Below are 42581 nucleotides of genomic sequence, written 5' to 3'. Positions count from 1 at the left end.
CCACTGGAAAGCGAGTAGCCTGGAACGGAAATCACCTTCATTTGAATTAGTAGTATTCACAAAGAGTCCCTTGACCAATTAGTTTTTCAACACTATGAGCAGCAAGTTCATGAAATGACACTTGCTACTTCTATATTAGTTAAAGCGTTGCGCAATCATATCATAAATATAACGTGCTTGGTCATAGTCAGGTTGTAGGGTAAAAGCTTGTTTTAGATGATACATTGCCTCTTCTGTTTGTTCAGTGGACACAGCATAAAGTACACCTAAATTATAGTGTGCATCAGCATTATTCCAATCCTGTTCAATTAACTGATCCAATTCCTTCTTCCCTTCTGCAAACATTTCAAGTGCACACAGTATGATTGCATAGGCAAGACGAATTTGTGTATCCTCTGGCGCAAGCTCACTAGCACGTTGTAAATATGGCAGTGCCAGTCTCGAATTCTCCATACGCTCAAAGCATTTACCTATCATATAATACACATCTGCACCTTCTATTTTATGCTTTAGTGCTTGCTCATATAGTTTTACGGCTTCTGCATAGCGTTCAACATTATAGTATAAATTAGCCAAGCCATAGTAAGCAGTTGCTGCCGTTTCATCTACAGTGATGGCTTTTTGAAAGAATCTCTCTGCACGCTCAGTATCCTCTAAAACTGCTAAAAGATTTCCAAAGTTGACATAGCCAATTGCATTTTGCGGTTCTGCTTCAATTGCTTGTGTAAAAAGTTGTGCAGCATCTTCATAGCGCTTTTCTTGAAAGGCTAAAATGCCCTTTTCGTTAAAATTCATATTTTACGTTCACCTCTACATAGCGAAAGACTGCTCATATAAAGCAATTACAGCAGTCTTTTCACTAATTATCCAACATATGTTAGTATTTCGTTATTTTTAAAAACCTCATCGATTGTGCCGCCGCCTAAGCATTCTTCACCATCATATAAAACAACAGCTTGTCCAGGTGTAATTGCACGTACTGGCTCATCAAATGTAATTTGGGTACGTCCATCTTCTAAAACTTCTACTTCTACTGATGTATCTGTTTGACGATAACGGAATTTTGCTGTGCATGAAAATTTCCCAGGCAATTTTTTTGTCGAAGTATAGTTCATTTTTACAGCAGTTAATGATGTAGAGTATGAATACTCGTTGTCAAAGCCTTGACCAACAAGTAATACATTGCGTTCCAAATCTTTCCCAAGCACAAACCAAGGTTCTCCGTCTCCACCAATCCCAAGACCATGTCGTTGACCTAGTGTATAGTACATTAATCCATCATGCTGCCCCATGACAATGCCATCCATTGTCTCCATTTTACCAGGTTGAGCTGGTAAATATTGACTTAAAAATTCTTTGAAATTACGTTCTCCAATAAAGCAGATTCCTGTTGAATCTTTTTTCTTAGCCGTCGCTAAACCAGCTTCTTCTGCAATTTTTCGAACCTCTTTTTTCTCAATATCACCAATTGGAAACATAACATGTGATAATTGCTCCTGAGATAGTTGGTTTAGGAAATATGTTTGATCCTTATTATCATCTATTCCACGGAGCATTTTTACTTCACCATCATCACTACGATCGATTCTAGCATAATGTCCTGTCGCTAAATAATCAGCCCCTAAATCCATCGCATGCTCTAAAAAGGCTTTGAACTTTATTTCCTTATTGCACATTACATCAGGGTTTGGTGTTCGTCCTGCTTTATATTCCTCTAAAAAGTATGTGAAAACCTTATCCCAATATTGCTTTTCAAAGTTGACTGCATAGTACGGAATTCCAATTTGGTTACATACTTTAATAACATCATCATAATCTTCAGTAGCTGTACAAACGCCATTTTCGTCTGTGTCATCCCAGTTTTTCATAAATATCCCGATTACCTCATACCCCTGTTGTTTCAGCAAATATGCTGCAACCGAAGAATCTACCCCGCCTGACATGCCGACAACAACACGAATTTGTGAGGGGTCACGTGTTTCTTTCATTGTGGTCACCTTTTCTTTTCTTGAAATTTCATCAATTTCGCCTTGGCGTAATTGTGGCTGTCGCTTCGCTTTCGCACAGATAAACAATGCGTCCGGATTTTGAATTGTGCCCAGGCCTGCACGAGGGCCGACACGATGTCGGTCATTTCGGTAATGCCACAGGACGTGGCGTTTTTACCGATGCAGGTCAGTTAGCCGTGTTCGCAGGATGCGAAGATTTTAGGCTAACATCCTTTTATTCATTCCTTTGAAAATCCGTGACATCCGCCGGAAGCTTTGGGCCAACAGATGTTTTTTGTGCGAAGTGCTAACGCAGCGGCAGCAACATGATGTTGGTCACTCAGGCGTTTTCACAGGAAGTGAAGTTCTTAGCCTGAGTTCCTCTATTTCAGTTGGTGTTTAGACACCCACTGAAAAAGAAACAATACTGCATTTATCTCTCCACCTGTAAAGGCGGGAGTCTTCTGCTGAATGAAGATAAAATAAGTTAAGCGTTATATACTTTATTTTTTCGCAAGCCTTTTCACAACAGCTGCTGTTTTTTCAGCGGCATATCGTATATCTTCTTCCGTTAAACCTTGCCCAAAGCTAAAACGAATTGAGTTACGTAACTCTTCTGCTCCTTGTTCAAACATTGCAACTAAAACATGAGATGGGTCAATGGAACCCGCAGTACAAGCAGAGCCACTTGACACACAAATACCTGCCATATCAAGATTTACAAGGAATGACTCTACTTCCATACCAGTGAAACTTACATTTAAAAGATGTGGAAGTATATTTTCTACATCTCCATTTACATGGTATGTCAGCTTTTCTTGCGTAAAAATATCAAGCATAATTTGCTTAAAGCGATTGTACAGTGCTCGCTTCTCTTCACGCAAGTCATTTGCAATTTGAACAGCTGTCGCAAAACCAATAATTGCAGGTACATTTTCAGTACCCGCACGACGTTTTTTCTCCTGTTGACCACCTAGAGCATAGCTAGCAAGCTGAGTTCCCGTTTTTTGGTAAAGGAAGCCAATTCCTTTAGGACCGTTTATTTTATGCGCAGAAACACTTAGTAAATCCACATGTAAATCAGCAACACTTAATGTCTCTAAACCGTATGCCTGCACTGCATCTGTATGGAAAGTGGCCTTATGTTCTAGTAACAGTTTACCAATTTCAGCAATAGGTTGAATTGTTCCGACCTCATTATTCCCATACATAATCGTAACTAAAATTGTATCCTCACGTAATGCATTCCGCACATCTTCTACAGAAACACGTCCCATTTCATCTACTGGTAAATAGGTTACGTCAAAGCCATCTCGCTCAAGTTTTTCACATGTGTGTAGCACCGCATGGTGTTCAATTTGTGTAGTAATAATATGTTTTCCTTCACTAGCTCGAGCATAAACAGTTCCCAGTATTGCTGTATTATCCGCCTCAGTGCCACCACTTGTTAAAATAATTTCTCCAGGTTGAGCACCAATTGATTTGGCTAATACTTCACGTGCATCATCTAAATATTTTCGTGCCTCTCGACCTGCTCCATGAATACTCGATGCATTTCCATAAACATCCTGCATTGCAACAGTCATAGCATGGATGACCTTATCATTCATAGGTGCTGTTGCCGCATGATCGAGATAAATATATGAATTCATGTTGAAAACTCCTTTGTACGAAAAGCGCTAAAGCACCAGTATCCCTACCAAATAAGAATAATGATGCTTTAGCCTAAACTTAATTAAATATAGAACATATAGCCTTCCACTACATTTTCCTCAGTATATTGTGCTAAATCCTCAATAGTAGTTGTATCCAGCACATTTTTCACAGCATCGCGAATGCGAAGCCATAGCTCTCGCTGAGGTGCTTCCTCATTTTCAATTCCTTCAACCGGCTGGATAGGTCCCTCTAAAACACTAATTACATTAGCTGCTGAAATCTCACTTGGTTGATTCGCTAGCATATAACCACCATAGGCACCACGCACACTCTTTACTAAGCCTGAATTACGTAGCGGGGATACTAATTGCTCTAAGTATGCCTCCGATAAATCCTTTTCTGCGGCAATTTTACGTAACGGTATAGGACCTTCTCCATAATGCTTTGCTAATTCAATCATAATCGTTAGCCCATAACGGCCTTTAGTTGAAATTTTCATTTTATCACCCTCAATTAGTCTAGTCAAAAATACTACCAACAGTATATCATAATCTCCTCTTGAAGAACTCGGAAATACTCTTGAATAGTTATGATATACTAATAATTGTGCATTAATTCAGATTGACAAAATACGTTGACGCTTTATTTCAGCTCATATACATTACGTTTAAAGGGGGTATTTTTAATGCATAACGAACCACTTGCTTACCGCATGCGACCATTAAGTCTTGATGAAATTGTCGGTCATCAAGAGTTTATTGGTCCTACTACCGCTCTTTATAAAATGATTCAAAATGAGCATGTTCCTTCTATGCTCTTATACGGTGAGCCTGGTATTGGTAAAACGTCGATTGCGAATGCAATAGCTGGAAGCTCAAAACTCCCCTTCTTTGCTCTGAATGCTACACGTGCTGGGAAAAAAGACGTTGAGGATATTGTACAGGAAGCAAGAATCTCAGGGAAGGTATTACTTTTTTTGGATGAAATTCATCGCTTTAATAAATTACAGCAGGATACTTTGCTACCCCATGTTGAAAATGGCTCCATTGTACTTATTGGAGCAACTACTGAGAATCCATATCATGACGTCAATCCAGCGATTCGCTCCCGCTGTGGAGAAATCTATCAACTAAAACGGCTAACGCAGGAAAATCTGATGGAGCTTGTGAAAAAGGCACTTGCTGATGAAAAACGCGGATTAGGCAAACAGCATTTCATCTTAACAGATGGACAAATTGAACAAATTGCCGGTGCTGCTAACGGAGATGCACGCAAGGCACTAACATTGCTTGAATCCATTTATTATGCAAGTGATGAGGTAGACGGTCAAACCATTGCGGCAGATCATATTATCAAACATCTTATCGGAAGAATCGGTGTATATGGTGACAAAAAAGGATCTCATTTTTACAATTTGCTATCTGCATTACAAAAATCTGTGCGAGGTAGTGATACCAATGCCGCACTATATTATTTAGCACATTTACTAGAAACTGGTGATCTAGTCGCTGTCAGCAGACGTTTACTTGTCATGGCTTATGAGGATATAGGACTAGCACAGCCAGATGTCGGTGCACATATGCTTGCCGCCGTTCAAGCAGCAGAGCGTTTAGGCTTACCTGAGGCTCGTATCCCCCTTGCTAGTGCTGTGATCGAAATGTGCCTAGCATCAAAATCCAATTCCGCTATTGTAGCTATTGATGCTGCCATTGCTAGCATCCACGAAGGAAAAACAGGTGATATTCCACATCATTTACGTGATGCTCATTACGAGGGAGCAAAAGATTTAGGACATGTGGGCTATCAATATCCACATAACACCCCAATTGGTACTTTCGGTGGTTGGGTTGATCAACAGTATTTACCCGACGAGCTTGTTGGTGTTGAATTTTATACGCCTGTTATTGCTGGTGAAGAAAAACGAATGGCAGGCATCTACGAAAAGCTTAAATCTTTCCATAAGGAACAAAAATAATTTCATAATCCGCAGAAAATCAGGCATTTCAAAAAAGGACAATATATGTTATATCACTAATATGTATTGTCCTTTTAACATCTCCATATCTTTAAGAATCTTTCAAAACAGGAAATCCAGCCCGAGACCATAGCCATAACGGCGTGTGCACATCAATCGGTATTATTCCAGTTCCTTTGAGTACCCTCTCCCAAGCGTTAGCTACAATTTTTCTATCATTGGTTTTACCTCTTAATACCTCCTCTGAACATAAACCTAATTTAACGGTAGCCTTTAAAATATGAGTATCAGGTGCTATTGTCATTAGTTCACGGGAATTCCAACAAATTTCTGTATAGCTCTCCACAACATAAAGCCAGTAATTGAATATTTTTGGTCCAGATAGATAAGGAAAATCGTATTTTCTTGTACCTTGCATTAATTCTTTCAATGAATGAATATCAAATTGAACAGATTCAATAAGACCAAGGACATTTCCTTTTGCTGAAGAATGAACTATTCCTCTAGCTACACGCTGCCAAATTTCCGGATGTCGATTAGGCTGTAATCCTACACGATGAAGAAGTAATGCCTCTCGAATCACATCAATATCTCTATTTACAACAATACTCGGATTAAAAATCCACCTCGTTTCTTCATCTTGATATGCTTTTACAACTGACTCCCACAGTTTATAAGAATTTCTTTGATAATTTAAAGCCATAGCTAACGTTAATACTTCTAATAAATCCTCTTCTGATACAACACCAATCAGTATGTCTTCAGGCATTGTTTCTCCACCAAGAAGCCCTTCTGAGTGCATTCGCATCAAGTTATTAATATTCTTCAAAAATCGTTCTGTTGTCATTATTTCCCTCCAAGAATTAAGAAACTTTTCAATAAGTTTTTATTTTAATGAAAGGTTAAATTCAAGCAGCCCTGTCCCAACTAATATCACTTTTATTTCACCTTAAATTTCGACACTGCATATGCGAGCCTGCCAATTACTAAAGATGATCGCTCAGAATTAAAGCGTGCTTGCTTAATTTGCCCCATCATTTCCTCTGTTGACGCAGAAACTTGAGTGACTACCCGTACATTTTGTTCACTACTCGCTGCAATACTTTGAATGATATTTTTCATTTCTTCGGTTTCATGATTTTTTGATGAACGAGTTGACATATTCATCAACATCGCATGAACACCTTTTATGAAGTTAGCACCCTGTTCCACTTCTATACTGCTTGCTTTAATAGACTGCTGAATATTCTCCGAGCTTGTTTCTATACTATGTAAAGTTGAATGGATCTCTTCGGTTGCATTCTTTGTTTGCATCGATAGCTTGCGTATTTCTTCTGCTACTACCGCAAAACCCTTTCCATGTTCACCAGCTCTTGCTGCCTCAATAGAAGCATTTAAGGCTAATAGATTTGTTTGCTCAGCAATTGCATTAATTGATAAGACAACATTTCCAATGCTTTCAGAAGATTGTTGGAAGGTTGAAGTGAGTTGCAATGTCGATTGTACCTTTCCTACAATTTTTTTCATTTCCTCATTGATATCTTCAACCTGTCGTTGAGCTATTTTTAATTGTTCATCTGCATTTATTTCCATTGCATGCATTTTTTCTTGAATTTCTTCAATATGCCCCATCGCTTGTTGAACATTATACAACTGATGTTGAATGGCTATATGCATTTCTTTCATTTGCTGTAACACTATTAACGAATCAGTCTCTACCTGCACCGCACGATTTTGTAGGGTACTATTAGTTGACTCAACATCATGGGATGATCGTTGTACCCTTGCTAATAACTCTCCTTGACTATCTACAAAATTGTTAATTGCACGACCCATATCTCCTATTTCATCCCGAGTCAGCATCGTTTCAGGAGTACGGATTGTTAAATCACCAGCACCTTCAGAGATTTTATGAATCATTCCCGTCATATTCTCAAGCTTGCTTGTTATCGGTGCTAAACGCTTCATTAAGAAATACCAGGCACCAACTGTACCATACATCACATTAATACAAAAGATAAGCATGTTAGGAAGCTGTAACCATGTCAATAATTGAAATAGAAAAATATTCATCAGCATAAAAATTATAAAGCTGCTCGCTAAAGTAAAGCCAATGGATCGTTCATTGTACACTTCATATAAATCAGCCTCACACATTATCCCCCATTCATCAGGAGAATGAGGAAGCTGAAAGATTTTCCCGCTACCTACAACTGGAACACCTCGATAATCTGCATAACCTGGAAAATGTATAGCTACATTTTGTCCATTTTGTATGGTGCTTGTAACACCGGAATGTATTTGGGGGGCAGAAGAATTTAAGAATGTTAATTCGAACTCTGTATGTTTGTTTACCTTTACTATATTTCCATTTTTAGTTTCAATCCCAGATTTCAAATTAGCGCCAAAGGATATTGAGCTGTCCTCAAATCGACTACGAGAAAGCGCAGCTCCTTGAGAAATAGACGCATCAAAATTGGAACGCGCCATAAACAAATAATTATCCCCTGATTGCGGATAAATATGGCCCGCTTCACGTTGGATTAAATCACCTAGTACATCATTTGGTACACGAGCAGCTAGCACACTATGTAACTGTTGTTTCTCTAAAACTGGTTGTAAAAATAACAATGTAACCGCATCATGAAATTTAGAGGATTTGGCACCTATGTGCTCTGTTAGAGGGTCAATAAATGGTCCAAATAATAAAGGCTCTTTTGTTGCTATAACTTGTTGAATAGCCTTACTTATCATCTGAACATCATCTGAATATATCTTACCTGCATGCTGAGAATAACTAGAAGCAAAGACCTTTAGTGTTGAATCTATTAAAAATAATTCAGTAAAATATGTACTTTTCTCCTTGGATTCTTGTAAAAAGGATTCTAGGAATCGATGCTCTGTTTGAGCAATGATCTGCGCCCTATTTTCAAGTGATACCCAGCGATCATGTGTCCAATTTTTTAGTAAATCCACTCGTGTTTTTGCAATATCTTCAAACATTTCTTCCTTCATTTGTATTGTCTTTTTATTTAATTGATAATTCCACCATAATTGGACATTCGCCTTTACGGAATTCAAGTTAAATTTACTCACATATATCACTCCATTTCATGTAATATATCCTTACATCAAATTACCCCTCTACTTAAAAATAGGTTAAAATAATAAGTAATGATAGCATATATAACATATCAAAGAAATAATTTTAAAGAAATTTCAGAAAATAATGCTTTAATTCATTTATATTCCATAAAAAAACAGGACAGACTGCTTAAGCAATCATCCTGTAAAGCTGGGATTATCCGTTGTGTAACGCTCACTATAAAATAAGTTCAAAATATCTGCCACATCCCTCATTGATGGTAGAGAATTTGTTTCATCCCCCTCTTTTTCCTTTACTTTATCATGTAAATGGTTTAGAAAATTATAGGTTTGATAAAGTAAGCTCGCAAACTCTTGGGCGTTTTCCTTTACCTCATAACGAATTGCCTTCACTGCAATTGCTTGGGCAATCAAATGTTCCCTTGATATTGGAACTTGCTCCTCATCTAAATAGTCATCAGTCGCTCTGTATAATAATTTCATTGCTTCATACACTTCATTGTTATTTTGAAATCTATCCTTCAGCCATTGTAAGGTAAATTGTAAAAGGACAACAGCATAGATAAGAGAGAGGCATTCATCACCTAACGATTTTTTCGCCAAACGTTTAAAATGTTCTGCCTGTGTCACAAGCTCAAATAATATTAGACGAATTGGGTATAACATTGCATGCCCGCTGTTGATATATAATTTTTCTCGCCCCTTGTACAAAGCCAACCAAAAATCCTTTACAAGGGAGATCGATTTTCTTGTGGACAGCGCTAATTGACATTGAATAAGCTCATATTCAAGTGTAGGCTGAATCAACCGTTGAAACAAAAGCTCTTCATCCTCATTTACCAATAGCAATGGTTTTTCTAAGTTCGTCAAATCTATTTCTGTACCATTGATAAACATTCAAAGTCCCCCTTTCTAACATATAAATTTCCTATTTTCCAACTATATTTCGACAAAGATCTATAAATACCTTTTAAGTAAAAAGTCCTTTTTTACTAAAGTAGCAACCAATTACACCCCAGCGTAATTGCGTCCAGATTTTTTCGAGCCCTCTCAAAAAGTTCCTTCTCAAAATCCTTGTCATCTACCAGGGGCTTTGGGCCAACGGGATGTTGGTCACTAAGTCGTGTGTGTTGCTGTCGCTTCGCTTTCGCACAATAAAGATCTGTTGCTGTCGCTTCGCTTTCGCACAATAAAAATCGGCTGAATCAAGTAAATTCTATAAAAAAATCCGCTAAACTTCCTCGGAAAAATTCACCCCTTACACCACAAAACTTGTAAGAAGGCTTAACCACAGAAAGTAAGCAGATTCTAGTTGAGTATTCTATTTTCTGAAAAGTAATAAAAGAATTATTCCGCTATTTCTTTATCAACAAATTGTTTAAAATGCTGCAGACATTGTTTAACCGAACCTTTTTGATCAAGCACTGTATTTTTTAATGAATCCGCTTTCTCGTCATCATTTACAACTTCACTATAAAGAGCGAAAATGGCAAATAGTAATTGTGCGTTCTCCTCCTGTTCGATACTAGGTAGTGAATAGGCAGCGATAGTTAATAATTGCTCGACTTTCTCTGGCGTTTTTTGTAACGCATTGGAAGAATAATAGGTTGATGCGGCTAAAAAATAGCATAATTTTGCACTACAATCTATAAACAAATGCCAGTATGTATTGGCATCTGGTATTTCACCTGCCCTATTAGCAACATACTCTTTATAAAATGTAGTGACCTGTATATATAAAGGATTTAGTTCTCTCATAGCTTTTGGATAATTATTAGACGTATCCAAATAGTCAAATACAATAGCATCCATCTTTTCTTGAAGTTTTACAATATCTAAATGATCACGAATTACTTGAATTTCCATTTTACCACTCTCCCATGTTCTCATTTGTTTTCTAAACGCCATTCCTACTCCCCTAAGCAGTCCTGTACATTCCAAACAAATCGATCTATTATCAATTGGAATTATTCAAATTATAGCAATAAACCAAATCAAGAAGTGTGGACATGAAGAAAATAAGACAATTTCGTGAATTAATAGCATTTTTGTGTACGTAAGATGATCTATTTTGATAGAATTAAATCCTTTGTACATATTCCTCAAATAAAAATTGCTCCTTCGTACGATCAACAATTTCTATAATGCTTCCCTGGACATATTTTTTTATTCTTTGTTTTGGACTATAAAAATAAGCGTTGTTTGTTATGAGCCATTCACTTAGCGTCCATTCACTACCCTGTTGATAATTTGTCAATATACGCTTATGGCGAAGTATATCTGCCATTTTGTAAAAACCCTCTGATAGCTCATAAGCAGAAACATCAAAATTAAAAATAGGGCTCACAACCTGTCCAGTATCAAAAATATGTATTGTTTGCCCTTGTTCATCAATAGCAAGTTCCACCGAACTGATTTCATCGAACAAATTTAAACCTCTGTATTCCATTTGGTAGATTTGTTCCACTATTAACCGCCTCCTTTTTTTACAACGTTCCTATTGTAACACAGAAAAAGTAACTGCCTCCAAAGTCAATTGAGACAGCTACTTCTATCAAATGGTTCAATTTTGTTCTTTTTTGCTTACATCATGAGGAGAAAGTTACTATTATCTAGCATTATCCCTGCACACGAGTGATTTTTACATCTTTTAAGATTGTATTCACTACCCAGCTCGCTGCAATTAAACCTGCGACAGAAGGTACAAACGCATTTGAAGATGGGGGCATTTTTGCTTTGCGAATAGCTGCATCAGGCTTCCCAACATGCTCAACGACATCTGGTCGAACTACAATCGGACTTTCATCGGAGAATACCACTGTTATTCCTTTATGAATACCTTCCTTGCGTAATTTTGTACGAATAATCTTTGCTAGCGGATCTGTATGTGTTTTTGAAATATCTGCAATTTGGAAGCGAGTAGGGTCCATTTTATTTGCTGCACCCATACTTGAAATAATAGGAATATTACGCTTTAAGCATTCCTTCATTATATGAATTTTATACATTACTGTATCACTTGCATCAATCACATAATCAATGCCTTGTGCGAAAAATTCTTCATATGTTTCTTCTGTGTAAAACATATGCATATCAATTACTTCACATTGTGGATTAATATCTACAATTCGCTCTTTCATAACACCTGATTTCGATTTACCTACTGTCGAAAGATAAGCAACTAATTGGCGATTTACATTCGTGATATCAACATTATCCTTGTCCACTAAAATAATGCGTCCTATTCCACTTCGTGCACATGCCTCAGCTGCAAATGACCCAACGCCACCTACTCCAAGTATGGCAACCGTTGTATTTTTTAATTTTTCGAGACCCTCTGTTCCTATCGCGAGCTCGTTACGTGAAAATTGATGTAACATTCTTACACTCTCCGTCTGTTATAATTTTTTATCAATATACATATGCAGTAATTAATCTGTACCGAATTCGCAATGTCAGATACAAATCTTTAAGTAAAGGGTGATTCACTGTCCATAAAAGCCCTATTCGTTGAAGGCAGTAGGATATGAAGGCTTTACCTTTTGCTCTATCAGTGGGGTGAGATCCACACTTTATTAGTAAACCTAGTTAAATACTAAGATAAAATCAAATCTATATTACATTTTATCATGTTATTCTTCAAGTGAAAATTATAACTAAAAAATATTCAACACTTATAAGGGGCAATGGAAGGAAATACCTTTCAATTGCCCCTAGTTTTACACGATTAATTTTCTAGTTATTCATTTTTCTTTTGAAAATTTTCTATAAAATCGGTACCAGGCTGAATATTCATTTCTTTAAAAGCTGCAATGACTGCTCCCCCAATTGGTGGTAGCAGCGGTTTTATAAATTGCAATGGAAGGTCATCAGCAATTGCGAGCTGCTGCAACTTAGGTAGAAAATAATCTTCATTATTAAAAACTCCCCCTGCTAAGACAACAGGCACATGCTCTTTTCCCCAAATCATTTGTTTATAACAGGCTTTAATCGCGCTATAGTACTTTTGGCAAGCATCTTCTAAAATTTTATGGGCAACTTCATCACCATGATTAGCCATCGCAACAACATATTTGCTCAATGGTGCAACAACTGTACGTGGATGCTCTTCTCCATAAATACATTCTATTAATTGTGGTACATTAGCTATAGCAAAATAATGCAATACTGCATCTGTTAAAGCAGTTGCTCTTCCTCTGCCATCATAGCCTTGAAAAATCGCCTTTAACACTTGGATACCTATATCATATCCACTACCCTCATCATCAAAAAGATACCCCCAGCCTCCCACACGCTGAAAATTTTGCTGCTGATCGTAGCCCATTGTTATGGCGCCAGTCCCTGCTATTTGAACAATGCCCGCCTGACCAAGCGTTCCAGCATAAAGGGCAATTATTGCATCATTGTCAATAGAAATAATTGCAGTTTTTGAAACATATTGCCGTAATATTTCCTCTACAGTTCTCTCTGCCTGAAGCTCCTTTACTCCAGCCATACCAGCAAAACAACTATGTACAGCCGAAAATACTTGAGGGTTCTGCTGTTGTAAGTTTTGCATGATAGTATGAATTGTTGACTCAAAATAATGAAGATCCATTGCTGTCGGATTACTGCGAGTAGTCACTACTTTGGCATAAATATTTCCATGTTCATCACACAGGACCGCAGATGTTTTTGTGCCTCCACCATCTATCGCTAAAACATACATAATTTTTACCCCTTTCCTCATAAAGAAAAAAGGATTGATCTCTCAATCCCTTTCCCTTTTCACTATCATCTCGTAAAGCCAAATGATTCCCATGGCTGAATATGTGCTAGTAAAAATTGTTCTTCCTTGACAACTCTGGCTACTATATTTGTTGAACCAGCATTTGGTATTTCTTTCAACACAATTTGCAGTTCCCCCTTATAACGAATATCCAGATTATTATCAATGGTTACATCACCAAGTTTCAATGGATTTGTATCATGTGCAGGAAAGTCACCATTTTTATATTTAACGCGAGATTGTGTACTTCTAATCACATATTCTGATACATCTCCACGGTTAAAATGAGGCTCCTTAAACAGAACCGCTTCTTCTAAAACAGATGTTTCAGCAGAGGATACAACTTTGAGCTCAAGCTTTTGGCGATTTAATTGCCCTAAGGCATAAAGCTCTTCCTCCGAGGCATACATATTCCCAATAATACAATCATCAATTAATCCTGTGTGCCATAAATCCTTCGCTTGCACAGTAATTGGCAGATGCCGATGCTCTTCTAATGTTGGCAAGCCATGCTCAGTTTGCTCCCAAGGACCATATTTTGCGTGCTGAGATGAAATCATAGCAGCTGTGCGAATATGATTCATTTTAAATAGTTTAGAGGTTGTTAAAAAATGCTGACGAGAAAGACCAGTAAAACGTCTTGGATAAAAATTGTGACAGCCAATAATATTATCTTTATTTGGTTGGTAGGATAATATATTTTCTACATACTTAGTACCATTACTAATATTTAATTCTACCTTTATATTACTTACATCAAGTGACATAAAAGCTTCTTCTTGACCAGAAAACCCCATATCTAAGCGTAAAGCCGCTAAATGAAAATGTTCTTTAAAATAGCTGATATCCTTATAGCTTAAGCCTAAGTCCTTGAAGACTGCTGGTGCAATATCAGCAGATATATCAAAACCAAGCTGCTGGGCAAATTCATTAATTTTCTGTAATTTTTGCCGCTCCTGATTGTTATTTAACGACATCAGACAAGTAAATATTCGATCAAAGCCATTGTCATGAGCAAGCTGCACATAATGCTTCATTTGGTCAAGTGTACTATGCTGAGGATATAGTGATATTCCTAATCTTCTCAATTCAAATACCTCCGTTAATCAGTCATTACACTTCTACTTTTTGAATATTTGATTGTGTTACAGACTGTTTACTTTGAGCCTCTGCTTCAGCAGCTCGCTGCTCATTTTGCTTTGCCATACGGTTTGCCATCGAAATGAACGGTAAATAAATACATACTGCTACTACAATTAAGACAATACTCAGGGCAGCTCCTTGCCAAGATTGAGTTGCTAAGAATCCATTAATAATCGGTGGCGTTGTCCATGGGGGTGAAACCGTAGCTGCTGGCACAAAGCCCCACTTCGTTGCAAAGAAAGCAATGGTTACGTTAACCATTGGCGTCAAAATAAACGGTACAAATAACACTGGATTTAACACGATTGGAAGACCGAAAAGTAATGGTTCATTAATATTGAAAATCCCTGGTGCCGCCGACAAACTTCCGACGGTATTATATTGTTTATTCTTTCTAGCGAAAAGGAAAATAGCAATAATAAGTGCTATTGTTGTACCCGATCCCCCCATATTGATGAAGGCATCAAAGAATGGTTTATTTACGATATATGGTGCTACTTCCCCAGCTGAAATTGCCTTCACATTTTCTTCAATCGCTGGTAAATTAATTGTTTGCATAAATGGTTCGATGATGTTAGCACCATGAACACCTAATGTCCATAAAAACGTAGGAATGAATGCTAAAAGTAAAGCCGCAATCCATGAATTTGTTAAGCCCATAAACGGCTCTTGAACGGCTGAGTAAAATGAACCGACAATATCAGGAATATCAAAGCCTGCCGAAATAATTGTACGAACTAGAGCAATTAAACCAATTGTAATAATAGCAGGTAATAATGCAGCGAAGGATTTTGAAACAGCTGGCGGTACTCCATTTGGCATTTTTATTAACAGCTTAGGATTGCCAGTCAATTTACAGAATAATTCAGTTGACAGCAACGCAATAATAATGGCAATAAATATACCACCTGTACCTGTCGTTAACCCTGTTAATCCACCTTCACCAAATGTACCAAACGTCAAATAACTTGAAAAGCTGATTACACCGGCAGAAAGTCCATCCTTGTCGTAACTTTTCGCAAGATTATAAGCAATTGTAAAAGCTAATAACAGAGAGAGGATTCCGAATGTTGCTCCCCAAACATTGCTGCCCCACTGTGTCCAAGTTTCATGCTTCCAGATGGCATCGAGTGCATTTTGATAGAATTTGATAGGCAAATGATTAACAAGAACCGCAAGTGATCCAACAATTGTCAATGGCATGATTGTAATAAATCCATCACGAATGGCAACTAAATGACGTTGATTCCCTACTCTAGCAGCAACTGGCACAAATTTTTCTTCTAAAAAACGGAACATTTCACACACTCCCTTTATTTTTTATTTGGACATCAAAATTCGATGCTACTCCCCTTTGATTCGTTCATATAACTCAATCATTTCCACAGCTAAATCACGAAATGTTATAGCATTCATTAAATGATCCTGAGCATGGATTAACAGCATGGAAACTTCTACTTTTTCGCCCCTTGCCTCTTGTGATAATAAAGCCGTTTGAGAATGATGTGCTTCAATCAAAGCATCATTAGCAAGCTTTATTTTGTCTTTTGCTTCAACAAGCTGCCCCTTTTTTGCTAGCTGAATGGCTTCCATGCATTCACTCTTTGTATTGCCACTATGCACAATCAAGCCCATTATGGATGCCATTAATGCAGTTTCTTCCATCGACTTTGCCCCCTTAACCAATTAGCGTTAATGCCTGCTTCAAGACATTTTCACCATTCATCATGCCGTAGTCAGCCATATTAATGACATCAATCGCAAAATTCATATCCTTAAATTTTTTTTCAAAGGATCCCTTTAAGTAACGTACTTGGGGACCTAGTAAAAGCACGTCAGGCATTTTCGTAGCTAATACTTTTTCAACTTCCCCCTCAGCAATTGCATAAATATCTGCCTCAATATTTTGGTCCTGTGCAGCTTTTTGCATCTTTGACACTAATAAACTTGTGCTCATTCCTGCTACACAAACTAGCATAATATTTTTCATTTTCAGCACTCCTTTTAAATTTTAATATGATCATTCTAGCTAGCAAAAATCGTTGTTATCTTTCCTTGAAATCGCTTACTTAAGTTGAGAATAGCATCAATTGGTATATACCACAATACACTTTTTACACTATTTTCCTCATTAGAAAAGGGTTTCAAAAATTGGGCTATAACCTTGTTTCAGGCAAATAAAAGGATTTTCCAAACTGGTATAGTCCAGAAAAAAGTTTAAAAAAATTTTGTGTTTTATCTGTAGAACCCATTAAAAATACTCATAAAAGGCAGGTTTCTCAGTAGGTATTGCAAGCTGCCATTTTTCAATACTCTCTTTTGTCGGCTGTTGATGGGCATATTTAACTGCTTCCATTACAGAAAGGTAGCCTACCATCATAGCTGAAAAAAGATTGATTGGTAATGCTAACATATGCATTTCAGGGATTGAATTAGTCTCTGCTATTGAAACATTTCCATCTTTATTTATTTTGAAGATATGCCCATTCCATTCACAGAAAGAATCTTCTATATGCACATACAACGGCTCCTGAATTTCCTGCCACGAATATTGCTGCATAAAAGACAATACATCTACTATTCGAATCATGATATCCTGAACAACCTCTCTTTTAAACTGTGGTTCTTTAAAATGAAAACCAAAGTAATCGTTGTTAGAGGTAGTTCCCTTAATGCTATTGACACTTGCAGAATGTGATGTGATAAAGCGCCAAATTGCTTGTTCTGCCAGCAAATCCTCCACTATAAAATCATGAATCTCAAATATCTCATTGTGTATGGTATAACGAACATAGCCTGCCACTTTATCAGACTTAAAGTAGGCTGCCAAATGACTGTCTGGCATCCTTCTCTCTATTCTTTGCCACCAAGCATCATCCCGCAGCATACTTCCATTACGAATAAGTGCCTGTGCATTATGAAAATCTCTAATCTCACGATAAAGGTCATTATCTTTCCATTCAAAGCTCATTCGCTTAATAATGTCTAGTTGTTTTCCAAAGGTAGGAAACAGCATTTGCGGAATGGAGTAATGTAGTTTTTCAAAAAATAGTTCCCAGCCAAAGTAACGATAAAAGGAAACAGAAAATGGGGCTAAGACAGATACGGATTGCCCGTTTTCTCTCATTTTCAAGAGTGCCTCTGTCATCAGCCTTTTAATAATCCCCTGCTGCCGATATTCTGGATAGGTTGCTACAAAGCCAATTCCGCCCATAGCATAACTATTCCCATGTACAGTTATATTAAGAGGTAATATTAATAGCTGACCGACTATCTTCTGTGCATCATAAGCCCCTATCGTTGTACTATGCTCAATCCAGTATTGAAAATCCTCCCTACGTGCTCCTATATATTTATTAGGAAAACAATAATCTCTTAGTTGATGTACCTGAAAATAATCTTCTGGTGGAATTATTTTTATATCCATAAACAGATCACCCCCCATTCAATACTGAATATTCTTGAAATTCACAGACTTAAGTGCCTTTGAACATACGCCTTCACCTCATCGGCTGTAGAGAGTAATAAAATGCGCTCAATATGTAGCATTAATTGCTGCTTTGAAAGCTTAGCAATATGCGCACGCGTTTTTAGAATAGAAGAGGCGCTCATTGAAAACTCATTTAATCCCAGCCCTAGTAAAATCGGTATGGCTATTTCATCTGCCGCCATTTCACCACACATACCTACCCATTTATCTTGCTGATGGGCTGCATCAATAACGTTTTTAATTAATCTTAAAACGGCCGGATGATATGGCTGGTATAAATAAGACACATTTTCATTCATGCGATCTGCCGCTAATGTGTATTGAATTAAATCATTTGTGCCAATCGAAAAAAAGTCTACTTCTTTAGCAAAAATGTCAGCAATAATGGCTGCTGATGGGATTTCAATCATTATGCCAAGCTCTACGTTTTCAGCGACTAAATAGCCATTATTTTTTAAATGTTGCTGCTCCTCCAAAAAAATTGCCTTAGCTCTTTGAAATTCATCTAAAGTTGCAATCATTGGAAACATTATCTTTAAATGACCATAGGCACCTGCCCTTAATAATGCACGAAGCTGTACGCGAAAAATATCGTGCTGTGTTAAGCTAATTCGAATCGCTCGATAGCCAAGAAAAGGGTTCATTTCTGTTGGTAGTTTTAAATAAGGTAGATGCTTATCGCCGCCAATATCTAAGGTCCGAACAATGGTTGGCTTTCCCTGCATTTTATCAAGTACACTTTTATAGGCTTGAAACTGCTCCTCCTCTGAAGGTAGCTCCTGACGTCCCATATATAAAAATTCCGTTCGAAAAAGACCTATACCATCACCACCGGCATTTAGGATTACATCTACATCCTCTGGTTTGCCAATATTACCAGCTATTTCCACAACGCATCCATCTGCGCTAAAACTTGCCAACGAACGGTACTGGAGAAGCTCTTCATATGCTGCTATATGCTGTGTTTGCAGCTGCTTGTAAAAGCTTGATATTTCTGAGGTAGGGTTCACAATAATTTTGCCATTTGTGCCGTCTAAAATAATTGAAACTCCTTGTTGAATAACTTGTGTAGCATTTTTAGTTCCTACCACCGCTGGAATCTCTAATGTTCGTGCAAGTATAGCAGAATGCGACGTTTTACCACCTATATCCGTTATAAACCCCTTTACATATTTCGTATCTAGCATTGCAGTCATAGAGGGTGTTAAATCTGCCGCAACAATGATAACATCAGAGTTTAAACGATTAATATCTACCATTTCAATGCCTAGTAAATGCCCTAATATTCGTTTAGAGACATCTCTGATATCTGCCACTCGCTCCTGCATATAAATATTGTCTATTTCCTCAAACATCTCGATATACATATTCGCCACTTCATCTAAGGCAGACTCTGCATTCACACCTGCTAGAATTTTCGACTCAATGGCGGCAATCATTTCTGGATCTTCTAACACTAATAAATGTGCTGTAAAAATTGCTGCCTTGTCTGCACCAAATTTGCCCTGAGCCATTTCATAAATTTCTTGAAGCTCCTTTTTTGCTTTCCCCAAAGCAGCATTAAATCGTTCTAGTTCTTCTTGTACATCCAAAACAGTTACTTTTTCAAACGATAAATCGGAATCCTTTAAACAATATGCCTTTGCAAAGCTGATGCCGTCAGACACAGCTATTCCCTGTATTTCTAGCATTCCTCACCAATTCCTTTAGAAATGAATACTTCTGTAACCGTTTGAAAAAGCTTCTCTGCATCAGGACCCTCTGCTGAAATTTCTACAATGCCTCCTGAAGCTACTCCCTGAGCCATAACACCCATAATTGATTTTAAATTTACCGATTTTTCCTTATACGTTAAGGCAGCATCACATTCAAATGGCGTAACAGCAGTTACAAGTAACGCTGCTGGTCTAGCATGTAGTCCCTCTGGCGCTGTTATTTTATACATCTTTTTCATCGATATTCCCTCCGTTTTTCAATTAAAGTTAATCCGATGCTGATAATTAGTTATCAAAGTCTCATTATGAGACCGATTGGATTCAACATTATTGCTTTCAAAAACTGGTAATACACTTCCTTCGCTTGCCATATTCTTTATCACTTCACTAAATAATGCATTTAAAATAAATGACCCAATCACTGTGGAAGCGGGTGCAAATTGAATTTCATTGTAGTTTAGTACACCATCGCCTATTGGTGTATGTGTGTTCATCATAATATCCACTATTTCCTCTAAACGTTTTCCACTTGGATGACGCGAGGGCTGATCATGGTATTTAAGAGATTGCAGTGACATAACGAGTATCCCTGATTGTTTCGCTAGAATTGCTGCATCAATAGGTGCAGAATTTCGTCCTGAAGTGGAGATGACGATACATACATCATTTTCATAAAAGTCAAATTGCTCCTTATACTGATCTATAATCGTCGGATCCTTTTCATTTTTGGATGATGTTATAGCACCTGCATGTAATGTTAAAGGTTCAATAATAATCGGACGTACAGGCACAAGACCACCCGCACGATAAAATGCATCCTGTGCTAAAAGCTGAGAATGACCACAACCAAATAATTGCACAATCCCGCCACGTTGAAGCCGTTGTACAATCAACTGCGCAGCTTCAGTTATACGAGCATGTTCTTGCTCTTGTACGGTTTGCATTAACCTTTGTATTTCTTGAAAGTATGCATTCATAGTATCACCTTTTAATTTCACTAATGAATTTGTATCGATCAGCTCGATAAGTACTGCGCACAAGCTCAAACGGAACCCCATCTGATAAATAACTTGTACGTTTAATAATTAAGACAGGTGCTGTATGATTAATTTGCAAAAATTTACTATCCTCTTTTGTTACAATAGCTGCCTCCATTTGTTGAATAGCATTACCAATTTTTTGATGGAATTTTGCTTCAATCAAAGCATACAATGACCCCATAATTTTCTTTTCATCTAACTCGGGATACACTTTTACTGGAATGTATGTTCTTTCGATTGCCATTGGCTTAGAATCCGCATTACGAATTCGCACTACAAAGAATACCTCTTCGCCAGGCTCTAACATTAAATCTCCTGCCACATCGACTGGAGGTACAATTTTTTCAAAGCGTAGAACCCTACTGCTTGGTTCCATCCCTCTAGCCCGCATGTCTTCTGTGAAACTCGTTAATCCCTTTAATGGCTGCTCCAATTTCGGATTAGCTACATAGGTGCCTCTTCCTTTTTCACGATACAGTAAGCCACTATTCACTAAGTTTGTAATAGATTGACGAACAGTCATTCTACTGACATCAAATTGCGTCGAAAGCTCACGTTCAGAAGGAATGTTTTCTCCAATCTTGTATTCTTCTAAATAAATGCGTTGTTTAATAATCTCTTCTATTTGTATATAGATAGGTATATGAGAATTTTTATCTAACAAGTCTTGCACCATCCTTATCGCCTCTTTACTTTCATTTCTCAAATACAACTTTACCTTGACAAATAGTTTTTTGCACATTTAATTTTTCATCAAGTAATACAAAATCTGCATCAAAGCCTTCTGCGATACGCCCCTTTGTTGTAAGCTGTAATTGATTAGCAGCATTTGTAGAGGACATTGCAACAATTTCCTGCCAGGAGCAATTTGTGATCGCTTTCATATTTTTTACTGCTTGTTCCATCGTTAACACGCTGCCAGCTAAGGCTCCATTAGTCAAATGTGCCCCTTCCTTAGAAACATGAACGGTTTGACCACCTAAATCAAAATCACCGTACTGTAAACCTTTCGCTCGCATTGCATCGGTAATTAAAATTATTCCTTGAGCCCCCTTAGTCCGATACGCCAGCTTGACAGCCTGAGGATGACTATGCACAAAATCTGCAATGATTTCAACCTTCACCGCATCCTCTACTAACACGCCTCCTACGACACCTGGATTGCGATGATGAAAAGGACGCATTTGATTATATAAATGTGTAGCCTGCCTTACACCAAGGTCAACTGCCCTCTCCACATCCTCAATGGTTGCATCAGAATGTCCTATAGAAGGTATTACCTGTGAGTTCTTTAACGATTCAAGAAAGGCAAAGCCTCCCTCTACCTCAGGGGCAATCGTTATTTGTTTGATGCGTTGGTTACTTATTTTTTGCCATGCTGCAAATTGCTCGATGGAGGGTAGTATAATGTATTCTACTGGCTGAGCACCTGCCCTTTTTTTGGAAACGTATGGTCCCTCTAAATGGACTCCTAATAAGCCTGCTTCATCTTCACTATTTTCAAAAATTGCAATATTGGCTAAAGCGCTTTCAATTGCTTCTATTGATTGTGTCATTGTAGTAGCAAGAAATCCTGTTACACCCTCTTTTACTAAAGAACGAGCTATTTGATGTAAGGCAGATGGGGTTGCATCCATTGTATCGTGACCGGCAGAACCATGAATATGCATATCAATATAGCCAGGAAGCAAGAACCAATTTTTATCTTTGCCATCAATATAATGCTCAGTACTATCGGATAATGCATGACTTATTTTTATGATCTTTTTATTGTCAATCAGCAAATCGCCCTTAAATGGCATCTTATCGTGATTGACAATCGTAACATTTGAAATTAATAGTGTCCCCTTCAATGAGTCACCCCCTTTATTCCCTTATGAAGGAGCATTGTTGAAGCAAACAACTATACCAATCTATCTTGGTATAGTTGTCTATACCAATTATATGCCGCTTTCACAAAAATAAAAAGTAATTTTTTCATATTTTCTAAATTTTCCTTTAAAACTTGATGATTCACTAGCCTTTTCGCTTTTTTGAGCAATAAAAAAAAGAGCCATACATGCTCCTTTTGTTTCATTATGTATTGACGAATCCCGATTGTGCCGTAATGCCAAGAAACATTCGTTTTGAACCCGCAATTCGCAGGGGGGTGCCCGCTTTGCAGTTTTAAACGTCCCGCTCCTTGTTAGGGCATGTTTGCGACTACAAAATGAAGGCTCCCAATTCTATAATGTTCGGTCAAAACTGTTAGGTAGAATCAGCAGATAAACAAACACATCAGGATTCGTATTACAGCTATCATAACATCATATTTCAGATAATTCAAACGATTTTTTCAATTAAAATATAAATTACTGCGAAAACGCAAAAAATACCTAGATTCCCAACATTTTTTGCTAGAGAATCCAGGTATTTAGAAGTACTAATTATCTTTTAAATGCTTTAATCGCTAAATTTAACTCATCCAATTGTTCTGAAGAAACAGCACTTGGTGCATTTGTTAATAGGCAGCTAGCACTTGCTGTTTTCGGGAATGCAATTGTGTCACGTAAATTGTTGCGACCTGCTAGTATCATGACGAAGCGGTCAAGACCAAATGCTAGACCTGCATGTGGTGGCACACCGTATTCAAATGCTTCTAATAGGTAGCCAAATTGTGCTTTTGCTTCCTCTTCTGAGAAACCAAGTAATGCGAACATTTTTTCCTGTAACTCACGCTCATAAATACGAAGTGAGCCTCCACCAAGCTCATAGCCATTTAATACGATATCGTAGGCTTGTGCACGTACAGCAGAAGGATCAGTTTCCATTAATGGAATATCCTCATCAAATGGACGTGTAAACGGGTGATGTGCTGCTTTGTAGCGACCATCTTCCTCAGAGTATTCCAATAGTGGCCAATCTGTAATCCATAGGAAAGCAAATTGAGATTCATCAATCAAGTCTAAGTCATGGCCTAATTTCGTACGAAGCGCACCAAGAGAAGCAGCTACTACAGATGCTTGATCAGCAACAAATACTAGAATATCTCCAACTTCTGCTTTCATACGCTCTATTAATGCACTTGCTAATGCTTCATCAAAGAATTTCGCAATCGGACCATTTAAGCCTTCCTCTGTTACCTTTAACCAAGCAAGACCTTTTGCTCCATAAATACCAACGAATTTTGTTAATTCATCCATATCTTTACGAGAGTATCTATCTGCAGCACCTTTAATATTAATACTTTTTACTTGTTTTCCTTGTGCTACTGTATCAGCAAATACTTTAAAACCACAGCCATCAAAAATATCATTTAAAGCAACAAGCTCTAAGCCAAAACGTACGTCAGGTTTATCTGAGCCGTAACGGTCCATTGCCTCTTGATATTTCATGCGTTGGAACGGAGCAGGAATATCAATACCTTTAACTTCCTTCATAACTGCTTGGATTAAGCGTTCATTCATTTCTAAAATTTCTTCTTGTGTTAAAAAGCTTGTTTCAATATCGACCTGTGTAAACTCTGGCTGACGGTCAGCTCGTAGATCTTCATCACGGAAGCAACGTGCAATTTGGAAGTATTTCTCAAAGCCTGCCACCATTAATAATTGTTTAAATAACTGTGGTGATTGCGGCAATGCATAAAATTCACCTTCATGGACACGTGAGGGTACTAAATAGTCACGAGCTCCCTCTGGAGAAGATTTTGTTAAAATTGGTGTCTCCACTTCTAGGAAATCTTCGTTTTGTAAGAAATTACGAATTGTACGTGTTACATCTGAACGCAGCTTAAATGTATCATACATAACTGGACGACGAAGGTCTAAATAGCGGTATTTTAAACGTAGATCTTCAGAAACATCCGTACGGTCTTCGATTTGGAATGGCGGTGTTTTTGCTGTATTAATTACAATTAATTTCGATGCCTCTACCTCAATCTTTCCATTTGGCACATTTGGATTAATTTGATCTTCTGCTCGAAGGATAACTGTCCCTTTCACTTCAATAACATATTCACTACGTACTTTATCTGCTAAAGCATGTGCCTCAGCAACATCAGGACTAAAAACAACCTGTGTGATGCCAGTACGATCACGTAGATCAATAAAAATTAAACCACCTAGGTCACGGCGGCGTTGTACCCAACCTTTTAATACGACTTTTTCGCCTTGTAACCGTTCTGATAATTCGTTACTAGCATGTGTTCTTGTAGCCATTTTAACAATTCCTCCAAATGATTTATTTACTTATGTAGTATACATTTCCTACTAAGTAGTGAATTGCTGCCAAGGAATCTTCGTTTTTTGTTAAACATTATCTGTCCAAAATGAAAAGTATGTTTCATCAGTAATTGGACAGATAATGCCTTTGTCTATCAATTCCGATCTTGGCAATATGATGATGCTTGTGTTCATTTATTGTTTTAATAGGTAATTTACTAATTCTGAGAAAGCGACTTTTTGTTGTTCGCCTGATTCCATATGTTTAACAGCAGCCACTTGCTCTTCAAGCTCTGTTTCTCCTAGAACAATCGTATATTTTGCACCTAAACGGTCAGCGGATTTCATTTGTGCCTTCATTTTGCGATCCAAATAATCCATCTCAGTGGCAATGCCCTTGGCGCGGAAGGTACTTGTTAATTCTACTGCTTTTAGCTTCGCTTCATCACCCATTGCAATCATATAGACATCAAGACCTGATGCTGTGTCTAATTCAACTCCCTCGGCTTCAAGAGCTAGTAAAAGACGCTCAATACTTAATGCAAAACCGATTCCCGGTACATCTGGTCCACCAATTTCTTCGACTAGTCCATTGTAGCGCCCTCCACCACAAAGAGTCGTAATAGCGCCAAAGCCAGAAGCTGTTGACATAATTTCAAATGTCGTATGATTGTAATAATCAAGACCTCTCACAAGATTTGGATCAACCTCATATGAAATACCTAAAATATCTAAATACGTTTTAACTTGAGCGAAATAGGCTGCTGATTCCTCAGTTAGGAAATCCGTTAATGCTGGTGCAGAATTCATTAATGGATGCTCACGGTCCACTTTACAGTCTAGGATGCGCAATGGATTTTTTTGTAATCGATTTTGACAATCTGTACAAAATTCATGAATATGTGGTTCAAAATGCTGGAGCAGTGCCGTACGATGTGTATCGCGTGTAACTTTATCGCCAAGTGAATTGATGACTAATTTTAAATCCTTTAAGCCTGCTGATTCATAAACATCCATGGCTAGTGCAATCACTTCAGCATCAATAGCTGGATCAGCTGAACCAATTGCCTCCACTCCAAATTGAACAAATTGACGATAACGTCCAGCTTGCTGACGCTCATAACGGAACATAGGTCCTATATAGGATAGCTTAACTGGCTGATCAGGAGCACCGAACATTTTATGCTCAACATAGGCTCGAACTACACCAGCTGTGTTTTCAGGACGTAGCGTTAATGAACGCCCACCACGATCCTCAAAGGTATACATTTCTTTTTGTACAACATCAGTTGTTTCACCAACACCACGTGCAAATAAATCTGTTTGCTCAAAAATAGGTGTACGGATTTCGTTATAACGATAAACATGACAAATATCTCGAATAATCGCTTCGACTTTTTGCCATTTCTCTGATTGCCCCGGCAATATATCCTGCGTCCCACGTGGTACCTTAAAACTCATATAACTACCTCCTCTATTGATTGCTTATGAAAGATTTTTGAGTACCTGCTCGTTTAAACGAAGTTCTTTCTCTTAGGTGAGCAGATTCTCCCCCTTTTAAGCGACTCTTCTCTCAAATTGAGTCGATTCGCTTTTGAGAGACTCTCCCCCAATTGAGCGGACCCCAATTTTTTAGAAACAAAAAAGCTCCCGCCACCTTGCATATTGCAAGGGACGAGAGCTATAGAAGCTTCCGCGGTTCCACCCTAGTTGACGCGCTTAACAACGAGCGTCCTCCTCATAATCGGATAACGGCCGATTCCGTTTTTTCCTACTAAGTTTTACTTTTCAGAAAAAAGCCTCTCAAGTGTTGTTCACGTTATACGTTTTTGTAGGAAAGATTGCAGCCTAGGTCTTTCCCTCTCTTTTCCAATAGAGGTATACGCTACTTGCTTGGTCATAAGCAGTGAATCATTTTTTAATTACCCCTTATGTTAGTCACAACGAAAGACAATGTCAACTGTTTTTGTATTTTTAACGAAACAGTTGCGAAAACAACAAATTCCATTACCATTTTCCCACGAATTCTATTACTAAAGCATGGTAAAATAGCACAAGGAATAGGAGGAATTTGATGAGGACAAAACTTTTACATATCATGATCATCTTCTTGCTAATGTTAACGATTGCCATTCCAAGTAAAATTAATGTTCAAAGTGCGTTTGCCGACACCAGTGATTTAAAAGTGACGGGGACAATTCTTCATTTACGTGAGGGACCAGGACTGTCCTATCCCATTATTACAACGTTAGAAGAGGGTGATTCCTTAACTTCTATTGGTCGAGAAGGAGACTGGATTCAAGTAAAAACAGGCAATGACGAAGGTTGGGTAGCATCATGGCTAACTGCTCCTATAAATGCTAAACAAACGATTGATAAAACCGTTATTTCACAGGTTGATCGTCTTAATATTCGCACGGAACCTGATATTTCTTCTGCAGTTCTTGGGCAACTATCAACGGGTAAACAAGCTAATCTGATTGAAGAAAGTGGCGAATGGGCGAAAATTGATTGGAACGGGCTAGTTGGCTGGGTTTCGACAGATTATGTTACCATTAATAAAATACCTGAGAAAAAATCTGATTCGGAAAAACCTGTCATTGAAGTATCGACAAAAAAGGTGAACAAGGATACAACATTTACAGTGTTAGTGGATACACTGAATGTTCGAAAAAAGCCCGATTTAAATGCGAAAAAAGTAGGTTCTGTTAAGAAGGGAAAAGCCTTTAAAGTATTAGCCCAAGAGCATAATTGGGTACAAATTCAGTACAGCAATAAAATAACTGGCTGGGTATATAGTTTTTATGGCACATTTTCAAATGTAGAAAAAACCAAATCTACATCTTCCTCATCTACAGAGCTGGAATCTGTGACTATTATCTATAATGGGACAAACCTACGGACAGATGCTACTACAACGGCTGAAGTTGTAGAACGTGTAGATGCAGGCAAAAGCTACCCTATTGTAGGTGCGAAAGATAATTTTTATGAAATACAATTAGATAACAAAACTGCATTTGTAGCGAACTGGGTCGTTACAACTACATCCAACAAAGCTGTGACAACCAAAAAGAATACATCTGAGCCTCGTAAAAAGGGAACGTTAAATGGTCTTACAATTGTTGTTGATGCAGGACATGGTGGAAATGATCATGGTACTACTGGTCAACGAGGTACTGATGAGAAGGAAATCACGTTGAAAACTGCTTCTCTGCTTGCTTCAAAGTTGAGTGCAGCAGGTGCAGATGTAGTAATGACTAGAGAATCAGATGAATATGTAGCACTTCGAAAACGTGTATCTATAGCCCATCAACATGAGGCAGATGCTTTTATTAGTATTCATTACGATGCGACGGACGATAGCTCCATTAATGGCTTTACATCATACTATTTAAACAGCAATCAAAAGGCCCTTGCTGAGGCCATTCATAATGGGCTTTCTAGTAAAATTGATTTAAGGGATCGTGGGGCCCAGCAAGGGAACTTCTTAGTGCTCAGGGAAAATCGACAAAAGGCTGTCCTTATTGAATTAGGCTTCTTAAGTAATGCAAGTGAGGAACGTGTTGTTACAACAGCAAAATTCCGAGAACAAGCAAGTCTGGGAATTTATCAAGGCATCTTAAATTATTTTAATGAAAGCGATTAAAATTCAAAAAGCTGTGCAGAAAGAAGATAATAATCTACTTTTCTGCACAGCCTTTTCTTTTAAGAGATTCCCAGTGCGACAGCCGCAATTAATGCAATACAGGCTATGACAGCCCAGCCAAGAATCATCTTCCAAATAAATTTAATCCATTTTTCATACGGAATGCCTGCCACAGCCAAATATGCCATCAATGCCGATGAAGTAGGAATAATAGAGTTAGTTAATGAATCTCCATATTGGAATGCTAAAACAGCAACTTGACGCTCTAAACCTAGTAAATCTGTAATAGGGATCATAATTGGCATTGTTGCTGCTGCCTGACCACTACCAGATGAGATAAACAAGTTTAAGAGGGCTTGAATAAATAACATCCCGATTGCACTAATGGAATGTGGCAAATGACCAATCGTTTCAGATGCAGCATAAACAATAGTATCAATAATTTTTCCCTGCTCAAGTACAACTGTAATGGCACGTGCAAAACCTACAATAAGTGCACCAAAGGTAACAGCCTTAGCCCCATCAATAAAGGAATCAAAAATTGTTCCAGGTTTTAATCCACCTAAAAGACCAGCAAGTAAACCCATAATTAAAAAGGATGCCGTTAATTGTGTTAAAAACCAGCCCCAGTTAAAGACTCCATAAATATTAAATCCAATACCACAAGCCATCGCAATGAACACTAATTTATGTTTTCCTGTTAAGGTTGGCATAGCAATTGTAGATAGATTTGTTTTAGCCTTTTGCTCAATGTCATAAATAACACTTGCTTGCGGATTCTTTTTTACTTTAAAGGCATAACGAGATACATAAAAAATTGCAAAGCCTAATACAAATACATACACAACAGCTCGGAAGCCAATTCCAGAAAATAAAGGTACATCAGCTAAGGATTGTGCAACCCCCACCGTAAATGGATTGAGCATTCCTCCAAAAAAACCACTAGCGGCACCAAGCGTAATCATAGCTGTTCCAGTGATTGCATCAAATCCCATTGCACGGGCAATCGCTACCCCTATCGGCACAAAAATAATTGTTTCTTCTGCCATTCCCATGGTGAAACCGCCAACAGAGAATAAAATCATTGATAATGGAATTAGCAGCTTCTCTCTGCCTTCTAATGCTTTTACACCCTTATAAACACCCGCCTCTATCGCACCAGTAGCACGAATAATCCCAAATACACCGCTTACTAGGAAAATATAAAATATAATCTGGGCTCCTTTTTCTAGCCCCATTGGAATGGCTGTAAACATTTCAAAAAATGATACGGGATCACTCTCAATATGATGATAGCTTCCATCTACAACCAGCATTCGACCTTCCTTGTCCTCTACACGGTCAAATTCCCCTGCTGGAATAATATAACTTAAAATACCTGCAAGAAAAATAATAGCAAAAATGATCGTATATGTATGAGGTACCTTTAGCCAGCTTTTCTTTTTTACAATTTGTTCATTTTCCATTTCTCCACCCACTTATCTTCAATAATTCAGACATTAGCGTTTTTCTAATTAATAGATATTCCTCCTTTTTATTTTTGTCGCTATATGTCGTTTAATTGAAAATAAATATACAATAGTTCAAATTTATTGTAAAGTATTAATTTTCTATCATTTCAGATTTCTAATAGATTAGTTGCTTTATACAACTTTCGCGGGCGACCCTGATGGTAAGGATGCTCTTCACCAGATAATACAAGAAATTTTTGCTCAATTAATCGATTAATCATTCTTTCTGCCGATCGACGAGAAAGATTTAAATACATTGATAATTCTGTTGCAGAAAAAGGTCGATTATTATTTAACTTAATAAATTGCCTAATTAAATTTAAATTTTTAGCACTCATTTTTAATTTTTCAGCAATCTCTAAAATATGCTGATCATTATTCGATAATGCTATTTTTTTATTATTTTCAAATAATGGTCTATGAAGTCGATTTTCTTCATCAACTAGGCACAAAACAGAGGAATGCTCGTCAAATTTTGTTGTAAAAAACAAAGCTTGGGAGGAATGTGTCTCAGCTTCATGTAATGAATATCCAAACCCTATTCCAATACGAAAAGACGTTTCGAATTGTACTTCAAACTGCTTCATTAACGATGTTAAATAAACCCTATCAAGCGTTTCAATCACCCCTCTAGTAGAAAAAATTAAGTAGGGCTCTTGAAGGGATTGAGCTACCCTTGCATAAAACATTTTGCATACTTTTTCCAAATTCTCCATCCATAACTGTTTATTTGCAATAGAGTTCTCTCTGCTACAAATTGATACAACAGCGATTTGTGATGAAATTAATAGGGTGTTTTTATAAGTATTAAGGGCTTTATTTACCGTCGATATAAAAGTCTGTTTCCTTTCGACCATATAGCTTGCTGGGACTCCAGCTTGTTGTAATGCTTCATAAACAGCATGTAAGCTAGTAAGTGCAAGCTCTGTCTTCCCTGCTCTATATAACTCCTTATGGAACATTATATAGTCATCAATCTGGAAGTGATCTATTTTTTCGTTTTGATCATATACCCAAGCGTAATCTATTGCATGCATCTCTGGAGATTGAATATCTGCCTCTTTTAAAACTTGATTTAGAACATCTTTTTTAGGTAAATCCATTGATAGGTTAGACAATTCTACCTTCTGGTTATGTTGTATGGATAGCAATGATAGGGATAATGTTAATTCATCAAAGGGAATATAGGTTGCTTGAATCTTTTTAGCTTTTATCTTATCCATACAGTAATAATAGGAAATTGATCCAGCAAATAATAAGATGTCTGCATGGTCAGCAGCCTCATCAATCAATTCAATACTTTGCTCAGGTACCATGTAAGGGAAATGAATAAATTGCACTTGAGGAAACACAGAAAAGTTTTGTTTTATGTTATTCCAGAAAAATAATGAACCAAGTACGGCTATCCTTTGCATCGTTTTACCTCCCTTTTATAAATGGCAGAATATTTAGATAATTATACAATAAAAATGGCTTTCCATCATGAAAAAAACCTTCAGTCACATATTGTGAATTGAAGGCATCTAAGTCATTTATTTTTTAACTGTTGCCAAGGTAACCCATACAATTTCCTCCATACGAATGAAGAAAGGTGTACGACTAATCTCCACAACGATATGGTCAGGTAATACTGAGGCTAATACACCTTGCTGAATATTTTTCTCGGTTTGTACTACAATAGCCTGACCAATCATCATGTTAAGAGTTTCGTATAAATATGGATTTGATATGCTTCCCATTTTCGTCATTTTTAAGACACTTCCTTCCTACAAAACTAACCATACTTTATAGTGTATGAAGGAAATATAGGAAATGTACCATTATTTTGACTCAAGAAGTATAGTAACTGGACCATCGTTTGTAAGTGCAACGTCCATCATCGCACCAAATATACCTGTCTCCACTTGTAAGCCGTGTAAACGTAAGGCATCATTAAAAGCCTGCCATAACGGCTCCGCAACTTCTGGTCTAGCTGCATTTATAAAACTTGGCCGATTCCCCTTTTTTGCATCCCCATACAATGTAAATTGTGAGACGGATAGTATAGCCCCTCCATGCTCTAAAATAGAATGGTTCATTTTTCCATCAGCATCTTCCCAAAGACGGAGATTAGCTATCTTTTTGGCTAAATAGTCTATATCCTCTTGTGTATCCTCATGTGTAATCCCTACCAAAAGGACATAACCATTATCAATAGCGCCTGTTACTTTCCCGTCAACCGTAACAGTGGCCGCTTTACTACGTTGTAAAACTACTTTCATTCTTTAAAACCTCAATTCTATCGTTGTAACTTTCCATCAATAAGAAAGTTAATCCAACCAAGGACTCTTTTAATTAATCACACGTTGCACTGAATAAATATCTGGAGTTTGTTTAATACGCTCTACAACTTTATGCAAATGTGAAATATTTGAAATTGATATTGTTAAATGAATAGTCGCCATTTTTTCACGATCAGCACGACCACTGACAGCTAAGATATTCGTTTTCGTTTCACTAACAATTTGCATAATTTCATTTAATATACCAGGTCGATCAAAGGCTGATACTTCAATATCAACTGGGTACTCTTTTTTCTCAGGAGTCAGTCCATTTTCCCACTCTACCTCTATCAAACGTTCCTGCTCATCCTCTATTTGAATGTTAGGACAATCTGCACGGTGTACTGAAACACCTCTACCTTTCGTAATAAAGCCGACAATGTCATCTCCAGGCACAGGTGTACAACAACGCGAAAGTCGGATAAGCATATTGTCAATACCTTTTACGATAACACCTGATTCTGTGCGCTTTTGTGGAACAAGAGTCTTCATTTTTTGCTCGATTTTCTCGAGTGCTTCTTCCTGCTCACGCTCTTTACGGCGTTTTTCTGCTAATCGATTAACAACTTGCTGTGCAGTTATACCATTAACACCAACAGCTGCATATAAATCCTCTTCGTTTGTGTAGTTAAATTTGTCGCAAACACGTTTTAAATTCTCAGCTGACATGGTTTCCTTCATGTCATAATCCTGTGCACGGATTTCCTTTTCAATCATCTCTTTGCCTTTGATAATATTTTCTTCACGAAGATGACGTTTGAAAAACTGTTTTATTTTATTTTTCGCCTGTGAGGATTGCGCTATTTTAAGCCAATCACGACTTGGGCCAAAAGATTGTTTAGAGGTTAAAATCTCAATGATATCTCCCGTTTTCAAAGGTGTATCAAGCGGTACCATTTTACCATTGATTTTCGCGCCAATTGTACGATTTCCGACTTCTGAATGCACACGGTATGCGAAGTCGATAGGTACAGAACCTGCTGGTAATTCAATGACATCTCCCTCAGGTGTGAAGACATAAACCATATCAGAAAATAAATCAAATTTTAAGGACTCCATAAATTCCTCAGCATTTGAGGATTCATTTTGAAACTCTAAAATTTCACGGAACCATGTTAATTTTTGATCAACATTTTGTTTTTCAGTATCAATCTTTTTACCTTCTTTATAGGCCCAATGTGCAGCAATCCCGTACTCAGCAATCTTATGCATTTCCTTTGTACGAATTTGCACCTCTAAGGGGTCACCATAAGGGCCAATTACTGTCGTATGCAGTGATTGATAAAGGTTTTGCTTAGGCATTGCAATATAATCCTTAAAGCGCCCAGGCATCGGCTTCCATAATGTATGCACGATTCCTAGCACAGCATAGCAATCTTTAATACTATCGACCAATACACGAATGGCTAATAAATCATAAATCTCATTAAATTGTTTTTTTTGTAACACCATTTTGCGATAGATGCTGTAGATGTGTTTTGGACGACCATAAATATCCGCATCAATTTCGACCTCTGTAAGCTGTGACTTCATCTCAGCCATAACATTTTCTAAATACGCCTCACGTTCATCGCGTTTTTTCTTCATTAGACTAACAATGCGGTAATATTGCTGTGGATTTAAATAACGAAGAGCTGTATCCTCAAGCTCCCATTTAACTGTCGAAATTCCAAGACGATGCGCAAGCGGTGCAAAAATTTCAAGCGTCTCTTTGGAGATACGGCGTTGCTTTTCAGCAGGTAAATGCTTGAGCGTCCGCATATTGTGTAGACGATCAGCAAGTTTAATTAAAATGACACGAATATCCTGTGCCATAGCAACAAACATTTTACGATGATTTTCTGCTTGTTGCGCTTCTTTTGATAAATATTTAATTTTCCCCAACTTTGTCACGCCATCAACAAGCATTGCAACCTCTTCGCCGAATTCGCGAACTAAATCGTCGCGCGTAAAATCTGTATCCTCGACAACATCATGTAAAAAACCAGCCGCAACTGTTTCAGGGTCCATTTGTAATTCAGCCAAAATACCAGCTACTTGCACTGGGTGAATAATATACGGTTCACCTGAGCTTCGGAATTGCTCAATATGGGCATTTCTCGCTAATTCATATGCTTTTTTCACGAATGCGACATTTTCATCATTCATGTAGGATTTGACTAACTCAAATACGTCCTCGGGAGTCAAAATTTGCTCTTTCGCCATAACATGTCCACCTTGCTCGTCAAATTTTTCAGATTAGATATAAATTTAATTGTATAAAATATTGTAGCCTATTGTAAAGTGACTGTGTCATTTTGTTTAGTTAATCTCGTGAACAATGTGAAAAATGGGAGAATTTTTCTTCATAATGAATAAAAAGACCCTCTGCGAATGTAATATTTCGCAAAGAGTCTCTCTTTTCGTATAATTGGTTAGCTTAATTTATTATACGCAACAGCAATTTTAGCCCCTACAACTGCATTATTTTTTACTAATGCAATGTTTGCATCAAGACTTTTACCCTCTGTTAATTCTTTTACTTTTCCAAGTAAGAATGGCGTAACGTTTTTGCCTTGGATACCATTTTCTTCTGCTTCTATTAGCGCTTTTTCAATGATTTCTGTAATGAATGCATGCTCAAGCGCCTCAGACTCAGGAATAGGATTCGCAATGACCGCTCCGCCCTTCAAGCCTAATTGCCATTTTGCACGTAACATCTCTGCCACTTCTTCTGGTGTATCAAGTTTAAAGTTAACATCGAAACCACTTTGACGAGTATAGAACGCAGGTACCTCATCTGTGCCATATCCAACGACAGGTACACCCTTAGTTTCAAGATATTCTAATGTTAAACCAATATCTAAAATAGATTTAGCACCTGCACAAATTACAGCCACATTTGTTTGTGCCAATTCTTCTAAATCTGCTGAGATATCCATCGTAGTTTCAGCGCCTCGATGAACACCACCAATACCGCCTGTTACGAAAATTTCAATACCTGCAAGTTCCGCACAAATCATTGTTGCCGCAACAGTTGTCGCACCTAATTTTTTTGTTGCCAATAAATAACCTAAATCACGACGTGAAGTTTTCGCTACTCCTTGCGCATTACCGAACATTTCAAGCTCTTCATCTGATAAACCGATTTTAATTTTCCCATCAATTAATGCAATCGTTGCTGGAACTGCACCATTGTCGCGGATAATTTGTTCTACTTCACGCGCAGTTTGGACGTTTTGAGGGTATGGCATGCCGTGAGAGATAATTGTTGATTCTAATGCTACGATTGGTAAACCCTTTACCTGTCCTGCTTTTACTTCCTCTGATAATACGATGAATTCTTTCATGTTGTTATTCCTCCATTTCACTTTTTAACAAATCTACGGATAATTCAGGTCTTACTGTATATGGGGATGCCAGTGTATTTTTAGCATTTGTTAAACCAGCATCAATACATGTTGCAAAGGATTGTCCAGTAAGCCAGCTATGAATCACAGCGCTGACAAAGGCGTCCCCTGCACCTGTTACATCTTCAATCTTTTCAATAATCTTAGCCTTAAAATGACTTGGCTTAATTGAAGTCGATGCTGCAAATACACCTTTACTTCCTGCTGTAATAATGACATGCTCTGCACCTAACTGAAGTAGTTGCATTAATGCTTTTTCATAATCGGCAGCGCTTTCAATTGCATGTCCAACAATTGTTTCTGCTTCGTCCGTGTTACAAATAAACCAAGTAACCCCTTGCAATGTATCAGGTAGTCGATTCATTTTAGGGGAAGACACAGGCACAATGACTAACGGAATTTCACGAGCAATTGCCATTTGTTGAATATAGGCTACTGTTTCCTTAGGGCAATTTAAATCCAAAATAAAGCATCCAGCATTGACAAGCATCGCCTCATGCTTTTTTAATAAGCTTGGCAGCAAGAGATCATAAACTACCATGTTAGCAACAGCCAGTGCTAGCTCTCCCTGCTCGTCCATTATTGCAGTATAGGAGCCAGTTGAAGTATCTGGTAATTGCTCGACATAACGTAAATTCATAAATGACTCGGAAGCCTCTTGGATTACTTGCCAATCAGCATCCTTACCTGCCGTTGTTAGTAATGTTACCTGATGATTTAGCCTACCTAGGTTCTCAGCAATGTTTCGCCCAACACCACCCACGCTAAATGAAGAGCTTGCAGGATTAGAAGTACCAAATTGAACGTTACCCTTCACGTGAAATTTTCGATCTAGATTTGCGCCACCGATACAAATAATTTCATTTTCCTCGGGTAAAATATACGCACGTCCTACTATTTTTCCCTGCTTCGTTAAGCTCGACACTAAGTTGGCCAGGACTGGACGAGATAGATTCATCTTATCCGCCATCTCTTGCTGAGACATAAACGGATTTTGACGAATTAATGCCAGTACCGCCTGTTCTCTTTCATTCATAGCATCACCTTTTATTATATTTGTTTATATTATAAACTTTTGTTTATTAAAAGTCAAAAAAAAATGAACCCAATAACGATCATTGAGTTCCTCTTTTCATTCTTATTCAGCATGAGCCTGTCTCTGTGGCTGTTTTTTTACCATAATAACAAATAAGCTTGCTAACGCACAGAAAACACCTGCAAGGAAAAAAGCCCATGTATAAGAATTGAAAAACTTATAAATAAGCCCTCCACCGTAAGCAGCTAAAGCAGCACCTGCCTGGTGTGATGCAAAAATCCATCCATAAATAACACCACTTTTATTCGTGCCAAAAGTTTGTCTAGCAATACTAATGGTAGGAGGTACAGTGGCAATCCAATCTAATCCGTAAAATATTGTAAAGATTGCTAGTAAGGAAAGTGAACCTTGTGTTAATGCGTAAGGTAGTAACAGCAAGGACATCCCTCTTAAAAGATAGTACCAAAACAATAACCACCGATTATCAAAACGATCTGACAGCCAACCTGACAAAGTAGTACCAACGAGATTAAATATGCCCATAAAAGAAAGAAACGATGCGGCAGTGACTAGTGGTACACCAAAGCTAATACAATAAGAAACAAAATGAGTTCCGACTAATCCGCTTGTTGAAAGACCACAAATAAAGAAGCTTCCCGCTAATAGCCAAAACTCCTTAACCTTTACAGCCTCAAATAGTCCACTAAAGGCAATAATAATTGGATTTTTTTTATGAGGCTCTGAGGGTACTTCTAGCTCTTCTTCCTGTCCATAAGGTAGCATCCCAATATCTTGTGGCTTGTTTTTTATAAATAGCAAAATGATGACAAACATAAGCGTACTAAGCAGAAGAATTAAGCCAATCGCATGTCTCCAAGAAAACTGCTCAATGATAATAGCCAGTACAGGCAGTAAAATTAATTGACCTGTTGCTGTACTTGCTGTTAGAATCCCCACTGCTAACCCTCTTCTTTTTACAAACCAATGGTTGGCTACATATGGACTTAGCACAGTTAAAAAGAGGCTAGCCCCTAAACCAATTATTCCTCCCCAAATAATGATTAATTGCCATGATTGGCTCATAAAAAGTGTAAGTATCAAGCCTATTACAAGGGTAGCCATCGCTCCTAGCATCATCTTCTTTAAACCAGCTACTTCAAGTAATGCGGCCATAAATGGTCCAGAAAACCCATATAAAAATAAGCTAATCGCAAACGCTAGAGCAATTAAGGACCTATCCCAATTAAATTCCTTTTCAAATGAATTTATAAAAACTCCTGATGATGACATAGTAATACCAGCTACGATGATTGAGAAAAATGCAATAATGAGAATAAACCAACTATAATGAATACGCTTCACCATAACACCTTCATTTCCTGAAAGATTTTCAAATTAAACATGTATATACATGTTTTTGATTGCATTACATGTATGTACATATATAATGATAGTAAGAGCATTTATAGCTGTCAAGCAGTATTTCTCATATGTTAGGTGTATACTGAAGCTATCTGAATCCATAAAAGGGGAACTGAACTAATGGAGAATAATCTGAAGACTCTAGATTATACGCAGATATGTGTTTGCGCAAACCTTAGAAAAAAAACAAGATCTGTGACGCAATTGTATGACAAGTTGCTTCAGCCGACTGGTCTAAAGGTCACTCAATATTCAATGCTTGCCAATATTGCTCATCAACAAACCGTTTCGGTAAGTCGATTGGGTGAAATTTTGCAACTTGACCAAACCACTGTTACGCGAAATATAAATATTTTAAAACAAAGCGGCTATGTTGAATTAACAAGAAATCCACAAGATGCACGAACGAAGATCATTTCATTAACAGATAAGGGAATAGAAAAACTAAATGAAGCTACCCCTATTTGGCAAGCTATTCAAGAAAGGATTATTGCTGATATCGGCATTGATCAATATGCAAATTTCTATGACACATTAAGAACCATCCAAAAAATCATCCGCTCTTACGATGAAGTGTAGTTTTTATGGGGATTGAAACTTAATTGAAGAGTGCCTATGGACTTGATTGCTCGTATAATCATGGGGTGGACTGTTTTGAACGCTTACCTAAGCGATATGGCAGGAGACCCGAGCGGTTTTCATGTTTACCTGAGCGATTTGGCTGGGAACCCGAGCGATTTTCACGCACACCTGAGTGGAACTGCCGGCAACCCGAGCGATTTTTACACTTACCTGAGCGGAACTACGAGGGAACCGAGCGATTTTCACGCACACCTGAGCAAAACTACTGGCGAACCGAGCGATTTCACGCACACCTGAGCGAAACTACTAGCAACCCGAGCAATTTTTTTGCACACCTGAGCGAATCAGCTGTCAAACCGAGTAGTTTTTGACCCACTCACTGGAGCCATTTTGTCTGTCTGCCAAAATTCCATACAAAAAAAAGCGCCATAATCATGTGGCGCTTTCCTTTTAGCTGTATTAATATTCAATAAGTGTTTTCACGTTTAAATCGCCAAGTTTTGCACGACCATTTAGCTCTTTTAATTCAATTAGGAAGGCACAGCCAATAACCTGACCACCTAATTGCTCCACTAAACGAACTGTCGCTTCAACAGTGCCTCCTGTCGCAAGTAGATCATCACAAATTAACACCTTTTGACCTGGCTTAATTGCATCTTTATGCATAGTTAATGTATCTTTTCCGTATTCAAGACCATAATCAGCACTTACCACTTCACGCGGTAATTTCCCTGGTTTACGAACAGGGGCAAAGCCAATTTCAAGCGCGTAAGCAACTGGACATCCAATAATAAAGCCGCGAGCCTCTGGACCTACTATAATTTCTGCACCTAACTCTTTGGCATAAGTGACGATTTGATCAGTTGCATATTTATATGCAGGACCATTATCCATAATTGTTGTGATATCTTTGAAGCTAATGCCCTCTTTTGGCCAGTTCTCAACCGTTGTTACATATTGCTTTAAATCCATGATATTGCTCCTCCTACGAACCTTTTTCGTCTATTAATGTAATCGTTCATCAAACCATTGTTTTAATTCTATATAAGGGGCATAGACCAGCTTTTGCTCCATTTCAATCTGTTCTGAACGTTGTTTGTAAGACGGTGCCTCCGTAAGCTCCTGTTTTGTGGCATTCACGTTGACAGTCGTCAGTCCACTCTCCATTTTAACAAAACCAAGCTCAAAAAACACCTGTGTCATAAATTTTAATGCATCTAATGGCCAACCTGTATGCTTTGCTAAATCTGCTAAATGCATATTAAGTGGAAAAGCAGGGCGATTTTTCAAAAATTTATAGTACCAAGCAAATTGCTCGCGTGTTGGCAAGCCATTGAAATATTGTGAATCCGGCATATAAAAATGCGCATAAATACGGGATGGAGCAGTTTTTTGTAATACATTTTCTAACAGTTGAACATTTTGAGGTAAATCTAAAAGCACAACATAATTGGTTTGTCCCACATTTGAAAGTGAAGAATCTACTGCTAGAATAGGCTCACCAATAAGAGATTGGTAGTAAGTCAATGTCTCTGGACGGAAGGCAATAAATGTTGCTTCTTCTTTCGGAACTGTATTTAACCAGCGAGCCGTTTGACGGATACCGCGAATATCAAATAATTGCCACTCTGTTGTTTGAACATCTTCAATCATAAATTGTGCCTTTTTACGTCCCTGCCACTCATTAATTTGTAAATCCCCTGTAAAAGATATTTTTATGCCATATGTTAACTCTTCATGTAGATGACCTTTATTAAAGCCAACGCTATCTAATTTTTCATAGCCATCTGTCAACTCCATTTTAATATGGTTTTCAGCTGCACCTATTTTACGCATAGAGGCAATTTCCACATCCTCTAATACATAAATTGGCTTCGGAAAATCTGTACCAAATGGACCGAGCGTTGAAATCTCCTCGATAGCATCAGCAGAAATTTCATCTAGCTTTAAAGGTATATCGATAGCTAATACAGGTGTTAGCTGCTCCTCTGATAAACAAGCTTTTGCTTGAGCATCTAAGCGTAATCGTAATTCATCAACATGCTCGATAGATAATGTCATGCCGGCTGCCATAGGATGTCCACCAAAATGAGGTAGTATATCTCTATTTTTGGCTAGTTCATTGTATAAATGAAATCCTTCAATACTACGGGCAGAGCCTTTTGCTGTCCTTTTTTCATTGTCTAATGAAAGTACAATTGTTGGACGGTAATAAAGTTCAACAAGTCGAGATGCAACAATTCCCACAACACCTGCATTCCAGCCCTCTCCTGCAACGACTAAAACAAGTGAATTCCGAATTGTTTCATCTGATTCGATAAGAGCGATTGCCTGGTCTGTTATACTTTTAACAATATCTTTGCGCTCACTATTACATGCATTGAGCTGTTTTGCCAATGCTGTTGCCTTTGCATGATCCTCAGCCATTAATAGCTCTACACCAGGGGCCGCTTCTCCAAGACGACCAACTGCATTTAAGCGCGGACCAAAATAAAAGCCGATTGTTTCTTCATTAATCTTAGCTTGCTCAGTGCTTGCTACTTCACACATTGCCAGTACCCAAGGGCTTAGAGAACGGCGCATTTCTTCTATTCCGCGCTTTACAAGATAACGATTTTCATCCACTAATGGCACTAAATCTGCTACAGTTCCGACAGCTACCAATTCCATTAGATGTGTAGGTAACTCACCATATAAAGCATGTGCCAACTTAAAAGCTACACCCACACCTGCAAGCTCGCCAAATGGATAATGCCCTTCTGGTATGCGAGGATGTAAAATAATATCCGCTGGTGGTAATTCATCACCTGGTTCATGATGGTCAGTTACAATAACATCCATGCCAAGTTCCTTCGCAATACGAATTGGTTCAATGCCTGAAATTCCATTATCTACTGTAATAATTAGCTGAACACCCTCGTCAAATGCTTCACGAAATAGATCCTCATGTGGTCCATAGCCGTGAATAAAACGATTCGGTATTTTAAACGATACATCAGCTCCAAGATCAAGTAGCACATTTAGCATGACAGTTGTACTTGTCACACCATCGGCATCATAATCTCCATAAACTAATATTTTTTCTCCATTCTCAAGTGCTTGCTCAATACGTGCCACAGCTTCAGCCATATTATGCATTAAAAATGGATCATGAATATTTGCTTCTGTCATATTTAATAAACTCTCTGCATCAATGGTTGTTGCGCAGCCCCGTGCCGCTAAAATTTTCGCCGCAATTGCAGATAGCTGTAGGTCATTTTGTAATGTTTGTACGAGTTTGGCATCTGGTCGTTCCACTTGCCATCTTTTTTTCGATAAAATCATCTTCTCACTTCCTTACGAAGGCTATTATACCGAAAATCTATCTTATTCGCACTATCAGTTAGATTGATAGTTTTATCCATAAGATTCTTAATGCTATCGGTCTCATAAAAAAACCTACTCTATTAAAGAGTAGGCATGTTGTTGAAATACTATTATGTCAATGAAATCAAGGTGACAAATTAAAAAGTATAGTCCTTTTTCAAAACGAGGGGTTGATCTCCGTTCCTACTGAGTGCTTTCCTGGGGGCGTCCGATGAGCCGCTTCACTCGC

36 protein-coding genes, 1 other RNA gene and 1 other annotated feature are annotated in these 42581 nt (G+C 37.9%); of the genes, 3 read left to right on the top strand and 34 right to left on the bottom strand.

Annotated elements, in window-relative coordinates; translation table 11 throughout:
- Positions 1-135 precede the first annotated feature (135 nt).
- From AC3WOM_RS18170 to cymR, 4 genes are all read right to left on the bottom strand, one after another.
- The gene (locus AC3WOM_RS18170; RefSeq protein ID WP_492447863.1) at positions 136-795 is read right to left on the bottom strand and encodes a tetratricopeptide repeat protein; all 660 of its coding nucleotides are present in this window, start codon (positions 793-795) and stop codon (positions 136-138) included.
- Positions 796-863: 68 nt separating this feature from the next.
- On the bottom strand, positions 864-1988 hold the full coding sequence (gene mnmA, locus AC3WOM_RS18165; protein WP_492447862.1) for a tRNA 2-thiouridine(34) synthase MnmA: 1125 nt from the start codon (positions 1986-1988) through the stop codon (positions 864-866).
- Between the two features lie 503 nt (positions 1989-2491).
- A complete protein-coding gene (locus AC3WOM_RS18160) occupies positions 2492-3640 on the bottom strand; it encodes a cysteine desulfurase family protein (RefSeq protein ID WP_492447861.1) in 1149 nt (382 codons plus the stop codon).
- Positions 3641-3723: 83 nt separating this feature from the next.
- Positions 3724-4143: a cysteine metabolism transcriptional regulator CymR gene (cymR, locus tag AC3WOM_RS18155; protein ID WP_427547410.1), complete on the bottom strand. Its 420-nt coding sequence runs from the start codon at positions 4141-4143 to the stop codon at positions 3724-3726.
- A 186-nt stretch (positions 4144-4329) separates the two neighbouring features.
- On the opposite strand from cymR, the gene AC3WOM_RS18150 reads away from it, so the two are divergent.
- Positions 4330-5619 (top strand): replication-associated recombination protein A, encoded by a 1290-nt coding sequence (locus AC3WOM_RS18150; RefSeq protein ID WP_492447860.1) that lies wholly within the window; start codon positions 4330-4332, stop codon positions 5617-5619.
- Positions 5620-5710: 91 nt separating this feature from the next.
- Here the strand turns inward: AC3WOM_RS18150 and AC3WOM_RS18145 are convergent, their stop codons facing one another.
- From AC3WOM_RS18145 to hisS, 20 genes are all read right to left on the bottom strand, one after another.
- Positions 5711-6466, bottom strand: a complete 756-nt coding sequence (locus AC3WOM_RS18145) for a hypothetical protein (RefSeq protein ID WP_492447858.1) — start codon at positions 6464-6466, stop codon at positions 5711-5713.
- Between the two features lie 92 nt (positions 6467-6558).
- Positions 6559-8715 carry a methyl-accepting chemotaxis protein gene (locus tag AC3WOM_RS18140; protein WP_492447857.1) on the bottom strand — a complete coding sequence of 719 codons (2157 nt, stop codon included), beginning with the start codon at positions 8713-8715 and terminating at the stop codon, positions 6559-6561.
- 186 nt (positions 8716-8901) lie between these two features.
- Positions 8902-9621, bottom strand: a complete 720-nt coding sequence (locus AC3WOM_RS18135; RefSeq protein ID WP_427547398.1) for a hypothetical protein — start codon at positions 9619-9621, stop codon at positions 8902-8904.
- Positions 9622-10071: 450 nt separating this feature from the next.
- Positions 10072-10590, bottom strand: a complete 519-nt coding sequence (locus AC3WOM_RS18130) for a hypothetical protein (protein ID WP_492447856.1) — start codon at positions 10588-10590, stop codon at positions 10072-10074.
- Positions 10591-10804: 214 nt separating this feature from the next.
- On the bottom strand, positions 10805-11191 hold the full coding sequence (locus tag AC3WOM_RS18125) for a hypothetical protein (protein WP_492447855.1): 387 nt from the start codon (positions 11189-11191) through the stop codon (positions 10805-10807).
- Positions 11192-11342: 151 nt separating this feature from the next.
- A complete protein-coding gene (locus AC3WOM_RS18120) occupies positions 11343-12104 on the bottom strand; it encodes a tRNA threonylcarbamoyladenosine dehydratase (RefSeq protein ID WP_427547390.1) in 762 nt (253 codons plus the stop codon).
- 359 nt (positions 12105-12463) lie between these two features.
- Positions 12464-13432: an N-acetylglucosamine kinase gene (locus AC3WOM_RS18115; protein WP_492447854.1), complete on the bottom strand. Its 969-nt coding sequence runs from the start codon at positions 13430-13432 to the stop codon at positions 12464-12466.
- Between the two features lie 65 nt (positions 13433-13497).
- Positions 13498-14580 (bottom strand): DUF871 domain-containing protein, encoded by a 1083-nt coding sequence (locus tag AC3WOM_RS18110; protein WP_492447853.1) that lies wholly within the window; start codon positions 14578-14580, stop codon positions 13498-13500.
- Between the two features lie 25 nt (positions 14581-14605).
- Positions 14606-15934 (bottom strand): PTS sugar transporter subunit IIC, encoded by a 1329-nt coding sequence (locus tag AC3WOM_RS18105; protein WP_492447852.1) that lies wholly within the window; start codon positions 15932-15934, stop codon positions 14606-14608.
- Between the two features lie 45 nt (positions 15935-15979).
- Positions 15980-16300 carry a PTS lactose/cellobiose transporter subunit IIA gene (locus AC3WOM_RS18100; protein WP_492447851.1) on the bottom strand — a complete coding sequence of 107 codons (321 nt, stop codon included), beginning with the start codon at positions 16298-16300 and terminating at the stop codon, positions 15980-15982.
- A 13-nt stretch (positions 16301-16313) separates the two neighbouring features.
- Positions 16314-16625 carry a PTS sugar transporter subunit IIB gene (locus tag AC3WOM_RS18095; RefSeq protein WP_427547375.1) on the bottom strand — a complete coding sequence of 104 codons (312 nt, stop codon included), beginning with the start codon at positions 16623-16625 and terminating at the stop codon, positions 16314-16316.
- A gap of 261 nt (positions 16626-16886) precedes the next feature.
- Positions 16887-18062 carry a GNAT family N-acetyltransferase gene (locus AC3WOM_RS18090; protein ID WP_492447850.1) on the bottom strand — a complete coding sequence of 392 codons (1176 nt, stop codon included), beginning with the start codon at positions 18060-18062 and terminating at the stop codon, positions 16887-16889.
- A gap of 41 nt (positions 18063-18103) precedes the next feature.
- Positions 18104-19816: a phosphoenolpyruvate--protein phosphotransferase gene (gene ptsP, locus AC3WOM_RS18085; protein ID WP_492447849.1), complete on the bottom strand. Its 1713-nt coding sequence runs from the start codon at positions 19814-19816 to the stop codon at positions 18104-18106.
- Entirely contained in the window at positions 19810-20079 is a 270-nt protein-coding gene (locus tag AC3WOM_RS18080; protein ID WP_492447847.1) for an HPr family phosphocarrier protein, read from the bottom strand. Before AC3WOM_RS18080 ends, ptsP begins: the two co-directional genes overlap by 7 nt.
- Positions 20080-20097: 18 nt before the next feature.
- The gene (locus AC3WOM_RS18075; protein ID WP_492447865.1) at positions 20098-20817 is read right to left on the bottom strand and encodes a sugar isomerase domain-containing protein; all 720 of its coding nucleotides are present in this window, start codon (positions 20815-20817) and stop codon (positions 20098-20100) included.
- A gap of 4 nt (positions 20818-20821) precedes the next feature.
- Positions 20822-21544, bottom strand: coding sequence for a GntR family transcriptional regulator (locus tag AC3WOM_RS18070; RefSeq protein WP_353051160.1), 723 nt, complete (start codon positions 21542-21544; stop codon positions 20822-20824).
- Between the two features lie 31 nt (positions 21545-21575).
- On the bottom strand, positions 21576-22733 hold the full coding sequence (gene nagA, locus AC3WOM_RS18065; RefSeq protein WP_492447845.1) for an N-acetylglucosamine-6-phosphate deacetylase: 1158 nt from the start codon (positions 22731-22733) through the stop codon (positions 21576-21578).
- A gap of 233 nt (positions 22734-22966) precedes the next feature.
- Positions 22967-23167, bottom strand: a non-coding RNA gene (gene ssrS / locus AC3WOM_RS18060) — 6S RNA.
- A gap of 139 nt (positions 23168-23306) precedes the next feature.
- Positions 23307-25076, bottom strand: coding sequence for an aspartate--tRNA ligase (aspS, locus tag AC3WOM_RS18055; protein ID WP_492447843.1), 1770 nt, complete (start codon positions 25074-25076; stop codon positions 23307-23309).
- Positions 25077-25274: 198 nt separating this feature from the next.
- On the bottom strand, positions 25275-26540 hold the full coding sequence (gene hisS / locus AC3WOM_RS18050) for a histidine--tRNA ligase (RefSeq protein WP_427547357.1): 1266 nt from the start codon (positions 26538-26540) through the stop codon (positions 25275-25277).
- A gap of 206 nt (positions 26541-26746) precedes the next feature.
- Positions 26747-26989: a binding site (T-box leader), on the bottom strand.
- Between the two features lie 164 nt (positions 26990-27153).
- On the opposite strand from hisS, the gene AC3WOM_RS18045 reads away from it, so the two are divergent.
- Positions 27154-28725, top strand: coding sequence for an N-acetylmuramoyl-L-alanine amidase family protein (locus AC3WOM_RS18045; RefSeq protein WP_492447840.1), 1572 nt, complete (start codon positions 27154-27156; stop codon positions 28723-28725).
- Between the two features lie 59 nt (positions 28726-28784).
- Here AC3WOM_RS18045 and AC3WOM_RS18040 read toward each other — a convergent pair whose 3' ends face one another.
- The 8 genes from AC3WOM_RS18040 to AC3WOM_RS18005 all read right to left on the bottom strand — a co-directional run bounded on the left by AC3WOM_RS18040 (position 28785) and on the right by AC3WOM_RS18005 (position 38344).
- Complete coding sequence (locus AC3WOM_RS18040; protein ID WP_427547351.1) at positions 28785-30191, bottom strand: YfcC family protein; 1407 nt, start codon at positions 30189-30191, stop codon at positions 28785-28787.
- A 152-nt stretch (positions 30192-30343) separates the two neighbouring features.
- Positions 30344-31651 carry a MarR family transcriptional regulator gene (locus AC3WOM_RS18035; RefSeq protein WP_492447838.1) on the bottom strand — a complete coding sequence of 436 codons (1308 nt, stop codon included), beginning with the start codon at positions 31649-31651 and terminating at the stop codon, positions 30344-30346.
- A gap of 117 nt (positions 31652-31768) precedes the next feature.
- Positions 31769-31984, bottom strand: coding sequence for a DUF2642 domain-containing protein (locus AC3WOM_RS18030; RefSeq protein WP_427547345.1), 216 nt, complete (start codon positions 31982-31984; stop codon positions 31769-31771).
- Between the two features lie 72 nt (positions 31985-32056).
- Complete coding sequence (dtd, locus tag AC3WOM_RS18025) at positions 32057-32497, bottom strand: D-aminoacyl-tRNA deacylase (protein ID WP_427547343.1); 441 nt, start codon at positions 32495-32497, stop codon at positions 32057-32059.
- Between the two features lie 69 nt (positions 32498-32566).
- Positions 32567-34762, bottom strand: coding sequence for a RelA/SpoT family protein (locus AC3WOM_RS18020; RefSeq protein WP_492447837.1), 2196 nt, complete (start codon positions 34760-34762; stop codon positions 32567-32569).
- A 209-nt stretch (positions 34763-34971) separates the two neighbouring features.
- Positions 34972-35886 carry a pseudouridine-5'-phosphate glycosidase gene (locus tag AC3WOM_RS18015; protein WP_492447836.1) on the bottom strand — a complete coding sequence of 305 codons (915 nt, stop codon included), beginning with the start codon at positions 35884-35886 and terminating at the stop codon, positions 34972-34974.
- Between the two features lie 4 nt (positions 35887-35890).
- On the bottom strand, positions 35891-36982 hold the full coding sequence (locus tag AC3WOM_RS18010) for a carbohydrate kinase (protein ID WP_492447835.1): 1092 nt from the start codon (positions 36980-36982) through the stop codon (positions 35891-35893).
- 102 nt (positions 36983-37084) lie between these two features.
- Positions 37085-38344: an MFS transporter gene (locus AC3WOM_RS18005; protein ID WP_492447864.1), complete on the bottom strand. Its 1260-nt coding sequence runs from the start codon at positions 38342-38344 to the stop codon at positions 37085-37087.
- 180 nt (positions 38345-38524) lie between these two features.
- Here AC3WOM_RS18005 and AC3WOM_RS18000 point away from each other — a divergent pair, with 180 nt between their 5' ends.
- A complete protein-coding gene (locus AC3WOM_RS18000) occupies positions 38525-38983 on the top strand; it encodes a MarR family winged helix-turn-helix transcriptional regulator (RefSeq protein WP_492447834.1) in 459 nt (152 codons plus the stop codon).
- Between the two features lie 462 nt (positions 38984-39445).
- Here AC3WOM_RS18000 and AC3WOM_RS17995 read toward each other — a convergent pair whose 3' ends face one another.
- A complete protein-coding gene (locus AC3WOM_RS17995) occupies positions 39446-39958 on the bottom strand; it encodes an adenine phosphoribosyltransferase (protein ID WP_427547328.1) in 513 nt (170 codons plus the stop codon).
- Positions 39959-39991: 33 nt separating this feature from the next.
- Complete coding sequence (gene recJ / locus AC3WOM_RS17990) at positions 39992-42310, bottom strand: single-stranded-DNA-specific exonuclease RecJ (RefSeq protein WP_492447833.1); 2319 nt, start codon at positions 42308-42310, stop codon at positions 39992-39994.
- Between the last annotated feature and the right edge of the window lie 271 nt (positions 42311-42581).

It is taken from the genome of Lysinibacillus sp. FW301-JW8, from assembly GCF_058788755.1.
This window is presented reverse-complemented; position numbering and strand designations above follow the sequence as displayed.

Excerpts from the sequence above, each read along its gene's own strand:
- recJ (WP_492447833.1), bottom strand. The coding sequence starts at position 42,310 with ATGATTTTATCGAAAAAAAGATGGCAAGTGGAACGACCAGATGCCAAA.
- AC3WOM_RS18080 (WP_492447847.1), bottom strand. The coding sequence starts at position 20,079 with ATGAAAAAGATGTATAAAATAACAGCGCCAGAGGGACTACATGCTAGA.
- hisS (WP_427547357.1), bottom strand. The coding sequence starts at position 26,540 with ATGAGTTTTAAGGTACCACGTGGGACGCAGGATATATTGCCGGGGCAA.
- AC3WOM_RS18130 (WP_492447856.1), bottom strand. The coding sequence starts at position 10,590 with ATGGAAATTCAAGTAATTCGTGATCATTTAGATATTGTAAAACTTCAA.
- AC3WOM_RS18040 (WP_427547351.1), bottom strand. The coding sequence starts at position 30,191 with ATGGAAAATGAACAAATTGTAAAAAAGAAAAGCTGGCTAAAGGTACCT.
- AC3WOM_RS18030 (WP_427547345.1), bottom strand. The coding sequence starts at position 31,984 with ATGACGAAAATGGGAAGCATATCAAATCCATATTTATACGAAACTCTT.
- AC3WOM_RS18045 (WP_492447840.1), top strand. The coding sequence starts at position 27,154 with ATGAGGACAAAACTTTTACATATCATGATCATCTTCTTGCTAATGTTA.
- AC3WOM_RS18135 (WP_427547398.1), bottom strand. The coding sequence starts at position 9,621 with ATGTTTATCAATGGTACAGAAATAGATTTGACGAACTTAGAAAAACCA.
- AC3WOM_RS18010 (WP_492447835.1), bottom strand. The coding sequence starts at position 36,982 with ATGAATGAAAGAGAACAGGCGGTACTGGCATTAATTCGTCAAAATCCG.
- AC3WOM_RS17995 (WP_427547328.1), bottom strand. The coding sequence starts at position 39,958 with ATGGATTTAAAGCAATATGTAACAACGGTTGAGAACTGGCCAAAAGAG.
- dtd (WP_427547343.1), bottom strand. The coding sequence starts at position 32,497 with ATGAAAGTAGTTTTACAACGTAGTAAAGCGGCCACTGTTACGGTTGAC.
- AC3WOM_RS18000 (WP_492447834.1), top strand. The coding sequence starts at position 38,525 with ATGGAGAATAATCTGAAGACTCTAGATTATACGCAGATATGTGTTTGC.
- AC3WOM_RS18115 (WP_492447854.1), bottom strand. The coding sequence starts at position 13,432 with ATGTATGTTTTAGCGATAGATGGTGGAGGCACAAAAACATCTGCGGTC.
- AC3WOM_RS18145 (WP_492447858.1), bottom strand. The coding sequence starts at position 6,466 with ATGACAACAGAACGATTTTTGAAGAATATTAATAACTTGATGCGAATG.
- AC3WOM_RS18035 (WP_492447838.1), bottom strand. The coding sequence starts at position 31,651 with ATGCAAAGGATAGCCGTACTTGGTTCATTATTTTTCTGGAATAACATA.
- ptsP (WP_492447849.1), bottom strand. The coding sequence starts at position 19,816 with ATGCTAGAAATACAGGGAATAGCTGTGTCTGACGGCATCAGCTTTGCA.
- AC3WOM_RS18105 (WP_492447852.1), bottom strand. The coding sequence starts at position 15,934 with ATGTTCCGTTTTTTAGAAGAAAAATTTGTGCCAGTTGCTGCTAGAGTA.
- AC3WOM_RS18075 (WP_492447865.1), bottom strand. The coding sequence starts at position 20,817 with ATGAATGCATACTTTCAAGAAATACAAAGGTTAATGCAAACCGTACAA.
- mnmA (WP_492447862.1), bottom strand. The coding sequence starts at position 1,988 with ATGAAAGAAACACGTGACCCCTCACAAATTCGTGTTGTTGTCGGCATG.
- aspS (WP_492447843.1), bottom strand. The coding sequence starts at position 25,076 with ATGGCTACAAGAACACATGCTAGTAACGAATTATCAGAACGGTTACAA.
- cymR (WP_427547410.1), bottom strand. The coding sequence starts at position 4,143 with ATGAAAATTTCAACTAAAGGCCGTTATGGGCTAACGATTATGATTGAA.
- AC3WOM_RS18015 (WP_492447836.1), bottom strand. The coding sequence starts at position 35,886 with ATGAAAGAATTCATCGTATTATCAGAGGAAGTAAAAGCAGGACAGGTA.
- AC3WOM_RS18095 (WP_427547375.1), bottom strand. The coding sequence starts at position 16,625 with ATGAAAAATATTATGCTAGTTTGTGTAGCAGGAATGAGCACAAGTTTA.
- AC3WOM_RS18160 (WP_492447861.1), bottom strand. The coding sequence starts at position 3,640 with ATGAATTCATATATTTATCTCGATCATGCGGCAACAGCACCTATGAAT.
- AC3WOM_RS18120 (WP_427547390.1), bottom strand. The coding sequence starts at position 12,104 with ATGTTACATCAATTTTCACGTAACGAGCTCGCGATAGGAACAGAGGGT.
- AC3WOM_RS18170 (WP_492447863.1), bottom strand. The coding sequence starts at position 795 with ATGAATTTTAACGAAAAGGGCATTTTAGCCTTTCAAGAAAAGCGCTAT.
- AC3WOM_RS18100 (WP_492447851.1), bottom strand. The coding sequence starts at position 16,300 with ATGGAAGAAACTGCATTAATGGCATCCATAATGGGCTTGATTGTGCAT.
- AC3WOM_RS18090 (WP_492447850.1), bottom strand. The coding sequence starts at position 18,062 with ATGGATATAAAAATAATTCCACCAGAAGATTATTTTCAGGTACATCAA.
- AC3WOM_RS18020 (WP_492447837.1), bottom strand. The coding sequence starts at position 34,762 with ATGGCGAAAGAGCAAATTTTGACTCCCGAGGACGTATTTGAGTTAGTC.
- AC3WOM_RS18150 (WP_492447860.1), top strand. The coding sequence starts at position 4,330 with ATGCATAACGAACCACTTGCTTACCGCATGCGACCATTAAGTCTTGAT.